This is a genomic window from Nostoc sp. FACHB-152 (genome assembly GCF_014697475.1).
GTDB lineage: Bacteria > Cyanobacteriota > Cyanobacteriia > Cyanobacteriales > Nostocaceae > Nostoc_B.
In genome coordinates, this window is record NZ_JACJRV010000001.1 from 461,372 (window position 1) to 519,042 (window position 57,671).

Annotated in this window: 49 protein-coding genes, 1 tRNA gene and 1 pseudogene (2 of these 51 running past the window's edge); 24 read left to right on the top strand and 27 right to left on the bottom strand. The window is 40.7% G+C overall.

All coding sequences use genetic code 11. From position 1 onward, the window contains the following. Positions 1–435 carry the 3' portion of a hypothetical protein gene (locus H6G76_RS01815; protein WP_190694657.1) on the top strand. The gene continues 141 nt to the left of window position 1, outside the view, so the window shows 435 of its 576 coding nt (coding positions 142–576); the start codon falls outside the window, past its left edge; its stop codon occupies positions 433–435. Between the two features lie 78 nt (positions 436–513). Here H6G76_RS01815 and H6G76_RS01820 read toward each other — a convergent pair whose 3' ends face one another. Beyond that, entirely contained in the window at positions 514–2,004 is a 1,491-nt protein-coding gene (locus tag H6G76_RS01820) for an energy transducer TonB (protein WP_190694658.1), read from the bottom strand. Between the two features lie 540 nt (positions 2,005–2,544). Between H6G76_RS01820 and H6G76_RS01825 the strand changes: the two genes are divergently transcribed. After that, on the top strand, positions 2,545–3,867 hold the full coding sequence (locus H6G76_RS01825) for a hypothetical protein (protein ID WP_190694660.1): 1,323 nt from the start codon (positions 2,545–2,547) through the stop codon (positions 3,865–3,867). A gap of 23 nt (positions 3,868–3,890) precedes the next feature. Here H6G76_RS01825 and rppB read toward each other — a convergent pair whose 3' ends face one another. The 9 genes and pseudogenes from rppB to H6G76_RS01870 all read right to left on the bottom strand — a co-directional run bounded on the left by rppB (position 3,891) and on the right by H6G76_RS01870 (position 14,327). Then, entirely contained in the window at positions 3,891–5,294 is a 1,404-nt protein-coding gene (gene rppB / locus H6G76_RS01830) for a two-component system sensor histidine kinase RppB (protein WP_190694662.1), read from the bottom strand. Then, a complete protein-coding gene (rppA, locus tag H6G76_RS01835; protein ID WP_190694664.1) occupies positions 5,281–5,985 on the bottom strand; it encodes a two-component system response regulator RppA in 705 nt (234 codons plus the stop codon). Before rppA ends, rppB begins: the two co-directional genes overlap by 14 nt. 4 nt (positions 5,986–5,989) lie before the next feature. Beyond that, a pseudogene (locus H6G76_RS01840) lies at positions 5,990–6,268 on the bottom strand (Uma2 family endonuclease); the annotation flags it as partial. A 47-nt stretch (positions 6,269–6,315) separates the two neighbouring features. Next, positions 6,316–6,792, bottom strand: a complete 477-nt coding sequence (locus tag H6G76_RS01845) for a hypothetical protein (protein WP_190694666.1) — start codon at positions 6,790–6,792, stop codon at positions 6,316–6,318. Between the two features lie 30 nt (positions 6,793–6,822). Further along, positions 6,823–9,897: an efflux RND transporter permease subunit gene (locus tag H6G76_RS01850; protein ID WP_190694668.1), complete on the bottom strand. Its 3,075-nt coding sequence runs from the start codon at positions 9,895–9,897 to the stop codon at positions 6,823–6,825. A gap of 12 nt (positions 9,898–9,909) precedes the next feature. After that, a complete protein-coding gene (locus tag H6G76_RS01855; RefSeq protein ID WP_190694670.1) occupies positions 9,910–10,536 on the bottom strand; it encodes a class I SAM-dependent methyltransferase in 627 nt (208 codons plus the stop codon). Positions 10,537–10,575: 39 nt separating this feature from the next. After that, positions 10,576–12,234 (bottom strand): efflux RND transporter periplasmic adaptor subunit, encoded by a 1,659-nt coding sequence (locus H6G76_RS01860; RefSeq protein WP_190694672.1) that lies wholly within the window; start codon positions 12,232–12,234, stop codon positions 10,576–10,578. 281 nt (positions 12,235–12,515) lie between these two features. Continuing rightward, the gene (locus H6G76_RS01865) at positions 12,516–13,229 is read right to left on the bottom strand and encodes a DUF305 domain-containing protein (RefSeq protein ID WP_190694673.1); all 714 of its coding nucleotides are present in this window, start codon (positions 13,227–13,229) and stop codon (positions 12,516–12,518) included. 159 nt (positions 13,230–13,388) lie between these two features. Then, a complete protein-coding gene (locus H6G76_RS01870; RefSeq protein WP_242056286.1) occupies positions 13,389–14,327 on the bottom strand; it encodes a lysylphosphatidylglycerol synthase domain-containing protein in 939 nt (312 codons plus the stop codon). Positions 14,328–14,858: 531 nt separating this feature from the next. Between H6G76_RS01870 and H6G76_RS01875 the strand changes: the two genes are divergently transcribed. Further along, positions 14,859–15,365, top strand: a complete 507-nt coding sequence (locus H6G76_RS01875) for a DUF6658 family protein (RefSeq protein ID WP_190694675.1) — start codon at positions 14,859–14,861, stop codon at positions 15,363–15,365. Between the two features lie 98 nt (positions 15,366–15,463). Next, a complete protein-coding gene (locus H6G76_RS01880) occupies positions 15,464–16,030 on the top strand; it encodes a hypothetical protein (protein WP_190694677.1) in 567 nt (188 codons plus the stop codon). Positions 16,031–16,271: 241 nt separating this feature from the next. Here H6G76_RS01880 and larC read toward each other — a convergent pair whose 3' ends face one another. Beyond that, on the bottom strand, positions 16,272–17,537 hold the full coding sequence (gene larC / locus H6G76_RS01885) for a nickel pincer cofactor biosynthesis protein LarC (protein WP_190694679.1): 1,266 nt from the start codon (positions 17,535–17,537) through the stop codon (positions 16,272–16,274). A gap of 92 nt (positions 17,538–17,629) precedes the next feature. Here larC and H6G76_RS01890 point away from each other — a divergent pair, with 92 nt between their 5' ends. The 9 genes from H6G76_RS01890 (at position 17,630) to H6G76_RS01925 (ending at position 26,030) form a co-directional block, all read left to right on the top strand. Then, positions 17,630–18,289, top strand: a complete 660-nt coding sequence (locus tag H6G76_RS01890) for an L-threonylcarbamoyladenylate synthase (protein ID WP_190694681.1) — start codon at positions 17,630–17,632, stop codon at positions 18,287–18,289. Positions 18,290–18,443: 154 nt separating this feature from the next. Next, entirely contained in the window at positions 18,444–18,578 is a 135-nt protein-coding gene (locus tag H6G76_RS37610) for a hypothetical protein (RefSeq protein WP_277883069.1), read from the top strand. 79 nt (positions 18,579–18,657) lie between these two features. Then, the gene (locus H6G76_RS01895; RefSeq protein ID WP_190694683.1) at positions 18,658–19,875 is read left to right on the top strand and encodes a HetZ-related protein; all 1,218 of its coding nucleotides are present in this window, start codon (positions 18,658–18,660) and stop codon (positions 19,873–19,875) included. 154 nt (positions 19,876–20,029) lie between these two features. Next, on the top strand, positions 20,030–20,383 hold the full coding sequence (locus H6G76_RS01900; protein WP_190694686.1) for a hypothetical protein: 354 nt from the start codon (positions 20,030–20,032) through the stop codon (positions 20,381–20,383). A gap of 96 nt (positions 20,384–20,479) precedes the next feature. After that, complete coding sequence (locus H6G76_RS01905; protein WP_190694688.1) at positions 20,480–20,830, top strand: YtxH domain-containing protein; 351 nt, start codon at positions 20,480–20,482, stop codon at positions 20,828–20,830. A gap of 11 nt (positions 20,831–20,841) precedes the next feature. Beyond that, positions 20,842–21,390: a DUF948 domain-containing protein gene (locus H6G76_RS01910; RefSeq protein ID WP_190694690.1), complete on the top strand. Its 549-nt coding sequence runs from the start codon at positions 20,842–20,844 to the stop codon at positions 21,388–21,390. Positions 21,391–21,898: 508 nt separating this feature from the next. Then, the gene (locus H6G76_RS01915; RefSeq protein ID WP_190694691.1) at positions 21,899–22,309 is read left to right on the top strand and encodes a hypothetical protein; all 411 of its coding nucleotides are present in this window, start codon (positions 21,899–21,901) and stop codon (positions 22,307–22,309) included. A gap of 149 nt (positions 22,310–22,458) precedes the next feature. Beyond that, a complete protein-coding gene (locus H6G76_RS01920) occupies positions 22,459–24,237 on the top strand; it encodes an ABC transporter ATP-binding protein (RefSeq protein ID WP_190694693.1) in 1,779 nt (592 codons plus the stop codon). Continuing rightward, positions 24,234–26,030 carry an ABC transporter ATP-binding protein gene (locus H6G76_RS01925; protein ID WP_190694695.1) on the top strand — a complete coding sequence of 599 codons (1,797 nt, stop codon included), beginning with the start codon at positions 24,234–24,236 and terminating at the stop codon, positions 26,028–26,030. The genes H6G76_RS01920 and H6G76_RS01925 overlap by 4 nt, the downstream gene beginning before the upstream one ends. 59 nt (positions 26,031–26,089) lie before the next feature. On the opposite strand, the gene H6G76_RS01930 is transcribed toward H6G76_RS01925, so the two are convergent. Further along, complete coding sequence (locus tag H6G76_RS01930; RefSeq protein ID WP_190694697.1) at positions 26,090–26,575, bottom strand: hypothetical protein; 486 nt, start codon at positions 26,573–26,575, stop codon at positions 26,090–26,092. 168 nt (positions 26,576–26,743) lie between these two features. Between H6G76_RS01930 and H6G76_RS01935 the strand changes: the two genes are divergently transcribed. Then, a complete protein-coding gene (locus tag H6G76_RS01935; protein ID WP_190694699.1) occupies positions 26,744–28,645 on the top strand; it encodes a serine/threonine protein kinase in 1,902 nt (633 codons plus the stop codon). 230 nt (positions 28,646–28,875) lie between these two features. Here H6G76_RS01935 and rbfA read toward each other — a convergent pair whose 3' ends face one another. Then, positions 28,876–29,280, bottom strand: a complete 405-nt coding sequence (rbfA, locus tag H6G76_RS01940; protein ID WP_190694701.1) for a 30S ribosome-binding factor RbfA — start codon at positions 29,278–29,280, stop codon at positions 28,876–28,878. A 112-nt stretch (positions 29,281–29,392) separates the two neighbouring features. After that, positions 29,393–29,599: a DUF751 family protein gene (locus tag H6G76_RS01945; RefSeq protein ID WP_190694703.1), complete on the bottom strand. Its 207-nt coding sequence runs from the start codon at positions 29,597–29,599 to the stop codon at positions 29,393–29,395. A gap of 162 nt (positions 29,600–29,761) precedes the next feature. Between H6G76_RS01945 and H6G76_RS01950 the strand changes: the two genes are divergently transcribed. After that, on the top strand, positions 29,762–30,595 hold the full coding sequence (locus H6G76_RS01950; protein ID WP_190694705.1) for a DNA adenine methylase: 834 nt from the start codon (positions 29,762–29,764) through the stop codon (positions 30,593–30,595). On the opposite strand, the gene H6G76_RS01955 is transcribed toward H6G76_RS01950, so the two are convergent. Then, positions 30,592–31,068, bottom strand: a complete 477-nt coding sequence (locus H6G76_RS01955) for a PD-(D/E)XK nuclease superfamily protein (RefSeq protein ID WP_190694707.1) — start codon at positions 31,066–31,068, stop codon at positions 30,592–30,594. The genes H6G76_RS01950 and H6G76_RS01955 overlap by 4 nt on opposite strands. A gap of 1,753 nt (positions 31,069–32,821) precedes the next feature. On the opposite strand from H6G76_RS01955, the gene nifH reads away from it, so the two are divergent. Further along, positions 32,822–33,715: a nitrogenase iron protein gene (nifH, locus tag H6G76_RS01960; protein ID WP_190694709.1), complete on the top strand. Its 894-nt coding sequence runs from the start codon at positions 32,822–32,824 to the stop codon at positions 33,713–33,715. Between the two features lie 278 nt (positions 33,716–33,993). Here nifH and H6G76_RS01965 read toward each other — a convergent pair whose 3' ends face one another. The 4 genes from H6G76_RS01965 to H6G76_RS01980 form a co-directional block, all read right to left on the bottom strand. Then, a complete protein-coding gene (locus H6G76_RS01965) occupies positions 33,994–34,767 on the bottom strand; it encodes an ATP-binding cassette domain-containing protein (protein WP_190694711.1) in 774 nt (257 codons plus the stop codon). Positions 34,768–34,815: 48 nt separating this feature from the next. Next, entirely contained in the window at positions 34,816–35,640 is an 825-nt protein-coding gene (ssuC, locus tag H6G76_RS01970) for an aliphatic sulfonate ABC transporter permease SsuC (protein WP_190694712.1), read from the bottom strand. Next, entirely contained in the window at positions 35,637–36,782 is a 1,146-nt protein-coding gene (gene ssuD, locus H6G76_RS01975; RefSeq protein ID WP_190694714.1) for an FMNH2-dependent alkanesulfonate monooxygenase, read from the bottom strand. The genes ssuC and ssuD overlap by 4 nt, the downstream gene beginning before the upstream one ends. 167 nt (positions 36,783–36,949) lie before the next feature. After that, a complete protein-coding gene (locus H6G76_RS01980; protein ID WP_190694715.1) occupies positions 36,950–38,647 on the bottom strand; it encodes an iron uptake porin in 1,698 nt (565 codons plus the stop codon). Between the two features lie 824 nt (positions 38,648–39,471). Here H6G76_RS01980 and H6G76_RS01985 point away from each other — a divergent pair. The 3 genes from H6G76_RS01985 (at position 39,472) to H6G76_RS01995 (ending at position 42,695) form a co-directional block, all read left to right on the top strand. Next, complete coding sequence (locus H6G76_RS01985; protein WP_190694717.1) at positions 39,472–41,097, top strand: FAD-dependent oxidoreductase; 1,626 nt, start codon at positions 39,472–39,474, stop codon at positions 41,095–41,097. After that, positions 41,094–41,423 carry a 4Fe-4S binding protein gene (locus tag H6G76_RS01990; protein ID WP_190694719.1) on the top strand — a complete coding sequence of 110 codons (330 nt, stop codon included), beginning with the start codon at positions 41,094–41,096 and terminating at the stop codon, positions 41,421–41,423. Before H6G76_RS01985 ends, H6G76_RS01990 begins: the two co-directional genes overlap by 4 nt. 240 nt (positions 41,424–41,663) lie before the next feature. After that, on the top strand, positions 41,664–42,695 hold the full coding sequence (locus tag H6G76_RS01995; protein WP_190694721.1) for an ABC transporter substrate-binding protein: 1,032 nt from the start codon (positions 41,664–41,666) through the stop codon (positions 42,693–42,695). A 227-nt stretch (positions 42,696–42,922) separates the two neighbouring features. Here H6G76_RS01995 and H6G76_RS02000 read toward each other — a convergent pair whose 3' ends face one another. The 3 genes from H6G76_RS02000 to H6G76_RS02010 form a co-directional block, all read right to left on the bottom strand. Further along, a complete protein-coding gene (locus H6G76_RS02000; protein WP_190694722.1) occupies positions 42,923–43,834 on the bottom strand; it encodes an IS982 family transposase in 912 nt (303 codons plus the stop codon). A gap of 153 nt (positions 43,835–43,987) precedes the next feature. Beyond that, positions 43,988–47,065, bottom strand: a complete 3,078-nt coding sequence (locus H6G76_RS02005) for a PAS domain-containing protein (protein ID WP_190694730.1) — start codon at positions 47,063–47,065, stop codon at positions 43,988–43,990. Positions 47,066–47,205: 140 nt separating this feature from the next. Continuing rightward, positions 47,206–47,355 (bottom strand): hypothetical protein, encoded by a 150-nt coding sequence (locus tag H6G76_RS02010; protein WP_190694821.1) that lies wholly within the window; start codon positions 47,353–47,355, stop codon positions 47,206–47,208. A gap of 789 nt (positions 47,356–48,144) precedes the next feature. Here H6G76_RS02010 and H6G76_RS02015 point away from each other — a divergent pair. The 3 genes from H6G76_RS02015 to H6G76_RS02025 all read left to right on the top strand — a co-directional run bounded on the left by H6G76_RS02015 (position 48,145) and on the right by H6G76_RS02025 (position 50,300). Continuing rightward, positions 48,145–48,837 (top strand): hypothetical protein, encoded by a 693-nt coding sequence (locus tag H6G76_RS02015; protein WP_190694731.1) that lies wholly within the window; start codon positions 48,145–48,147, stop codon positions 48,835–48,837. Between the two features lie 55 nt (positions 48,838–48,892). After that, entirely contained in the window at positions 48,893–49,783 is an 891-nt protein-coding gene (locus H6G76_RS02020; protein WP_190694733.1) for an alpha/beta fold hydrolase, read from the top strand. Between the two features lie 268 nt (positions 49,784–50,051). Continuing rightward, positions 50,052–50,300, top strand: coding sequence for a hypothetical protein (locus H6G76_RS02025; RefSeq protein ID WP_190694735.1), 249 nt, complete (start codon positions 50,052–50,054; stop codon positions 50,298–50,300). Between the two features lie 433 nt (positions 50,301–50,733). Here H6G76_RS02025 and H6G76_RS02030 read toward each other — a convergent pair whose 3' ends face one another. Further along, the gene (locus H6G76_RS02030) at positions 50,734–51,216 is read right to left on the bottom strand and encodes a DUF4174 domain-containing protein (RefSeq protein WP_190694737.1); all 483 of its coding nucleotides are present in this window, start codon (positions 51,214–51,216) and stop codon (positions 50,734–50,736) included. Between the two features lie 474 nt (positions 51,217–51,690). Next, positions 51,691–52,497 (bottom strand): SDR family oxidoreductase, encoded by an 807-nt coding sequence (locus H6G76_RS02035; protein ID WP_190694738.1) that lies wholly within the window; start codon positions 52,495–52,497, stop codon positions 51,691–51,693. 368 nt (positions 52,498–52,865) lie between these two features. On the opposite strand from H6G76_RS02035, the gene H6G76_RS02040 reads away from it, so the two are divergent. Both H6G76_RS02040 and H6G76_RS02045 read left to right on the top strand, forming a co-directional pair. Next, positions 52,866–53,027 carry a hypothetical protein gene (locus tag H6G76_RS02040; RefSeq protein WP_190694740.1) on the top strand — a complete coding sequence of 54 codons (162 nt, stop codon included), beginning with the start codon at positions 52,866–52,868 and terminating at the stop codon, positions 53,025–53,027. A 126-nt stretch (positions 53,028–53,153) separates the two neighbouring features. Next, on the top strand, positions 53,154–54,482 hold the full coding sequence (locus tag H6G76_RS02045) for an NAD(P)/FAD-dependent oxidoreductase (protein WP_190694742.1): 1,329 nt from the start codon (positions 53,154–53,156) through the stop codon (positions 54,480–54,482). A 512-nt stretch (positions 54,483–54,994) separates the two neighbouring features. Here the strand turns inward: H6G76_RS02045 and H6G76_RS02055 are convergent. The 3 genes from H6G76_RS02055 to H6G76_RS02065 all read right to left on the bottom strand — a co-directional run. Further along, entirely contained in the window at positions 54,995–55,573 is a 579-nt protein-coding gene (locus H6G76_RS02055; protein ID WP_190694744.1) for a hypothetical protein, read from the bottom strand. 111 nt (positions 55,574–55,684) lie between these two features. Beyond that, positions 55,685–55,756 (bottom strand) — tRNA-Cys (locus H6G76_RS02060). Between the two features lie 278 nt (positions 55,757–56,034). Further along, on the bottom strand, positions 56,035–57,671 hold the 3' portion of the coding sequence (locus tag H6G76_RS02065; protein WP_190694747.1) for a cytochrome-c peroxidase. The gene runs 595 nt beyond the window's last position; 1,637 of the gene's 2,232 nt are visible here — the last part of the coding sequence; its start codon lies beyond the right edge, outside the window; its stop codon occupies positions 56,035–56,037.

The window sequence follows — 57,671 nt, forward strand, 5'->3', positions numbered from 1 at the left end:
TGTCAGGCTCAGGGTTTAAGTGGAATAGTACCTACTGTCAAAGTTTCTTATAAGCAAGGTACAAACTTAAGTTTTCTGCCAGCAGGCGAAACAATTAAAAAAGTTTGGTTAAATGACCCATCCCAAGTAACTATAGATTTTGATGGGCCTGTATGTATGCAGTTTGGGCAAGATCGTAATGTTAATAGTGGAGATTGTAAAAACTCAGCCGCAAATGTCATTCAACTTCGGCGCATTCCTAAACTGAAAATTCCCGGACTGCCCAATACTGATAAAACACTTTTAACAGTGATTACCGAAGCACAAGGAAAAAGTAAACTGTATACGTTTGAAGTTATTTATACAAACTCTGACCCTGGTTATCATACTTTAGCGGTTTATGCAGATCCTCCGTCTGGAAATACTGAAGCACCTTGTGTCAGAGGGGCTTCTTGAATGAAAGAGGGGCTAGAGATTAGGGGCTAGAGGCTAGTATTTTTTCTCAGCACTCCCTACTCCCCACGCCCTTTCTATTTATTGATTATTACTTCCTTCTGGCGCAGGAGCCGCAGGTGCAGACTCAGTTTGTGGCCGAGAACGACGCAGTGCATTCCGTAACCTATTAGCACTATCAGAAGTTGTTGCTGAATCTGGACGACGGCGACGGCGACGCTGCGTTTTGGGTGCGTTGTTTTCGCCACTTGATGTAGCTGCTTCGCTTTGACGTGGTTTTGGTACATTGCTGTTAATAGGCTGACGCAATTGCTGACGAGGTGCAGTGTTTTCTGATGTAGATACTGATTCTCGTCTCTGCCTAACTTCTGGGGTCACATCAACAATAGTCCCTGAAGTTAAACGCCGCCTACGTCTGGGAGATTCATCAGTTGAACTTTGATTCGCAGTGGACGTTGCTTGTCTTTGCCTTTCTGCTTCTCTAGCTTGTCTTTGTCGTTGGCGTTCTTGGGCTTCTTTATATTTTCGTGACCCTCGGATAGCATAATTAGTAGAAATTGCTACGCCTTGCCTACCGCTCTCACTCGGCTTTAGCTTCCACTCACGGGCTTGTCTGAGATGCGCCTCATCTAGCTCTCGATTCCCACTAGAACGGGTCAATCTGACATTAGTAACATTGCCGTTGGTATCGGTGTCAACAGCAACCTCAACCTTGCCTTCAATGCCCCGCCGTCTTGCTTGCTCTGGATACTTACTATCACATTGACGGCAGGCTGCACGACCATTACCTCGGTTGGCTGGTGCTTGAATTTTACGTGGTGTTGGCGCGACTGCTACTGAATTGCCATTACCAATACCCGTGCCAGTACCGCTACCAATGCCACTGCCATTGCCATTACCGATACCAGTGCCAGTACCACTACCAGTGCCAGTACCAGTGCCAGTACCAGTGCCAGTACCAGTGCCAGTGCCACTACCGATACCTATACCAATACCACTGCCAGTTAAAACTCCCGTGCCACCACTAAAACCTGAACTGCCACCACCACCGCCTGGAGAGCCTGAACTACTGGCAGTGTTTGTCGATGTCTGCGTTGTAATAGGACTAGTATTAGCTGTATTTGATACATTTCTAGTTTGTGGTTGTGAACTAGTTACAGGTTTGGTAGCCACAACAGGTTTTTCGGCAGGTGCTTCATTTGTTTGTACTGGTACAGGAGCATTAAGCTGTTTTTGAGGAATAATAGGTGACTTTAACTGAGGCTGTGGTTTGGGTTGAGGAACAAAAGCAACCTCATTGCTTAAGGTATTAACACTATTAATAACTGGTTGACTAGGCGATCGCTCCTGTACATTTTCTTCCACAACAATCTTTTCTGGTTCTGGAGCATCAACGATCTGTATCTCTATTGGATCTTCTTCAACAGGCACTCTTGCCAAAAAGTTGCCTATACCAGCAGCTAGTAAGCCAACGTGTAGTGCAAGAGAACCCGCCAAACTACAACCCAAAAATAACCTCAGAGCCTGAGCTTCTTTAGAACGCTGCTCAACAGCAATGCTGGAAAAGCTCATAGTTATTGCCACCTATTATCACTAAACTCTGTAATCTTATAATGCTCCGGTACAAATATCAAGCAATAAATGTCAGAGATTGGTTAACTTCGGGGGCTGGAATACCACTTTTAGCGAGAAAAAACAGTCTCGTTCCTTAAATACCAACTTTTGTCAGCCTCAGCCTCTGTTAATTACACAAGAACTTTTGCAAATATCTATCAGCTTTTTCTGAATGTTTTTGATAAAAAATATCATTTAGTTTTGATGCTTGTCTCAGCATTCCCAAAAATTTTGTACAACAGGCGATCGCTTGACTCAGGAGTTACGTCTTTACACCGAATTTATCACTAACCCTTATACGTAAGTTATATGTAAAAATTCCGTAATTATTCTTAATAATTTAGCGGTTTAAACTTAAACTTCAAAAAAATTAGGTAAATTTATCAAATCTCATTCAAAAAATTACTGAATCTTTGAAAAAAGAATTGATACTACTGATGGTCAACGGTAAGCTAATAATACATAATTTTCTATACTTCATTGGTCTTGATAAATACCATGACCACCTATAGTTTATATACGGAATTAGAAGAACAAGATATTGTTAAATCTAATTTTCCTCCGTTAAATTTACCAATCGGGCAAGAAACAATATATGACTTCTTAATGGAAGTTGTTAATCAACGATCCGTAGAAGATGTATTACAAGAGTTTAAACGGTTATTTTTCGGTTTTTCAGAATCAGGAAGTTTCAAGACCATGCCAGTAATCCGAAGAATATTACTGGCGAATAATGAACAGGAATTTCATAATACTATCAAGCGGTGTTGCTACATCGTAGTTAATAATTGGGCATCTAAAAGAAAATATGACACTATTCAAGAATTAATTAACTTATTAGCTAATTATGAAATTTTCTTCCAAAAAACAAGTTATAAAAGTTTACATATTTATAAACAATGGTTAGGAAATTTTATTAACAGCGATGACTATCAAGAATTAAAGCTATTTGCTACTAGACACGATAGTCATAGCAAAGTTCACTGGGCGAATCGCTATGCTGCTTATTTATTAGTTGCACAATCTTTGAATGCTGATAACCCAAAAGAGCAACAAGAGGCTGCAAGTAAACTTTCTAAACAAATCAAAGATAAGTTTAAATTTGACCTAGCAATTTATATTGCTCGTTCCCAGTCTGCTGCGTCAAGCAATACACGTTACAAAAACCCTAGTATTTTAGGTGAGGATGTTTTACGTTTAATCAAATTGATTATCGTTAAAAAAGGTCTGTTTAGTTATGAAAATATAGCCAATATATTTATTAAGCAAACTCATAATCAAACTTTCAAAGACTTTAAAAAAAGTATTCGTAAATACTTATTTTTTTCTGTAGATAACCTGGATTTAGTCAAAATTTTAAACCAGTATTTAAAGGAAAATTTATCTGCATGGAAGCCAGAATATGATGAAGAGATTTTAGATAAAAACCTATTTTTAAGAAGCTGCAATCGTTTAATAGATTGTTTGACAACAGAAAATGGTCGAGAACCTTCAAGATTATTTGTGCTGTTGCTTTCGCATGGACACCCGCTAACCTTAGTAATTATCCTACTCAAGATTATTTTAATTTGCCCAAATTCTCGCAATCATTTAGAAATAAGAATAGCTCATTTAATTCGGTATTATGAGAAATTCCCCGAAGGGGAATGCAAATCCGTGATTAATTTTATTGAAATTTTTAATATTACTTTTGCTATCTACGCAGAAAATATTGAATATAATTTGATTAAAGTTAACGAAGATGGAAGCAACTATGATTCAGAATCATATATTGATGCATATCATGTTTTTTCACAAATAAAGGAAAATGTTTTGAAATAACAAATTTGAAAAAGGAAATTTAATTATTTAGTGGAGGAACTAAATATCATCTTGAATGGATAAAAAGAGCCAACCGTATTCAGCGAACGGTTATTAAAAGGTAACTTGATAATAAAAGTTGTACCTTTACCCATTTCACTTTGTACATTTATGCTGCCCAGGTGTGTCTGAACAATGGCATTTACGATCGCCAATCCTAATCCAGAACCGCCACTGCTGCGGGAGCGATCGCTATTCACGCGATAAAAGCGATCAAAAATTCGTGGTAGTTCGTTTTGAGGAATACCAATCCCTGTATCTTCAACCTGAACGATAGCATGATAATCGCTGCGGTCTAAATAAACCGTAACTTTACCGCCTGCTGTTGTATATTGAATCGCATTAATTATTAAATTAGAAAATAAACGATATAGCTGGTCTTGATTACCAAGGATATTTAAAGGAGTTGGCAAATTAAGCTTAGATGTTAGCGTTATATTGGCGGCGATCGCTAGTGCAGCAAACTCCTCAATTAAGTCATTAATAATATCATCTAAACAACAAATTTCACCTTGTATTGTCACAGGTTGACGGTCTAAACGCGCCAGTAATAATAAATCCGCTACCAGATGCGTGAGGCGTTGATTTTGCCGTTGTATTGTTTGTAGAATGTCCCGCGCTTCCATTTCATCCAATTCTGACATTAAAAGTGCCGACTCCACATTCGCTTGGGTGGCTGCTAGAGGTGTCCGTAACTCGTGCGCTACATCTGCGGTAAATTGTTGAATTTGTCGGTAGGATTTATATATTGGTCGCATTGCTAATCCTGCTGTCCACCAACTAGCAAGACCAACTAAAACTATAACTATTGGCGAACCTAATACTAAAGTGAGCTTTACTGCATCTAAATAACTGCTAAAATCTTCCAGACTGCGCCCTACTTGAATATACCCCCAGTCTCGATTGTCTTGGGTATGCAATGTAAAAGAAATCTGATGATAAAACTTACCTTGATTATCTTGTAGAGTTTGCCATAATTCTTTTTTAAATTGGGATGATATTCCTGTCGGATAAGCACCTGCTATGGCAAACAAACGCCCAGAATTATCAAACAAACGTACATAGTAATGACCTTGATGAATTGCGCTAAGAGTATGACGTTGAGAATTGAATGTCTCTGAAATACAATTTTTTTCTACTAAACAGATATTAGGTAAAAGCTCATTTACTATTGGTTCTAATTTACCTGGTTGTTGAAGTTTTAGTTCAATAGTATCGTGTAAAGTTCCCGCAACTGATTCTATTTCTCGGTCTAATGTTACCCAATGAGCATGAGAAATTGCTTTATAAATACCAAAACCGCACACACTTAAAATCACAGCCATAAAAAAGGCATACCAAAGTGCCAAACGCAGGCGTGTTGATTGAAACAGTTTATTTTGATTCATCAGTAAAATTGAGACGATATCCCAACCCATGCAAAGTTTCAATCAGGTGGTCATAGCCACTATTAGCGAGTTTACGCCGCAGCAAGCGCATTTGAGCCGCTACTACATTACTCACTGGTTCTGCATTTACTTCCCAAAGCTGGTTGCGAATTTGCTCAGTTGTCACAATTTGGTTTGGGTGTTTCATAAAATATTCTAGTAGCTGAAACTCCTTGTGAGTTAAAGTAATTTCTTGTTTATTGCTACCCAAATTATTACTAATAACTATATTTTTACTATAGTCTAAAGTTAGATTACCTAATTTTAATTCTTGTGGCTGGAGTTGCGGCGATCGCCTTTGCAAAGCTCGCAATCTTGCTAATAACTCTGCCATGCCAAATGGCTTGACTAAATAATCATCTGCACCTGCATCTAGCCCAGCTACTTTATCTTCCATGCTGTCTTTAGCCGTGAGCATTAACACAGGCAGAGGATTATGATAATTTCGTAATTTTTTACACAATTCTAAACCAGAAATGCCTGGAATCATCCAATCGAAAATAGCTGTTGTATATTGTGTCCAGCTATTTTCTAAATATAGCCATGCTTCATTACCATCTTGTACCCAATCAACTAAATACTTTTGTTGAGTTAAAGTTCGCTTAATAGCAGCACCTAAGTCTGGTTCATCTTCAACTAGTAGTACTCTCATATAATTAAATCGGCCGAATATCGTCAACTTTTAGCCGTAAATTAGGTAACAAATAAGATGAAATAGTATCTCCTATACGATATTGTTGCTGTTCATACGCACCGTTAACTAAGTAACAGACAGTGAGATTGGGATGTTTTGGATTGCCAATAAATTGCAAATCACCCAATCCCCGAAGGTTTACAATCCAATATTCAGATATATTAAGAGAAGCAGATTCTTCCACTTTTCTAGCATAATCATCCTGTCAATTTGTACTTACAAATTCAGCAAGCAGTTTAATGTCATTGAAAAATCTCCAAGACTCTTCACGATTAACAATTTGATTAGTTAGCGATTAAAACTAAAACGTCCGTCTATTTTTTTCCCTTCGACATCGGCTGAGATTTTTACCTGATACTGACCAGCTTTATTTTCCTTTAATAGACCAGTATAGTGTTTATCTTTAGCATCATAAGTAAACGGAATAATCTTTGCCTTTCCATCGGGTAGTTGCACTTGAGCAGTCACTTTAGCATTAGGTACGGTTGCGTGGCTATCACCTGTTTGTAAATATAAATCCAGATGAGTTTGATTAGCTTCTTTTTCTGGAACCAACTCTAAATGATAGTTGCCTGTTTCCACAACTTGACCACCTTTAGAAGCACCATGATTAGAAGATATTTTTGCGACAGGTGATGGAGTACCAGAAATAGAACTTGCTGGATTATTATTTGTATTTGTAGTTGGCTGATTGTTACTACAAGCTCCTAAAAACAGTAATCCAGCACTAGCTAAAGTTACATAAGTTAGTTTAAAGTATGACATCGATTGAATCCTTGACTAACAAAAATAAGACTAATTTTTGGCTAATAAAAGTTTGCCAAATTTGGCATATAAAGCAGGTAATACAACTAAAGTTAATGCTGTGGAAGTCACTAATCCACCTAAAACAACTATCGACAAAGGTTGTAAAATTTCTTTACCTGCTCCACCCTCAAACACTAAAGGTGCTAATCCTAAAGCTGAGGTAAAGGCTGTCATTAAGATAGCATTTAGACGTTCCATTGAGCCTTGAATTAAAACTTCTTTAAGTGATAACCCTTCTGCATATTTTGTATTGTAATTATCTACTAATAACAAACCATTGCGAGTGGCTACTCCAAATAAAGTAATAAAACCAACCAGAGAAGCAATAGATAAAACTCCACCAGTCAAAGCTACAGAAAATACTCCTCCTACTAACGCCAGGGGTAAGTTAATCATAATCATGACGGTAGAAGGAATAGATTTGACAGACAGATACATAATGATTGTAATTGCAATGAAGGCAATAACACTGAATATCAAAATATTTTGCGTAGCTCTTTCTTCAGCTTCAAATTGTCCAGCATATTGGATATAGTAACCAGCAGGTATTTGCACTTGTTGCTTAACTTTAGTTTGAATTTCATTGACGATAGAACGTAAATCGCTGCCCCTGGCATTAGCAGAAACTACAATTAAACGAGAAACATTTTCTCTATTGATGGTATTTGGGCCAGTACCATTATCAATAGTGGCTACTTGTGATAATGGAATTTTTTGGCCAACGGGAGTATCAACCAACAAATTTCCTATAGCATCTAAATTTTGGCGTGCATCTGACTTTAACCAAACAACTAAATCAAAAGTTTGTTGATTTTCTAAAACTTGTGCAACTACTCTACCGTTGAGGGCAGTTTCGATAATTTCTGATAATTGTCCGGCTGTTAAACCATAGCGAGATGCAGCTTCGCGGTTAAACTTAATTTGGATTTGTTCGATTGGTATTTGAGGTTCTAATTGTAAATCAACAATGCCATCAACAGTTTTCATTACGCCATCTACTTGACTACCAATAACGCGGAGTTGAGCTAAATCTGAGCCAAAAATTTTAACTGCGATCGCACTTCTTACTCCTGATAATACCTCATCCATGCGATGCGAAATAAACCCGCCAATATTTGGTGCTACTCCTGGTAATTTGGCAAACTCTTGACGCAGTTTTTCAATTGTCCCTTGTCTATCTTTCATCCCTGTATCACTTAACTCAATATCCAAGTGCGCTAAATTTACGCCAGCCGCATCTGCATCACCAGGCGCACGTCCAGAACGCAACTGTACATAAGGAAATCTCGAATCATTTTTGAGTGCTGCTTGCAAAGCTTCCCCGGCTGCATTTGTAGTTTCTAAAGAAACACCTGGATATAGCATTAAAGTATTAACTAAAGTTTGTTCTTGAAACTCTGGTAAAAACACTCTCCCAAAGGAGGGAAAAACTATAATTGCTGCGACTAAACTGGCAATTGCTATACCTAGAATAATCTGTGAATAGCGTAGAGAAAATATGAGTATAGGCTGATAAAGTCTCTTAAAAAATCTAGCTACCCAAGGTTCTATCTCTGGTAAATTACCATGAGGTAAAAGGATGGCACATAAAGCAGGAGTGACTGTCAAAGCAGTGATACTAGATGCAATCACCGCCGCCATATAACCCAACCCCATAGGAATAAAAATACTCCCTTCAACACCAGTTAAAGCAAACACTGGTGAAAAGACAACAATAGTAATCACGGTTGCCCCAAAAACTGAATCTCTAACTTCCTGACAGCCATCAAAAACTACATCTAAAACGGGGCGGGGGTTGGCTGAATATTTATTCTCTCGCAAGTTACGATAAACATTTTCAGCATCAACAATCGCATCATCAACGGCTGAACCAATGGCTACAGCTAATCCTCCCAAGGTCATCGTATTTAAACCTTGACCTAACCAATTTAGTAATAACACTCCCACAAGTAAAGATAAAGGTAAGGCGGTTAAACAAATAGCTAAGTTTCGCCAATTCATCAAAAAAGGAATCAAAATTAAAGCAACAATAATGCTGCCTTCTATTAAAGCTTCTCTGACATTTTCAATCGAAGAATCTATATAATTTTCTTGCCGAAAAGTAGCAGTAACTTTGATATCTTGGGGTAATCCTGCTTTCACTTCTGCCATTGCTGACTCAATCGCGCGGGTGACAGTGGGGGTATCAGCTTGCGGCTGCTTATTAATCATGACAATGATTGCTTTTTGACCGTTAAAGCTACCATCGCCGCGTTTGATGGCTGCACCAATTTGTACGTCAGCAACATCAGATATTTTTATAGGTGTACCATTACGCGCTGTAATTACTGATTGTTGTAATTCTTCTATAGACTCAATTCTGCCAATCCCACGAATTAACTTTTCTCGATCAGGAGTGATTAAATAGCCGCCAGGCGCGTTAATATTCACCGCCGCAACCGCTTTTTGTACGTCTTCTAAACTGAGATTAAAAGCACTCATTTTTAGTGGGTCAACTAACACTTGATATTGTCTAACATCACCACCATAAGCTATTACCTGACTCACTCCAGGAACGGCTAACAGACGATTTGTAACTTGCCAATCAACAATGCGCCGAACTTCCATTAAAGAATTGCTTTCGGATGTAAAGGCGTATTGTAAAACAGTCCCAATAGGTGAACTAGTAGGAGAAATTTGTGGCGTTTCTATTCCTTCCGGGAGCTTACCTTGCGCTTGTTGTAATCTTTCTGTAACTAATTGACGGGCTTGATAAATATCGCTTCCCCAGTTAAAAATAACTTTCACAACAGAGAGTCCCGACGCGCTGGAAGAACGTACTGCTGTTACTCCTGGCGTACCATTAATCGCACTTTCAATTGGTAAAGTTACTAAAGATTCAACCTCTTCTGGAGCTAGTCCTGGGGCTTCAGTTTGAATTTCAACTTGAGGTGGCGCGAAGCTAGGAAAAACATCCAATGGCATTTGGATAATTGTGCGAAATATCCAAATTGTAAGAATAATTGTACTTAAAATAACTAACCAACGACGAGCGATCGCCCATTTTATAATCGCACTCAGCATTGACAAACCTATCTAAATTTCAGGTGTGACTGTAGCTATCATTAATCCCCAGAAAAAGCCAAAGCGAGTTTTGGTGGCACGACAAATATTAAAACCCGCATTAGTTAGAATTTGATGCAATTCAGCTTGAGAGTAACACTGCTTATGTGCTGAATCAAAAACCCTCAAAAATAAATCCAATAATTTACATAAAAAATAATCTCTACACCAATCTAAAATCACCAGTTGACCATCGGGCTTAAGAACACGTTTCATTTCTGCTAACGCAGTATCAGGGTCTTCAAAATAATGAAATGCACTTGCAGATACGATAATATCAAAAGTATTAGTGGCACAAGGTAATGCTGATGCCGAACCAATTTTAAAAGAAACATTAGGATAACTCAAACATTTTTCTTGAGCTATACTTAGCATTTTTTCGGAAATATCTATTCCGGTTACTTGTTGTGTAGAATTTTTTTGAAGTAGTAAGCGTTCAAACTCTCCTGTTCCACAAGCAACATCAAGCACTATTGCTGTTGAGGGAATATTTACCCAATTTTTCAGAAAAGAAAGGGTTTTGCTAATATAACTATTCCATCGTTGATCGTAGAAATTTGCAATTCTGTTATATTCTTGACTAACTAATGTCTCACTCATAGGATTTAGATCTAATTACTATATAAATAAAATTAGCTGCTAATTATCTTCTGAATGACGATGATTTTTATCATCAGCAATTAAGGCAGAATTAGATAATTTTGACTTTTGATTTCCGTTGACATACACTTCAGTTTCATAACTGAATCTGTCATTATCAAACTCATCTGCTGCTAACAGCCGAGAACGAGTCCGGCGATTTGACCAAAAAGCACCGACCATAAAAGATGTAGCTACCGCAGTTCCACCCCCAACACCTATTAGCCACAGTGGTACTGGCATATTTGATGTTGTTTTTGTGGTAGTTTCTGCCTGTTCATGGTCAGCTTGCTTAGACTTGCTACCACCCCGTAATGACTGCGCGTAAAGTTGTGGTGCGCGCTGAGTTACTATTAAATCTCCCTCAAATAAACCAGTTTTGACCTCAACCATATCGCCAGAGGTTTGACCCAAAACCACTTCGACTGCTTGGTAAGCGTTACCGTTTTGGATGTAAACCTGTGATTTACCATTAACATCAACAACCGCAGCCGAGGGAATAACTAACACCGTTGATGATGCTTCGTCTGTGAGAACTTCTAATTGAGCGAACATTCCTGGTTTGAGTACGCCACCAGGATTATTAATTTCGGCTTTTACAGGTACAACTCGCGTGTCACCTGTCACCACAGAATTAATTACAGTTATACGTCCAGTAAATGTGCGCTTAGGTAAAGCAGCAATTTTGACGTTTACCCGTTGACCTTGACGAACTTTATTCAAATCTTTTTCGTAAATATTAGCTGTGGCAAACACGCGGCTATCATTAACCAGCGTCATTAATTTGCCACCTGCATCATTAAATGTTTGACCAATTGTGACTTCTCTATCTGCAACCCGACCGGAAATCGGTGCTGTAACTGTAACTAATCCTTGGGCGTTGCTGCGAATGCCGAGTTGTTGTAAGCGAGTTTGATAAGTGCTGTTACTCAGGCTGATTCGGGACTTGGCGACATCAACAGCAGCTTGGGCGCGTTTGAGTTGATTTTCTGCTTCAATAACTTCCCTGCGGCTATTGGCTTTAGTTAGTTGGGCTTTCGCTTCTGTCAGCTGCGTTTGAGATTCTAAGGCATTGCGTTGAGGTAAAGCACCTGCTTCGGCTAATTGCTTGTCTTTGTCATATTTTTCTTGAGCGAATGCTACTTGACTTTGGGCTTGAGCAATTTCCGCAGTTGTGATTTGTTGATAGCGATCGCGGTTTTGTTGCGCTAATTTTAAATCAGCTAAAGCTTGTTGTAAATCAGCCTGTCCTTGCGCCAGTTTTTCTTGTGACTCTACACGCAACGATACCAAATCAGGGCTAGAAACCACAGCTACAGGTTGACCTTGTTTCACCAAAGCACCAGGTTCCACCAATAGTTCAAGCACTTTCGCCCCCGGAATAGGCGTTGTCACTTCTACTTGTTTGCTAGGTAGCGTTTCAATCTGTCCTGTGGTTTTAATACTGACAGCTAAACCTTGACGTTTGACAGGTTCAACTTTAATTCCTAGCCGTTGGGCTGTTTCCGTATCAACTTGAATGGAAGTATTTGCTGGGGTAGCTTCATGTTCTCCTGAAAATTCATTGCCGTGTCCAGCGTGCGCTAGAACTACTGCGGGACTTGCGAACAAAAGCAAGCTCACGAATAAAACTGTGGGGAAACGCAGAGAGTTTGACATCGCTATCCGAAATCCTGAAGTATAAGGGCAAATTTCTGCACCTGACTCCAGTGTTTCATCACTAAATGAAATAGGGATGAAATTAGACTTGTACTTGGTATTGGAGAACAAGAATTTTAAGTCTCACGCATTCGGCGAAGCCGTTCTCGCAGAGTAGACGCAAAGGCGTAAAGAAAGAGTTATGAGTGCAAATCAACTTTTCAACTTCTTTTCTTCCTTCTTCGTGTACTTTGCGCCCTTTGCGGTTCGTTTTATCAATTAACGCAATAAACCACTAAAAACTACTTCTTATACCAAGCTTTGCGCCACTGCTTCATTTGGTTAATCTCAGTATCTTGCGCTTTGATAATTGCTTGAGCCAAATTCTTAATTTCTGGACGCTGAGATTTTTGTGCTGCATCTTTAGCCATAACTACTGCTGCTTCATGGTGAGGAATCATCGCATTGATGAAGCGCAAATCAAATTGAGCATCAGCTGCACCCAAGTCCATGTTCATCATCATGGCTTGCATTTGCTGGGATGACATATTGACTGTTTTTTTCTGTTGGGCATCATAAGCTACAGCTTGATTTCCTGCTTTGGGATACCAAGCTGTGCGCCACTGTTTCATTTGAGAAATTTCTTGGTTTTGCGCTTTGATGATTTCGTCTGCCAGCTTTTTAATTTCTGGGCGTTGAGATTTTTGCTGTGCAACACTCGCCATTTCCACTGCACCTTGATGATGAGGAATCATCGCATCAATAAACCGCAAATCATAGTTCGCATCGGCTGGGCCTAAATCCATTGTCATACCGTGGTGCATACCACTATGATCCATCATTCCACCACCATGATTCATGTGTTGCTGGTTACTGGTATCTGCGGTGGTTGTGGCAGTATTTGGTTCTTGACTGGAACTTATACTTGTAGAACAAGCCGTTAACAAACTGCTTGAAAAAGAAGCGGCTAATAATGCCAATGCTAAAAAGCTGTTTTTGAGAGTTGGTAATTGCATATGTAAGATTTTTTTTAGTTAGACTACAACTTAATTATTTAAGTAAAATTTTCAGGATGAATTTCACTTAAATAATTTTATATGTACAAACTGACTCTTGTACTTATTACACAGCCTAACAACTGTAAATGAAATAGAGATGAAATTTAAATGCAGTCTTTAATTATTGGTTATGACCAAACGTTCATCTAGCCAAGCTAAGGCTGCACCAGATGTTTCCGCTAAGATACTAATCAGACGATATAAAGCGATCGCACTAATTACGACAGCAGCAGGAAAGCGATTTTGCAAAAGTGCGATCGCGGTTGCTTCAAATACACCTAATCCCCCTGGCGCACCGGGAACTATCAACCCTAACAACCAAGCAAAACTAAAAGCTCCCACTAACAAGGGAATCTGGCTCAGACTCACAGGGCTAATTGCAACTATAGTTAAAATAAATCCCAAACTCCGTAGTGTTAAAAAACCAACTTCTCCTAATAAGGGACGTAAAGGATAGCGTTCAAGGCTGAGAGCCTCGTTTGATGAATTACTATTAGCAGATTTTCTATTTTTTACTTTAGATAACAGGCTAATTACTGGGTTTAAAAATTTAGGATGCACCGCAGACAGCACTAAAATCAAAATTAAAAATTGTAATATTGTTATCGCTAAATTAGTCTGATAAGTCGCTAATTGACCACCAAATAAAACAAAAACCATAAAAGCTGCTGCGGCCATGAGTAGGGGTTCTAGCAACACACTCAAGGTAGCTGCACCTGTAGAAACATTAGCATTTTTCGCTGCCACAATTCGCCCATAATAATGCCAAACATTACCCGGCAAATATTTGGCGATGTTTGTTATTAAGTATACTTGGATGAATTGTACAGATGATACAGGTTGCTTCAAATCTCGTAAAATCCAAGTCCAAATCCAGCCAGCCCAAATATGTGCTAGCAAAGTTACGCCAGTGGCGATCGCTAGAATAGCCCATCCTGCTGCATCAATTTCCATAGTTGTCACCCCAGCCCAATTATCTTTTAAGGCTTTGGCGACAAAAAATAGCGTTCCCCCCAAAATTAGCCAGCGTAAAAATTGCTTCATCACTTTGGTCATTTAATAACTTCAGCACCAAGGTTTGAATGTCTTAAATCTTATGGTACATCAGCCACATCCTCAAGCACTTAAAAAATTAATCTTCAATTTTGCTGAAAACTTAGGTAATGCTTTTGACTATCTATTTCTCATTACACTGAGCCAATTAAATTCTTTTCAGGTAAATATTTGATTTAAGCAATATTACTATTAAATTGAATTTAGCTTTTTATATTATTTTGAATACTTGACAATCCCTCTTAAGTATGAAATAAACCAAGCCTTAGTATTTTTTAAATTTGGTTTTATTTTTGAAGTCATTTCCCCGAATTAAAAGCTGAAAAAACTAGTTTTCTCTCTCTCTAGTTAGATAGAATTTGGGCATTTTCGGGCAATATAATGTAGCTTAAGCCAGATGCATAATTAATTTTATATCAATTAAATTAAAGACTGTTGGTTCAATAATGCTCACCTAAAACAAGGAACCAAACTTGCTTATCTTGTAATAAATTATAAGCAAAAAAACTTGTTCATGGCTGAAAGGAGGTATCAATGAAAAAACTCACAGATTTATTGAAAAAACTACGAGTGCGTCAAATTGTAACTGTATTTTTGGCTGGTTTATTGTTGATAGTTAGTACTGCTTGCACAAGCGGAGATCAGACAGGTGCAAATCCTAATAACCCTGCTGTACAAGCTGGTGGTGCAAACAATCCTCATAAGAACGGTGGAGATAAATATACCAGAAACGTTTCCGCCCTACCTTCTGATTTATTAATTGCTACAAACTCTGAATCAGAAATACTCTATCCCGGTGCTGAAACACCACAAGGTAGAGTAGAGAAAGAAAAAGAATTGCCAATAATTACAAGAGAAAACTTTCAACAACCTGAACCGGGTGGTTTAATTCAAAATCAATCTGACTTAGGAAATCGAGTATCAGATCGCCTCGAAACTGTGAAAGAACAATTTCAAGATGCTAGTAGCTTTGTCCAAGATAAAGCAGCAGAAGCCAGTGCTAGACCTGAGTTACAAAAAAATCCAGCAGTAGGCAGATAGAGTTCTTGATTTTTTCCCAGGTAGGAGACTAAAAATTTATCCCAAATTTTATCTCCAATAATCTTTAACTTAGTTACACAAACTCAAGGAGTAACACTATGCAAAGAGTGATTAATTGGTTCAAGAATATTCGTCCTTTCAAGGTTTTAAGCGTTTTCTTGGCAGGTATGTTTCTCATCCTGACACAAGCTTGTAGCGGTGCTAATGCAACTCAACCATCCCAGCAACCTGGTGCTGAATCAGGTTATACTAAGCGTTACGACCCCACCAAAGAGTACAACCTTAATGCTCCTGAAGGCGGGATGAACAACTTTAGTGATAATGATCCTAGAGCTAAAAACTTTGAAAAAGCGGCACAAAATAGAGCCGACGATTTGAGCAGAAATTCCGATAGAAATATCAACGAAAAAGGCGTTGACTCCGCAGATCAATATGCTCGTAATTATCGCCAAGGTACTTCCTTCCCTGAAAGAGTGAAAAACTTAGGTGAAGATATTGGTAGTTCTGCTCAAGGAACCGCAGAAGGTGTAGCTAAGGGAACCAAACGCGGTATTGAAAACCTGAAAGACAATACCTCTGATGCTGCTCAAAACTTGGGTAAAAATGCTCAAAACAAAAGAGAAGATGATACCAACGCTATGAAACAGACATTAAACAAAGACTAATGAAGTATGAAGTGTGAAGTATGAAATTAACTCTTTGATAAAGGGATAGTGCATGATTCAGTAAAAACTGAATTTTGTCAGCTGCTAGAAGAGAAAATATTGTACTAATTTTCACTTCATTCTTTATTTAGTCAAGTTAAATAATCCAGAGCCAGAATCATGGCTCTGGATTATTTTTTTTACCTGGTCTTTTTTAGGTAATTTAGACACGTGTAACCTGTCACCTGTCACCTATTCCATATTAAGAATACCAACTCTGAAGGGCAAGCCGTTGAATTTCACGCCAAGGCAGATTGTGTTTTCGTGCTAACTCCGCACAATCTTCGTATTCTGGTTGCACGTTGGTAATGGATTTTGCTGTTGCTTCTCCTTGCCATGCTACCTTGACACGCACTGTGCCATATTGAGTTTCTATTTGTTGAATTTCTCGTTGCAGAATGGCGCGTTGCTGAGTAGTGCGGCGAATTCCCAATGTAGTGGTTTCTCGGAATAAAACTGCTTCACAACTGGCTAAATTGTCTGGATGACAAATTACAGTCAATAAAGTACCCGGACGGGACTTTTTCATACCTATTGCTTGGGTGAAGACATCCACAGCCCCAGCCGCAAATAACGCTTCAAATACATAACCAACCGCCTGGGGATTTAAATCATCAATTTGAGTTTCGAGTACCGATATTGTTTCTAAAGTTGGGCTATCTTCCTGAGAGTTGGTGATATCCGCCTGTAAACTGCTGCTTTCACCCAGCCAGAGGCGTAGTATATTGGAAATAGGAAGATTGATGGTTCCTGCGCCCAATCCCACTTGTTTGAGGGTCATTGATGGCGGATTACCAAATTCTCTCGCTAAAGTAGTGGCGATCGCAGCTCCTGTTGGTGTTACCAGTTCCTTTTCAATGCCGTTACTATAAACTGGGCAACCCCTCATTTCCCATAACTTCAAAACTGCTGGTACTGGTACAGCCATTTGACCATGCGCCGCCCGCACTGTGCCGCCACCTGTTGGCAATGCCGAGCAGTATAGTAAGGGAAAACCTGCCTTGTCACTATCAATTCCCAGCCAATCTAACCCCAGACAAGTACCGACAATATCCACGATCGCATCCACAGCACCCACTTCGTGGAAGTGTACCTTTTCCGGTGCAATCCCATGCACTGCACCTTCCGCTACTGCTAATCGCCGGAATACTGCTAAACTCCAAGCCTCTGCCCGTGATGGCAAACCAGCCTGAAGGATCATTCGCTCAATTTCTGGTAGATGACGACCATGATGATGATCATGTTTATGGTCATGGTGGTGATGTTCTACTAAATCTACATCCACCTTAGTTGCCTGTTGCCCATTCTTTTGCACAAGTGCTGCCCGCAAATGGTACTCCTGGGCAATTCCCAAGCCATTTAATTTGGTAACTAAATAATCTACAGGAACACCCAGACTAACTAAGGCTCCTAGGCACATATCACCAGAAATTCCCGTCGGGCATTGAAGATAAGCTATTTTACTCATAGGGGTTTGTCAATGGTCAATCGTCATTGGTCATTTGTTATTTTCCCCCTTGCCCCCTGCCCCCTGCTCCATTTCCTAAACTTCCGTGTTCTATGGCAAAAATTCTTACAGTGCATCCGGATAATCCCCAAAGCCGCCGAATAGAGGAAATAAAATCTGCACTATCTAATGGTGCGGTTATGCTTTACCCAACTGATACTGTTTATGCGATCGGTTGTGATTTAAATTCTAAGTCGGCGGTGGAACGCGTGAGGCAAATTAAGCAGTTAGCAAACGATAAACCATTAACATTTTTATGTCCTTCATTGTCAAATGTAGCGACTTATGCGTTTGTTAGTGATACAGCTTATCGGTTGATGAAGCGGCTAATTCCTGGCCCTTATACATTTTTGCTACCGGCTACTAAGTTAGTGCCGCGACTAGTGCAGAATCCTAAACGCAAAACTACAGGTATCCGCGTACCAGACCATACAGTTTGCCTAGCATTACTAGAAGCTTTAGGAAATCCAATTATTTCTACGTCGGCACATTTGCCACCCAATGAAAGTGGTAACGGCAAGTTTAGTACGGGTGTTGAACCCATACTATCGCGGGTAGAGTTATTTGATTATCTCGATAACTTAGTGGATGTAATTGTAGATACGGGTCAGGAACCAACCTATGAGGTATCGACAATTGTGGACTTAACGGGAGACGAACCAATCATTACGAGACAAGGTTTAGGTTGGGAAGCAGTAGCAGCATGGGTATAAAAGTTAGATTTCATCAGCTGAAACACCTGTTTCAGAATCTAGTCAGAATAATGCTCCAGTTTTGGGATTGTCATACTGATCAAGCCGGGAACTGTTTAGCAGCAGATAGGAGTAAAAGTATATACACCAAGCGTTTTAACGATTTGCAGACGTAATGATTATTTATAGCCGTCCCGCAATTTGGTTACGGAGAAAGAAAGCGACACACTACTTTCCCTGTAACTTTTTGAAATTTCCTACAGTCATAGATATCAACAGTGCTGGCGATGAATCTTGGATGGATGAATAATAAGTTTCCAGACAAGACCTTTAGCAGGTGTTATCTTTGCGTTGTAGTTACGGTGCTATACTCTACCCTATAAAAATCCATGAAAGCCAACCTTGTAAATCTACCAATCTCCAAACCTAATTTTATTGTTAACAATGTTGCTAATGAAGAAGTTTCCACTACAGATACTTTAGTGCAACTGTTGTGTCAAGAAATACAACCGCAAGTCAAGGCTGGCCCTGGGTGTGTACAAGCTGTGGCGCAACGCATAGCTAAAGAAGCCAAACGGATTTGTGAGAAGAGTTCTCGTATCCAAACATCTGGAGAAGTCCCATCTTGGCAGTTAACTTTGGCAAAACATCGTTTGCACAAGTGTCTGCATTATTACCAACTAGGTTCTCGGCGGGGACGGGTAGAGTTACACAGCAGCTTGGGTGCAATGGTTTATCGTCATGTTACCCCATCTGGCGCGGAGTATGGCTTTCAAGCTCGCTACAATTTGATTGAAGATTTTTTGCAAGCTTTTTATATTGAAGCTATCAAAGCTTTCCGTCGGGAAAATGAATTAGCTGAAGATTATCAACCACGCACCCAACTGCAATTAGCTGAATACATGGCATTTACAGAACAGTATGCCAAACGTCGTATCAGTTTAGCTGGTGGGAATAATCAACAATTAATTATCCTACGCGCTCAAGGCTTTGCGCGTCGTCAACCCCAAGAAACTCCTGTAGATATTGAAATGGCTGTTGATTCTGCGAAAAGTGAAGAAGCAGAATCTTACCAACGCAATCCGGCGGTTCAGCAAATCCGCTCAAAAATGATTGCCCAAAGTAATGTTGATATATCAGAAGAGTCAGAACGCGATCGCGTCATCTCTGAATTAGTAAAATATCTAGAATCTCAAGGTCAAACTGACTGCGTTGACTACCTCAGCCTGAAACTGCAAGACCTTTCTGCACCCGAAATCGACCACATTCTTGGTTTAACAGCCCGTCAGCGCGATTACTTACAACAACGCTTCAAATATCATGTTGAAAAGTTTGCCAAGCAACATCAATGGCAATTAGTCCATCAATGGTTAGGCGCAGGTTTAGACCAAAAATTAGGCTTGTCTTCCCAGCAGTGGGAAACTTTTATCAATGTACTGTCTCCTCAAGAACAACAACTTTTGCAGTTGAAAGCTGCAAAATATAGTGATCAGGAGATTACTAAAGCTCTTAAATGCACTCCTAAACAATTACAAAAACGCTGGACTCAACTACTAGAAATTGCTTGGTCAATTCGTAATGGTAGTGATGAGGTGCAAACTGGTTGAGTTTAACCGCAGAGGCTGGCTGGGGTAAACACAAAGTTCCGCAGAGTAGTTGTTAAGGATGCTTTCAATCTAGAGCGATCGCTTTACCAGTTACTCTAGGTTATCAGAAGCTGCGATCGCACTCTATCAAATCAGCCACCAATAAAATTAAACAATGGTTACAGTAGTTGTCGTTATTAATATTTTTATTTCCCTATTGTTATTGTTCATAGCTTGGCAAGTATGGAATATAAAGCAGCGAATAGCATGGGTAGCAGATAGACTAACTGCCTATGAAAAATGTTGCGATACTTGGTTATCTCAAGCACCTGTAAACCTTGGTATTAGTCAGCAAAATCTCCACAATCTTCGTCAGAGTAATCAATCCCTACAATTAAGAATCCAACTAGTGCGGCAAATTGTCAGCCTACTATTGCTAGGACAACGTTATTTTCCTAAGGGTAATCCTGTGGTGTTCAGGAAGACCGTAACTAAAACCGCAAAGAACAGTGGCAACATTTATGGATAAGCAATTGTCACAATAAATTAACGGAAGAACCATTATTCTAGTTATGCAATGGCAGAAAACCCACCTAAAATGGGTGTAAGGAGAGAAACAATAAAGATGTCTAATAACCGTTCTGGAGTCTTTTTTGGCGGTTTGATGCTGGGAGCTACTATCGGTGCTTTAACCGGGTTGCTGATTGCTCCTCGCACAGGGCGCGAAACGCGTAAACTTCTCAAGAAATCTGCTGATGCCATCCCAGAATTAGCAGAAGATTTATCAACAAGTGTGCAAATTCAGGCAGATCGGCTGTCTAATAATGCACTCAAAAACTGGGATGAAACTTTAGATAGGCTCAAAGAAGCGATCGCAGCTGGTATAGATGCAACTCAGCGCGAAAGTCAAGTCTTGAAGCGGGAAGCAGATCAAGAAGACTCAGATTCACTTCCTCAGCCTTTGGAACGTTCATAAATAGCATAACCGTGATTGATCCCCTGTTTTGGTTGGGACTATCCCTACTTTTAGTCGCCGCTAGTTTGACGGCTGTTTTAGTGGCGGCTATACCCGCTTTGCAAGAACTAGCACGCGCCGCCCGCAGTGCAGAAAAATTTTTTGACACCCTTTCCAGAGAATTACCCCCAACATTAAATTCCATCCGCACCACAGGTAGTGAAATCACTGACTTAACCAATGATGTTAGTGAAGGTGTGAAAAGTGCTGGTCAAGTCGTTAAACAAGTTGACCAAAGCATTGATGGTGCAAAAAAGCAAGCTCAAAATATTCAAGTAGGAACTCGCAGCATCTTTATTGGCATGAAAACCGCTTGGAAAACTTTTACACGCCAAAAATCTGCCAAGCGAACAGTTGAACGTTTACCGAGTGCCGAAAAACCACAGCTAACATTGCGAGAACGAGAAGCCTTAAGACCAGACAACCGCCGTACTAAGGCAGAAGCTTACCGCTCCAAAGAAGATTATCATGAAGCTTCTAACTGGGATAACAGTTTTGAGGATGAAGATTACCTTACTTGAGGCAGATGTACTAAATGCAGATATCAATACCTCGGTAGCAAATCGATTACAAGAGAATGGGAACGACTACGGGTTATGAGTCGTTCCCTGATGGTGTGTTGTTATTAGCAGCTTAGTAAAGTGTTTGATAGTTTGCATACATTCTCAAGGAAGATTTACGATTGACCCTCCCCTGGCCCTACGGTGTACACACAAGTCGAAAAACCCATTAGTTGCATGATAAATATCTTGTGGTCTGGGCTGGTAGCCCGTCCGTTGCGAGTAGGATGCCCACACCACAAGAGGTAATTTTATGCACTATTTTAGATGTGTCAGTCCAGTACCAAACTAATAGTTTTAAATTATACTGAATTTAGGTTATATTATCTAAGTTTAAAAGCGATCGCACCAGATACCTTACCCAAGATAGGCTATTTACCTCTCTGTAGAATGTAGTTAAAACAATAGCGAAAGTTTACCATTTGACCACTGAATAAAAATCTTGATTTATACATAAGGGTGACAACAAATGGTTAATAATACACAATTCGTCTACTATCAGCATCCCCAAGAACCCCTGGAACTGACAGACAAAGACAAATTAGTAAGTTTTATTCAGAATCGGCGTGCAGTCAAACGTGTAATGAAACAGCAGACTTTTGCTGAACGTTTGTTAAAAACAATCATGATTTCCTCTATCTTAAGTGCAAACTTTTTTGGCATAGGTGCATTAGGATGCTGGGGATTAGAAATTATTGAGGCTAAGACTAAACCGATAATAATTAGCCAAGAGCAGCAATGGCAAGAACGCAAGCATATTTGCTTGGGTTGGATGCTATTTGGATTGGCTAGCTTTTTTGGTAGTGCTTCGTTGGGTAAAAAACCTGAAGTAGTAAAAGTTAAAGTTATTAGTACAGAAGATTTGAGCAAGGATAGGTGAGAGGTTACAGGTGATAGGTAATAGGTAGAAGAGTTACAAACCTTGTGTGCCTAAGTTTTATCATTTGTTGATGTCATAAACTATGTTTTGATGGTTGGAAAAAACACAAGGTGAGAGATAATTTTTAAAAGATACAGGGGTAAATACCGTTGGTGCAACAACCAGAAAGCCAAGAAAGTTCCTCTTTGCAGGCTATCCAGCGTGTACTAGAAAGCTTGCGTAATTACCAATGGATTTCATTAGGAGCCTTGTCTAGCCTCTTATTATTAACAATTGCTAATGCGCTGACACCCCAAATATTTCGCTGGGGAATTGATCAAGGTATTAGCAAACAAAACTTACAAATAGTACTTTACAGCGCCGGATGGATGGTAGTTGCCGCGATCGCTCGCGGTTTATTTAACTTTGGTCAAAGCTATTTAGCTGAAGCCGCTTCTCAAGGTGTTGCTTATGACTTACGAAACAAGATTTTTAGCAAAATTCAAAATCTCAGTTTTAGCTATCATGACCAGTCGCAAACCTCCCAACTGCTAACCCGTGTGACTAGCGACATTGAGCAAATCCGTACTTTTATTGGCACTAGCTTGATTCAGGTTATCGGTGGGATCGTCACCTTGGCAACTGTTGCCATAGTATTGCTAGTGATGAACTGGCGACTAGCTTTAATTACCCTGACGGTAGTACCAATAACAGCATGGTTGATGACGCAATTTATTACTCGCAATAGCCGATTATTCCGACAGGTACAAGAACAACTAAGCAACCTCAATGCTGTATTGCAAGAGAATTTAATCGGGATCAGAGTAGTCAAAGCCTTCGTGCGGGAGTCTGCCGAAAAATCACGTTACACAACCCTCAATGATGGCTTAGTCGATGCCAACATGAAGACTATTCGCGCCATCCGTAACACCTTTCCTTTTATCTTTCTGCTGAGTAACTTGGTGACTCTGGCAGTTTTTGGCTATGGGGGGGGGCTAGTGATTAATGGCAGGTTCTCTATTGGGGAACTGGTAGCCTTTAACTCTTATTTAGCCTTGATTTTACAACCAATCTTATTAATTGGATTTGCTGCACCAGCGATCGCCAGTGCGGCTACCTCGGTGACACGCGTTTATGAAGTTGTAGATGCGGCGGTAGAAATAGGCGATCGCCCCAATGCCATTGATTTTGTTACCTGTGGCGGTAGAATTACCTTTGAGAATGTTTCTTTTCGCTATCCCGGAGCTACAACTGAAGCCCTCAAGAATGTTTCTTTTGAAACCAAGCCGAAAGAATTAATTGCCGTTTTGGGAATGACGGGTTCTGGCAAAAGTACAATTATGAACTTGATCCCCCGCTTTTATGATGTCACCCAAGGCGCAATCAGGATTGATGGGCGGGATGTGCGGGATTTTACACTTAAAAGTCTGCGATCGCATATCGGCATCGTGTTTCAGGAAACTACCTTGTTTTCTGGCACTATCCGTGAGAATATTGCCTATGCGAAACCGAATGCCAGCTTAGAACAAGTAATTGCAGTGGCAAAAACTGCCCAAATTCATGATTTTATTAGCAGCTTGCCCGATGGCTACGAAACGATGGTAGGTGAACGCGGCATTGGTTTATCGGGAGGACAAAAGCAACGGATAGCGATCGCCCGTACCTTATTAACTGATTACAGCATTTTGATTTTAGATGATAGTACCTCTGCGGTAGATGCGAAAACGGCGGCTCAGATTCAAGCGGAATTAGATGATTTAATGCGTCGAAAAGCTTGTGTAACCTTTGTTGTGGCTCAACGCATTAGTACCGTGAAGAATGCCGATCGCATTTTCTTAATTGATAAAGGAAATTTAGTCGCCCAAGGCACTCATGAAGAGTTAATGCAAACCAGTCCACTCTATGGTGCGATTTTGGAATCTCAAGTCAAGCAGAAGGAGAACAAATGAGAGGTACAGGCGCGATTGTCGCATCCGACCAGCAAGCAACTCAGCAACTCTCCACCTTAAGACGCTTTCTACAATACTTTCGACCTTACAGCAAAGAAATCCCCATAGCCTTGACATTAGTACTGATTGGTGCATCTACCCAGGTGATCGGGCCGTTTTTACTGGGCTGGTCAATTGACCACCTAATTGCAAAGGGCAATTTGTCGGGTTTGCTGTGGTTATTAATGCTCTTAGGGCTAATCTACACACTTGGCATTTGGGCAATTCGTGGGCAAATTATTCGAGTCGGCTGGATTATGCAGCGATTGCTGGCTCAACTGCGACAAGATATTTTCAATAAAATTCAGAGTCTACCACTCAGCTTTTTTGACCGCAGTGAAGCAGGCGATTTAATGAGCCGTCTGTTAAATGATGTTAATACTGTAAATCAGGCATTTGGACAGACAATCGCTCAAATGCTAGGTAACATTTTCAGTTTAGTTGGCATTGTGATTGCTATGCTCTGCATTAACCTGCAACTTGGCTTATTGAGTAACCTAGTTGTACCGTTAATGATTTTGACGACAAGCTTGTTTGCTCGTTGGGCAAGAGCCAGATTCCGGGTGACGCGACAAACAATCGGCGAACTTTCCACCAAGCTAGAAGAAGATATTGGCAGTGTGCGTGAAGCCCAAGCATTTAATCGTGTAAATCTCAACATCGAAGAATTCGACACTCTTAACGCCGCCAATCGTGATGCTAATGTCCAAGCGGTAGCAATTACATCGGCATTTTTACCCTCAATTGATTTTCTTAACACCCTCGCAACCGCAGGTGTTTTAGCTTATGGAGGCTATCTTGCCGTCACTGGCGCAGCAACAGTAGGTGTAATTACATCTTTCTTGCTTTATGTGCAGCAATTTTTCCGCCCGATACAAATTCTCAGTCAGTTCTACACCCAAGCTCAATCTGCCTTTGCTGGGTTAGAGCGAATTTTCCTGCTATTGGATGAACCATCGCAACTAAACGACGCACCTGATGCGGTAGAAATGCCACCTATCCAGGGCGAAGTGAGATTTGATAACGTCAAGTTTGGCTATAACCCTGAGCAATTGGTTCTCAAGGGAGTGAATTTACACGCCGCTCCTGGACAGATGATTGCCTTAGTAGGGCCGACAGGCTCCGGCAAAACTACAATCATTAACTTGATATTGCGTTTTTATGATGTGACTAGCGGTGCAGTGAAAATTGATGATATTGATGTCCGGAGTGTGACGCAAGCAAGTTTGCGTCGTCAGATTGGCATCGTGTTGCAAGACAATATTTTGTTTAGCGGGACTGTGGCAGAAAATATTGCTTTTGGTTGTCCCCAAGCTACCCAAGCCGAGATTGAAGCCGCAGCCCAAATGGCGAATGTGCATGAGTTTATTACCTCACTGCCCCAGGGTTACACAACTCAATTAGGTGAACGGGGTGCGCCTCTTAGCCAAGGACAGCGACAACTGATTAGTATTGCTCGTGCGATATTGATTAATCCACGCATTTTGATTTTGGATGAAGCGACTAGTAGTATAGATACTCGCACAGAAGCACTAGTACAAACTGCGATCGCTCGTTTGTTGCAAGGTCGTACCAGCTTTGTGATTGCCCACCGCCTCAGTACCGTTACCCAAGCTTCCCAAGTGTTAGTAATTCAACAAGGGCAAATTATAGAACAGGGTACTCATCGAGAACTGATTGATCGGCAAGGTGTGTATGCTAACCTTTATGCCCTGCAATTAGGTGCAGCAGAAACCGCCGCCGCAGTGCGTTAACAAGTATTCCTACTCCCCACCCACTACTCCCTACTCCCATCCCAAGTAGTAACTCAAGATTAATTTGGTAAATTGGCAAACACCTGCGCTACTAAATCTTTAGTCTTAATTTCTAGACGCTGCCAATCAACTTCACCTAATTCATCAATTAAACTAGTATCAATCTCAACAGCATCATTTTCCGGGGTGTAATTTGCAAAACATACTTGATAACACAGTTCCCACAAGTCAATACTGACTTTTTGCTCTTGACGTTGCAATTGCAAATGATATCCTGGATGGGGCATTGGCAAACGGGCAAGAGTATCACGAATTTCGTCTGCTTGTTCTGGTGTGGCACTTTCCATGTCTTGCAACAGTCTTGTTACTAAAGCCTTGGTTTCGTCAGTGGTACTGGGTGGCCAAATCAGTACATCTTGGTAGGTTCCCGTCCAAGCAGATGCGTCGAGTTGTTTACGAATGTTATCGATAACTCTGATGAAAGCTGGTTGCATGAGGAGTTCTGCCTGTTGCCATGCAACTGGATTTGTTATTTTAGGTGGCATCGGTCGTCAACAGCGATACTGAAACAAAAGTTAATAAACAGGGTTTATAAAAAAGGTACGTTACGTATTTATTTCAAATCTTTTTTCAAGATAGCGGATTTCATGGAAAAAAATTTGGAGATATTTATTACCAGCTGGAAAATTAGGTAATAACTCTGGGGAGGGAATATGATAGGTAAGCTACTGGATAATCGTTACCAAGTAATTCAAGTGCTGGCTAAGGGAGGTTTTGGTCAAACCTACATAGCCCAAGATACTAGACGGCCAGGAAATCCTATCTGTGTGGTTAAGCATCTTAAACCTACAAGTTCTGACCCCAAAGTTTTTGACACCGCCAAACGTCTGTTCCACAACGAAGCCGAAACATTGGAACGTTTGGGACATCATGACCAGATTCCCCGACTGCTGGCTTATTTTGACGAAAATCAAGAATTCTTTTTGGTACAGGAATATATTGAAGGACATCCCCTGACTGATGAACTAATTCCTGGTCAGTCTTGGAATGAAAGCCAGGTTCTGCAAATGTTGCAGGAAGTTTTGGGGATTTTAGAGTTTGTGCATCAACAAGGGGTAATTCACCGCGATATCAAGCCAGATAATATTATCCGTCGTGCAGTAGATCATAGATTAGTTTTAGTGGACTTTGGGGCGGTCAAACAGTTAAGTTCCTCAATGGTGACAGTAGGCGGACAACCGACAGCTACCGTAGTTATTGGGACTCCTGGCTATATGCCGACAGAACAGAGTCAAGGTAGACCACGCCCCAATAGTGATATTTATGCTTTAGGTATTATTGCCATTCAAGCGTTGACGGGAGTACCAGCTTCAGAATTACAAGAAGACCCAGACACGGGCGAAATTCGTTGGCAGCATTTAGTCTCGGTTAGCTATCGCTTGGCTGGCGTTTTAACGAAGATGGTGCATTATCACTTCAAAGACCGCTATCAAACTGCCGCCGAAGCGTTGCAAGCTTGTATGAGTGTGAGTAATGCAGTGTTGACTCCGGCTGCAATACCAGAAACAGTAAAAAATCACAGTTACGCATCGGCTAAATCTGCCTCGTCTTTCCAGCCAACTCTGGCGGTTGCGCCGGCAAATCCTGGTAATAGCAAACCTATCCGCAGAACTTCTAGTAAACCCGATCCTTTGCCATTGTTAATTGGTTTCCTTTTAGCTGGTAGTGCTGCGGCTTTAGTGGCTAATTTATATCCTAATGTCAGGAATCTCGCGGCTAATTTTACAGGTCAAAGTCAAAGCGTAGGTAATAAATGTTTGGCTGTGGTGACAGGGAATTCTAATATTCGTTCTGAACCTAGTTCAATTAATTCTGATAATGTTCTCAAAACTATAGGCGAAGATACGCAATTTGAGGTAACTGGCCTGCGGACAAAACGGAATTGGATACAAGTTAAACTCAATTCTGGCCGTTTAGCTTGGGCATATGCAGATGTCATCGCTAACAATGACCAATGGAAGGCTTGTCTGCGGGATAAAGGTATTGCAATTAAGACAGTTGATGATGATAGGCTGATTGCCTCGCGGCCGCTTCCCAAACCAAAACCAAAAGCTACCAATGTTATTACACCTGCGCCAGAACCATCAGATACAGCAAAATCTGAACCAGCACAACCGAATGAGAACAGTGCCAAGGTGGTAGAACAAGCTAGGAAAAAGTATGAGTCAGGAGATTTAGTTGGTGCGATCGCATTATTACGCTCTCTTCCTGCCAATGCTTCTGCTAGTATTCAAGAAACAGGTAAGATGATTAACCAATGGCAGCAAGATTGGGCTAAGGCTGATGCACTATTTAATGACATCAACAAAGCAATAGATGATGGTAAGTGGGACAAGGTTTTAGATTATAAAAATCATCCGGAAAAGTTGCCTAATACCCAATACTGGCGCAATAAATTTGAGCCTTTGTTTAAACAAGCTGCGGAAAATATCGGCAAACAGGCTTTTCCCCCAACAGACAAACAAGATCATCAAAAAACTCCCAAAACAGAAAAACCATCACCTACCGCTAGTCCTATAAAAGGGGATAGGGAACAGGAGACAGGGGACAGATGAAACGGTTAAAAGTTTTTGTTGATGTCCTAAACTATGCTTTGAGTGCTGTAGTTTATGAGGTTGGATAGTTGGCAAAATATATTAAGCAGGGGCGCATATCATTCGCCCCTATCAGCATATGTATAGCAATAGCCAAGGTAGTTAGGCTTGGGTAGATGATAAGGCCGTAGACATCAAAAGACTTTTACCTCTACCACCTGTCACCTGTCACCTATATCCTGCTGTACTGTTTACCAATCTTCTTCCGCGCTAATATCTTCTTCGTCTTCTGAAGTTTGGGGTCGCTGATCCTGGAGTCTGTTCAACAGCGATAATACCTTAGTACCTCTCTCTATAGAACGGTCTTCGATAAAAATTACCTCTGGTGTACGACGCAACCGTACCCTAGCACCAAGTTCGCTCCGAACATAACCTGTTGCAGACTTTAAGCCTGCCATTGTTTCTGCCTTAGCTTCTTCTGTACCATAAATACTGACGTAAATTTTGGCGTGCTGCAAATCGCCAGAAACGTCTACATCAGTTACACTAACCATACCTGAACCCACACGGTCATCTTTAATTCCGTTGAGTAACATTTGGCTAACTTCCCGTCTAATTAATTCAGCAACACGGGAAACGCGGCGACTTGTAGCCATAAAACTTATTCCTCCTCACAGAGGCTATAAAACAATAATAGTTGAAATGTGGAAAGGACTATGTTTGATGCTAACAACATCAAAAGCAACAGCCCCAATCTCTAACCCTAGCTTAAACGGTACTTAAGCCCAGCATGGCGCGTAGGGTAAGCGTAATGAAGGCCAGACCGCCCAGTAATAAGCCGACAATGGCCACTAAGGTGACTGGACGTTTTAACAGGGGCATTAATGGCTCAAATGTGTTCACCAAAAGCCCAACGAGGATGGTAATCAGGTAGCGGGGGTAGCGAAAAACGTTATCCCAAAATCCGTCGAACATGGAAATCTAAACTGCCTTGTTATGAACTGACGTTTGTTTTGATATGCTTTATCTACCTAATTGTAATCTATACAGATGAAAATTACTCATTTAATATAGAATATGCTTCATTAGTTATATGTTGTTTTATTTAGTAGCTTCAATTATTTAAATTTTCAGTAAATGGTTATTCAAATGATTCCAGAAACCTCCCCTCGTCCATTTTTAAAATGGGCTGGGGGTAAAAGTAGGTTGATTCAACAATATATTCCTTATTTTCCTAATTTTTACAAAAATTATTATGAGCCATTTTTAGGCGGTGGTGCTGTTTTTTTCTATTTGCAGCCAACAACAGCAATTTTAACAGATATTAATCCTGAATTAATTACTACATATCGCTGTGTTAGAGATAAAGTTGAGGATTTAATTTGCTTATTACAAGAGCATAAAGCTAAACATAGTCGGGATTATTATTACAGTGTTCGTTCTAGTTCAAGTAAAAATGATTTAGAGCAAGCGGCGCGTTTAATTTATTTGAATAAGACTTGCTATAACGGCTTATATAGATTAAACTCTCAAGGTAAATTTAATGTCCCTTTAGGTAGTTATAAAAATCCTAATATTTGCCAAGAAGATTTACTCAAGGCTGCATCTCAAGCACTTTCATTTTCTCAGATAAAACAGACAGACTTTAGCTATTTATTAACTTCTGCTACTGGTAGTGATGATTTTGTGTTTTGCGATCCGCCTTATCATCCTATCAGCAACACGAGCTATTTTACTGGCTATAATGGCAATTCCTTTGGTGAAGAAGACCAAATACGTTTACGAGATGTTTGTGCAGAACTCGCAAATCGTGGTGTCAAAGTTATAGTGTGTAATTCAGATTGCAAATTTATTAGGAAAATCTACCAAGAAATTGATTTTAAAATTTATGCGATCGCCGCATCTCGTTCTATTAATTCTAATATCCAAAAAAGAGGTATAATTAACGAATTATTAATAACTTCCTATTAAAAATTTTTGTTAGCCCAGGCAATAAATCTATCTAAACTATACACTCCTAATAAGTTATGGTTTAATGTAACTTGTTGTCTGAGCCATTGAATAGCCCCTTCTCTCATACCTTCACCACCAATCACAACAATGGTAGGTGCTGGATAATATTCCTGAATATTCATACTTAAATAAGGAAACTTTTCATCTACAGAACCGCCACTTTCTTGCCATTTGCATTCGATAATTAATCCGGCTGGAATAATAGGTAAACCAACAACATAAAAATCTACTTTCAAGAGAGTATTATAAATTCCTGCACCAATATAAACTTGCTTGGCATAGCGTTTTGGTAATAAACTGGCATTTAAAAGATGTTCTTTGCTGACGTGATTTCCTATTTGAAAATAGTTGTGTCCATTTAATGTGGCTTCTATATTACTTTCTAAAATTTTCCCTGCCTGATTTGCCCGTCTGCCTTGAGTCATAGTCATTCTCAGGCCCTCCGCCAAACTTTCTACCTATTCTAGAATTTCATGGAAGCGGCAAAATATAAATACTTACTTAATATGAATTTTCAAATCTGGATAAAGTAAAATTTTTTGGTACCCATGTACTAAAAGATGAGTGCAAAAAGTGTTCTATCTCTTCATAATCATTTTTGGCTCAGGTATTGAACTAAAAGCAGCTTTACTTACGGCAGAAAATTTACTAAGCATTTTACACAATATTTAGATGTAATCACAAATCATGCTAATAACGAACCGCAAAGTAAGCTAAGTACACAAAGAAAGATAATAAAGAAGGTGTTCACAAATAATTTAGAATTGCTGTAATACTTCAATATAAGTTCAAATCTAACAAAAGCTAAAAATTAAACAGTTAGCAAAAATCTTATATTTTTAAAAATTGGAGTATGGAAATAATATCTAATAAAAACACTAAAAAATATTTTTCTATCCAATCAATAAATTAGTAAAACCGTGTTAAGCTGACAATAGGAATCAAAAAGCAAGAACGCAAAAAGACTTCAAGAAAAATATTGGGGTAAACTCAATAAAGTCCTTTTGCTCTGGTAAATCCACTTCAATATTGCTACAACTCGTTGTAACGATAGAATCAAGCCAGATAAACAGGATAGTAACCTTAGTATACACTTGAAGTCAGCTAGAACTTGCTTGGGTAATAACTAGTAAGAGTTGTCTATACAAACTAGTATTATCAGCCAGAAATAACTATTCTAGGAGCCTGGGAAGAAAGACTCTTAGTAAAACCTGGCAAATTCAAAGAAATTAGGACAAGTACATAACAAACATAGTGCAAGCGAAATTAACTCTGTTTTATTTGCAAATTATGTTTTAGTAGTTACGTACTTTGGGAATGAAAACTGCAAGCATAGTAGATAACATTCCCTAAGATTATGGAATTTAAGCACATTTTCAAGAGTCGTTAATATATGACTCAAATCGTAGTGTTAGAGGTGGCTAATGCAGAATTATCTTTCTCTAATGTAGGATGATTTTCTCTGCATTAATTACAAGAGGATTGAATAATTTTTAGGAATAGTTGTCAGAAATACAAAAACAGCACTCGCTCAGTATCTTAGGATATCATTTGCGGCGATCGCTATGCAAAGTTATGACAAGTTATGACACATTCAAAAACAGGAAAGTTGTAATAACCATTCAGAGTGGAGTGCAATTTTGGTTGGTTGGGTTTTACCAAAAACCTGGGTTAAATTGCTACTATCAACACTCTTAAGGCTTGAGCAACCAATGGGAATCTAATTACAACAACCTGCAAAGTTTATGTCTTTGTTTTCTCAACTTTCATATGTATTAGCAGAGAAAAATTTCTTTGAAGATGAAATTTACACACACCCTATGGCAACCAGGCTACAAATACCAATTTCATCTATAGAAGTTTATTGACATCTGCATCTGATGACACTTGCAATATTCCCTAAATATAACTCCTCATGTATGCAACTTCTTACCACTATTTACTCTATAACTTTGCAATCAAAGTAATTGCAGCCTTGATTATTAGACAGTAGTTATTTATCAGTCAAAATGACTCAAAACTAATAATTAATAGCCTTTTACCAAAAGTTGCATATGTTCTAGATACTCAATCTTTTTGTTTGGTTTGTTTGTCAATACGTGCTATGTGCAAACACTCCCAACCTTTAAGTCTCAGGTAAACCTTCCATCCCATCGATAAAGTAATTGTAGGAAAACACCAACCATGAGTATTGACAAAAAAATCAGACAAATCGCTTTCTACGGTAAAGGCGGTATTGGTAAGTCTACTACTTCTCAAAACACCTTAGCAGCTATGGCAGAAATGGGTCAGCGCATCCTAATTGTAGGTTGCGACCCCAAAGCTGACTCCACCCGTTTGATGCTCCACAGTAAAGCTCAAACTACAGTTCTGCACTTGGCTGCTGAACGTGGTGCAGTCGAAGATTTAGAACTCGAAGAAGTAATGCTCACCGGCTTTCGTGGTGTTAAGTGCGTTGAGTCTGGCGGCCCAGAACCCGGTGTAGGTTGCGCTGGTCGTGGTATTATCACCGCCATCAACTTCTTAGAAGAAAATGGTGCTTACCAAGACGTTGACTTCGTATCTTATGACGTATTAGGCGACGTTGTGTGTGGTGGTTTCGCAATGCCTATCCGCGAAAACAAAGCACAAGAAATCTACATTGTGACATCAGGTGAAATGATGGCGATGTACGCTGCAAACAACATCGCTCGTGGTATTTTGAAATATGCACACACAGGCGGCGTGCGTTTGGGTGGTTTGATTTGTAACAGCCGGAACGTGGACAGAGAAATCGAACTTATCGAAACTCTGGCAAAACGTTTGAATACCCAAATGATTCACTACGTACCCCGCGACAACATTGTTCAACACGCTGAGTTGCGCCGGATGACCGTTAACGAGTACGCACCCGATAGCAACCAAGGTAACGAATACCGGATTTTGGCTAACAAAATCATCAACAACCAAAATCTTAAAGTTCCTACCCCAATTGAAATGGAAGAACTAGAAGAGTTGTTGATTGAGTTCGGTATTCTTGAAAGCGAAGAAAATGCTGCAAAAATGATTGCTACACCTGCTGAAAGCAGCACCAAGTAATTTTGATGTAGTCATAAATAATTTCTGAACAGCCAGAACCTCGGTTTGAATAAAACCGAGGTTCTGGTATTTTCTCCTTTCACAACTCAGAAAATACATTTTGAATTTCAGATAGCCTAAATTCAGCTTTGATTTATAGCAATAGTCACTTTTGTTAGGAGACTAGTACAAGGATACAATCTAGACAGCAAAAGACTTTTAACTCTGTCACCTGTCCACTGCTATAAAACAAAACTTTTTGGCAATACCTCTATTAATTAAATAAGCTTGTTTGCAATTTAATAACTACCCAATTGCAATAACTGCTTGTGTGCATAACTACCTTCACGATTCATTACCTGGTCTAGAATCGTTTCTCTGATGCTAACAAATGCTTCGCTACTTCTATCTCTAGGACGGGAAAGTTTGACAGGCAAATCTAGAGCAATTCTGCCGTCTTCAATTACAATCACACGGTCTGCTAATGCGACAGCTTCTTCGACATCATGAGTTACTAAAAAAGCTGTAAACTGCTGTTCTTGCCACAGTTTTTCAATCAATCTTTGCATATCAATCCGAGTCAGAGCATCTAAAGCTCCTAAAGGCTCGTCTAATAACAATAAGCGGGGTTGACTCACTAATGCTCTGGCTAACGACACTCTTTGTCTTTGTCCGCCAGAGAGGACAGATGGCCATTCTTCGCCTCTATCTTGCAGCCCAACTTGTTCTAATGCCCACTGCGCCCTCTCGCGCCAATTATTTTGTAGTCCCAAGCCTACGTTTTGGATAACGCGCTTCCATTCCAGCAAGCGCGGATCTTGAAACATAACTCTGACCGAACTACTCAGTTTACGCAATGGTTCACCATCTAAAAGTATTCCGCCTGCACTTGGTTTTTCTAAACCGGATACAAGGCGTAATAGAGTACTCTTACCGCAACCACTACGCCCGACAATGGCCACAAATTCTCCTGGCGATACTTCTAAATTGACTGAATTTAAAACAGTTTTTCTACCAAAAGCTTTCGTTAAATCCAAAATATTTAGTTGTGTTCCTTGTGGATGAGAACTCATAAAACCCCCTTACTACGTGGTCATTTTTAGTGAGATTTATCTAGCAAATTAAGCATTTTGATAATTAGGATGCCAAGCCAACCATGTTCTTTCTAAATATCTGGCAGTAGCATCTGCTAATTTACCCAGTAAGGCGTAAATAAAAATGCTCAAAACTACGACATCAGTTTGCATAAATTCGCGGGCATTCATTGCCATGTAACCTAACCCGGAATCTGCGGCAATTGTTTCTGCGACAATCAGTGTCAACCACATAATTCCTAAGGAAAAGCGGACACCTACAAGAATCGAAGATAATGCCCCTGGTAAAATAATTTGCCACAACAGTTGTGCTGGTTTTAATCCATAGACTCTGCCCATCTCAATTAGTCCAGGGTCAACGCTACGAATTCCATGAAATGTATTTAAGTAAAGAGGAAAAAATACCCCCATAGAGACTAGAAACAATCTTGCTTGATCACCAATTCCAAACCATAAAATTACTAGGGGAATTAACGCCAAATTGGGAATTGTTCGTAGCATTTGCAGTGAACTATCTAACAGTTTTTCGGCAACTGGAAAAATCCCATTAAGTAAACCTAAACTAAACCCAATACTGCCACCAACTAAAAAACCAGAGATGGCGCGGCCAGCACTAATACCTATATGTTGAAATAATTCTCCGGTTGAGGCTAATTTAAATGCTGTAATAACTACACCACTAGGTGCAGGCAAAATCCTAGTTGAGAGTAGCCCAATTCTTGATGATAATTCCCAAAGCACTACTACCAAAATCGGTACAATCCAAGGTACTATTTTTTGGATTTGCTGATTTTGGAAGAATTCATTCAGCGAGATGCTGCGATTTTTAATGGTTTTTAAGGTAATAGTCATGAGGCACTCGTTAGTTGTTTAGCAAATTTTTCACTGACGAGAGTGTCACCAAAAGCACTCAAGATTGGTTGTGTTGGTGGTGTTAGTTCACTCTGCAAAGGTAAGTGAGGGAATAATAATTCGGCGGTACGATAGGCTTCTTCTAGATGGGGATAGCCAGAGAAGATAAAGCTTTCTATTCCTAGTTGTTGATATTCCAACATCCTGGCGGCAACTGTTTCAGGGTCGCCGACTAAAGCAGTACCAGCACCACCACGTACTAATCCAATTCCTGCCCAGAGGTTGGGGCTAATTTCTAAGGTTTCTCGACTGCCATTGTGTAGCCCAGACATACGTCGCTGCCCTTCGGAATCGGAACTAGCGAAGGCTTTTTGTGCTTGGGCGATCGCATCTTCATCTACATATTTAATTAACTCGTTGGCTGCATCCCAAGCAGCAGACTGGGTTTCTCGAACAATCACGTGCAAACGAATGCCAAAACGCACTGTCCTACCTTGTTCGGCTGCTAGTTGGCGGACTTCGGCAATTTTTTGGGCTACTTGTTCGGGAGGTTCCCCCCAAGTTAAGTAAGCATCAATGTGTTTAGCCGCAACTCGCTTCGCCGCAGCTGATGAACCACCAAACCACAGTGGTGGATAAGGTTTTTGAATGGGTGGGAATAACAGCTTACCGCCTTGAATATCGAGATATTTGCCTTTGAAATCAACTGTCTCTCCACTCATAATTCCCCGCCAAACTGTGAGGAATTCATCAGTTAAGTCGTAGCGATCGTCATGACTTAGATGCAAACCATCTCCTGCTAATTGCTTTGGTTCTCCACCTGTGACGACATTGATTAGCAATCGCCCATTCGACATTCGATCAAATGTTGCAGCCATCCGTGCCGCAACGCTGGGGGAACTAATTCCGGGACGAATTGCCACTAAGAACTTCATCCGCTTGGTGACAGGTATCAATGAGGCGGCAGTTATCCAAGCATCTTCACAAAAAGGCCCTGTGGGTAATAAAGCACCTGTATATCCCAAGTTATCTACAGCTTGGGCAATTTGCTGTAAATACTCTGGAGTCGCATCCCGCCCTCCAAGTTGTGTTCCTAAATAGTGTCCGTCACGCGCCGTGGGAATAAACCAAAGAATTTGCATTATTGTTAAGCTGGCTTAATAACTACGGTTATTCGGTAGAGTTACCGTATTTAATAGTGATGATTGTAGCGCAAATTAAGGAAAAATCAAGTCCTAATTTTAGAGAGGTTAGAGGCTAGAGGCTGGGGGTTAGAAAAGATAGGGTTTGTTTGTGGATTTTTTGTCCTCTAGAAACTGAAGCTCGTGCGAATCGCACCTACCCAAATCGGATCATTCGCATCATTATGTTCTGGATTTGTAATGAAATAACAAGTTGGGGTGACTCTAATGTTGTCATTGACCCGGAACGTATAAAAAGCCTCTAAATGTAACGCTGTATCAGGATCTTCTCGACGTGCTGCGGCTGGTGTAGGTCGATAATCGTTGCTGGTTACTTTCGGCGGTACACCAACAATAAACCCACCGACATTACCCTCTTTAAACAAGTCTGGAAAAGCCAAGGTGAGTGCGCCATTAACTATCGTTGCATCGTTATCAGGGCCACCTTCTTGATGAGCTAATGTGTAACCAAACCAACCACCTAAAACAAAACGCTGACTTGCTCTCCAGTTAAATTGCAGCCCAAAATTATCGGTTGTGGTGGCGTTCTGTTGAAAAGGATTTCTAGCAAAAGTACTACCTGTACCACCAGTGAGATTAAAATTAGTTCCACCCCCGAAATATTTGCGTGCATAAGTTAGACCAACATCTAACTGACGACTAGGCGATAAGGTAACTTGAGCAAATGCAATGCTGTTGGCATTAAAAAATCCGTTATCTTCGTCTGGTAGATTGGCTTGATTATTATTGGCTGTGTAACCTAAGCTTAATTGCAATTGATTACTAAACTTATATCCTAAAGCTGCACCAGCACCATCAAAACCAGGACGATAAACGGTAGGGTTAAATGTGGCAAAACGAGAAAGAGCGCCATTTAAACCACCAATTGAAGCATTAAGTGTGGGAGCATAAAGTGCTGGTTGCAATGCTCTAGGCCCTACCCACACAGTGGCGTTTTTACCTAGAGGAAAACGGTAAACCAACTGGCTAAGATAGACTCCGGTGTTACCGTCGCTATCAAATGTAAAACGGGTCATTGCCGTCCCGGTACTGGTGGTCAAGTTAGGAATTGTGTTGTACGACAGAATCGTTGACAACTGATCTTTACCAGTAAAACTAGTTTGAAATGTCAGTCGAGAGCGATAAGCGAAAAAAGTTTGAGTATCATCTTTAGTATCACTAGCTGCTGTGTTGTTGGCGCGATCGCCAAAGGTATCTCCTACCACAAATATCGCATCACCAAGTAATTTGGTAGTGGTGGAGAACTGATTAGCTTCTACCTCAGCAGTACGTACTTCTAAGTTTTCTATCTTTCCGCGTAACTCTTGCAGTTCTGGTGCAAATTCGGCTTGCAGCTTTTGGAGAGTCGCTAAATCTTCTTTTTTCACCAAATCAGCAGTATTAGAAGCAATTAATTCGCTCAACCTATCAAGTGCTGCATTTAACCCAGCTGCAAATTCATAGCGAGTTAAGGCGCGGTTCCCTTTGAATGTAGCATCTGGATATCCGGCGATCGCTCCATAACGCTCCACAAGAGATTGCAAAGCCTGAAATGCCCAATCTGTAGGTCTAACATCAGATAGTTGCGACACTGATGTGACTTGTCCTGTGATTTCGGCAGATTCTTGAGCTTGTGTATCTAGATTAATCACAGACGCAGGTAATTCAGCTTGATTGCTCTGCACAAGATTACTTTCTGCTACACTCTCTTGCCTTGCCGGGGTTGTTTTTGGTGCAATATCTGCATACGCTAATGAAGCAAAAAATAAAAATCCATTAAAAATGGTAGGAATAACTAAGAAATATTTCCACAAAACGCGATACATGGGTTGTTTCTCACCTTGTTGACTGGATTTATATTTTGTCTAAAGCTAATAAAATCTGATGACACAGCAAACATCGTTATTTATTTTTACTTAACAATAAATAACAAGCTATTTGCTGAACATATCTTTCCGTGAGATGGGATTTTTATGCTGATGAGAATTTTTTAGTTCTTAATTATTCTCAGGCTCAGAATAAAGTTCATAGTTACGCTAGTGTATCTGCCTAAACTAGAGCTAATTCAATGCTAATTTTTTCTAGATTTATGACGTGTTTGTCAAGTAATTTTTTGAAAAAATTATCTAATTTTTATGACAAACAAATAGTAGCTATAAGTATTTATTAACTTTTTGAAATTTTTTTTGTTTTTGGTTGTACCATCACAAAATATATGGCTACTATTGTTTTTTACTGACTTAGCTATTCGATTAGTCAGATTGACACTACTTTAGAAACACCCCAACTTGTGGTCTATCATCAATAGCAAATACTTTAATAACAGTAAGTCTATCGACTTTATGTAGTTTATAACTACTCTTGTGATAGTTGCATAAACTAATGTAAAAAGCAAGCTCTTTTTGTTGACATAAATGTTACTTCATATAACGTTACTTGGAAATGGATTAGGAGGCTTGCTTTTTTTGAGGAACCGTGAGAGACTTCGTTATGGTTAAAATACGGTAAATCGGTCAAGTTGCCGTATTAAACTAGAAGCCAATCTGCTGGCAATCAGCCGCAAAAACTTACATACCGAGGCTGTTAGTAAGCAGTTAGCAAAGGGAAATATTTTCTCCGGTGTGCAGCTATCGATGAGGAGAGAAAGTGAATGTTGAAGACGTTAGCAAATAATATTGCACTCAATTTAGAAGTAGATGTACTTGTAATTGGAGGTGGCCCGGCAGGTACATGGGCTGCATGGAGTGCTGCGTCTGATGGTGCGAGGGTAGTGCTTGTAGACAAAGGCTACTGTGGCACATCTGGATGTGCTGCGGCCTCTGGTAATGGAGTGTGGTATGTGCCACCCGAACCAGAAGCGCGAGAAACGGCAATGGCAAGTAGAGAATCATTAGGGGGATTCTTAGCCAATCGCCGTTGGATGACTCGTGTTTTGGATCAGACTTTTGCAAACGTCAACTTATTAGCTGATTGGGGCTATCCTTTTCCTACTGATGATGAAGGTAAACCCTATCGGCGATCGCTACAAGGCCCAGAATATATGCGGCTAATGCGGCGGCAAATTAAACGCTCTGGAGTGCAAATAATAGATCACAGCCCCGCCTTAGAACTACTAGTAGACGAAGAAGGTAGAGTTGCAGGTGCAACAGGAATCAACCGTCAAACTAGCGAAAAATGGAGAGTGCTATCAGGAGCCACCATCATTGCCACCGGTGGTTGTGCATTCTTGAGTAAAGCGTTAGGGTGCAACATCCTAACGGGGGATGGTTACTTAATGGCAGCAGAAGCAGGTGCCGAAATGTCGGGTATGGAGTTCTCCAATGCTTACGGCATCTCTCCTGCCTTTTCCTCAGTCACCAAAACCCTCTTTTATAACTGGGCTACCTTCACATACGAAGATGGCACACCAATTCCCGGAGCAGGTTCCCAACGAGGACGCTCTGTAATTGCCGAAACCTTGCTGCAACAGCCAGTTTACGCCATTTTAGATCAAGCTTCCGAAGAAATGCGGGCATCAATGCGTGTAGCACAGCCCAACTTCTTTTTACCCTTTGACCGGGCGCGTATTGACCCATTTACCCAACGTTTCCGCATTACCCTACGCCTAGAAGGTACAGTGCGCGGCACAGGTGGGATTCGGATTGTCGATGAAACCTGCGCTGCCTCTGTACCAGGACTCTATGCAGCAGGCGATGCCGCTACCCGCGAACTCATTTGCGGCGGGTTCACAGGTGGCGGTAGTCATAATGCAGCTTGGGCGATTTCCTCCGGTTATTGGGCGGGACATTCTGCCGCCCAGTATGCCTTAAGTTTAGGACAGCAAGCAAATCAACGTCGTGTTCGAGGTGTGGGTGAAGCAGTGTTGCAACCAAAAGCTGAAAACTCGTCTAGCCTCAACCTCCACGAATTTATCCAAGCAGTACAAACTGAAGTCTTCCCCTACAATCGTAATTATTTCCGCACCGAACAAGGCTTAACAGAGTCCCTTTCCCACCTCAATAGCTTGTGGCAGATAATCCGCGATACCCAAATAGAAGACCACCAACTCATCCGCGCGCGAGAAGCCGCCGCAATGGTAGCCACAGCGCGATGGATGTACAACAGTGCTTTGGAACGCAAAGAAACGCGCGGAATGCACAAACATCAAGACTATCCCCAACAGGATGCTAATCAACAACATTACTTAATTAGTGGTGGTTTAGACCAAGTTTGGGTAAAAAGTGAACCACTCAATAGCGTCGATAAATCTCTATTAAAAACAGGAGTAGCGGCGTGATTGAGTTAGTCAGCGAGTCACGATGTATTGAGTGCAATCTCTGCGTTAACGTTTGTCCTACCAATGTATTTGATGCTGTACCTGATGCACCGCCAACAATTGCACGTCAGAATGATTGCCAAACTTGTTTTATGTGCGAATTGTATTGCCCCGTTGACGCTCTTTATGTAGCACCAGAAACTGAGCTACAAACCTCAGTCAACGAGGCAGAATTGGCGGCAAATGGATTACTTGGCAGCTACCGCAAAAATGTCGGTTGGGGAAAGCAACAAACTCCCACTGCTAAAAAAGATCAAACATTTAACGTTTTAAAACAGATGAAATGAAGGGATGTTGAGAGTTGACTGTTAACGGTTAACTGTCAGTCGTCAACGAACCTCTATTCTGATACCATTTCACCCTATAAATGATACAAATAATTTCTCCTCTGCCCCTCTGCCCACGCCAGTCGCTACAAGTCGGGAAACCCGCCCAACGCGCTGGCTCCCCTGCGGCCTATTTGTATCAAACTTAAAGTGAAACGGTATGACTCCTGAATTTTGATTCCACAACGGAGAAAACACATTATGCTGTCGTTTGCAGTAGGGACTGGTGTTGTCAGTCAAAATCAATTGACTTCAAAATTATCAACTCTAGTAGTTTGCTTCCTGCTGCTATTAACAACAGCTTGTAGTCAAGGTAGTAACTCTAGCGTTCAAGCTGAAAATGCCAAAGCAACTGCACCTACCTTACGCATAGGCTATGTAGGTAGTTCAGAGCCAACAGGGCCATTAGGTTGGGCAAAGCAAAAGGGAATATTAGAGCGTGAACTGCAAAAAGCGGGGTTTAAGAATATTACCTTTGCTCGATTTCCTAACGGCCCCGATTTAAATGAGTCTCTTGTAGCAGGACAAATAGATGTTGGATCTCTTGGAGATACACCAGCTATAGTTCTGAGAGCTAGAGGAATTAACACAAAACTACTGCGGATTACTCAAGTTAATAACACGGCTTGGCTAGTAGCGAAAAAAAATGGCCCACGTTCTTTAACTGAGCTTAAAGATCAAAAAATAGCTACCCAAAAAGGTTCTTATATGCATCGATACTTATTGGGTCTATTAGATGAGGCTAAACTTACTAAAGATGTCAAGGTTGTTCACTTAATGAGTACTGAGGCTAAGTCTGCTTTAGAGCGTGGTGATGTGGCTGCCTATGCGACTTCTAGCGATTTAGGGCCTTTTCTCAAATCACAAGGATTTCCAATAATTGATTCATCAGCGAATCATCAAGGTTTGTCAGGCACATCCTTAATAATAGCTACAGAAAACTTTTTGGTTAAACAACCTGATTTTCCTCAGAAGTTCAACACAATTTTGACAGCAGCAGCCAAAGATTTAAAAGCTAACTCAGAAGAGTATTATCGGTACCATGCTCAGACTACTAAGTATCCCCTCAATATTGTGAAAGTCTCCTACCCACTACAACAGGTTTCAGAAGAACCATTCCCAGCCGACGGGGTAAAGCTTTTAGAAGGTACTAAGAAATTTCTGGTATCTCAGCATTTAGCCAAGTCAGATTTTGCATTCAAAGATTGGGCTGTGAATGCACCACAGCGTTAGAAACTCTCGGTGGCTCAATTGAAAGAATTTTTTATCTATCCTTTAGAAGGATACACCAAACTCAACCGCGACATCTTCAAAAATACTGCTGTTGAGAACATTTAGAAAAATATTTGGCTAGCGTCAGTCGTTAGTCATTGAGTAATTAAGGTGTCTACTCGTTAACTCATAAGGTGGACATTTAAACGTCCACCTTACTTTCCTAAATTCAACGTGAGTTCGATGAACTAAAAAATGGCAGGAGGCAGTGCAGGTAAATCTTTTGGATAAATGTCAATCGACGGTTTATTGGGCAAATATGTGTAAGCAGCCAAACCAGCCATTAGATTGACCAAAAAGTTAAACACACTACGATGCCGAGAGTATTCTATTTGACACATATTTTTGAGATGGTCATTGACGGACTCAATTACCGCTCGTTTGCGTAAAAGAATTTTATCAATCAGTTTTACCAAACGGTTTTTCATCTTCTTCTTTGATTTAGTTACTAACTCTAAACCTCGCTCATATAACTCTTCAAATAATTTTTGTGAAATATATCCTCGGTCTCCAAAGAGTTTACCAATTAAATCTTTAGTCATATCTGGTACTGGCTTCCGGTCGTCAACATTGGCAGGAGTCAGCTTGAATGCTAACAACTCTCCACAATCGTTAATAATCAAATGAAGTTTAAATCCAAAGTGCCAGCCAACAGAATTTTTACCCCATCTCACTAAGCCTTTAAAAACTTTATGGGCGTGGGAGCGGCAATTATGACAAACATCAATCGGAGTAGAATCGATAAAACTAATCCCTGTTATCTCCCCTGTACGTGTATGCAAAAAACAACACAACAACATTAAACACCAAGGCATGAGTTCTACAAACCTTGTGTAGCTGACCAAGTTGGGAAACGCTCCACGCCAGCTTTGTAGCACGTGCAACGTGTCAAACTCTTTGAAAGTCTTATAACCACTACCATGAAATGCAATTACTATTGTCATCACTTCTGACAAATGCATCCTTGAGCGACTACGACGCTCTCCCTTTGTCGATGGTAACTGTGGTATTTGTTGCCACAAGTTCTCCCAGTGGTTGCAAAAATCATCTACGTCCCAGAAAATTTGTGTGATGTCGAGGCGAGATACAATGGTAGACATAGCCGAGACCTGGTTTTATTTGATATTTTTAGTCTCGGCGTTTTTTTGTGACTTTTTTCCCCATTCTCAATCAATCTTAGCGAGCGCTCTTTAGTACCCAGTTTCTCGCGCTTTATATCTTGCAAGCTTTTTGGCTTTTTATAACCGTCGAACTCACGTTAATACAGAGGGGTCGTCAGTACTTGTGGCTTGCAGGCGTAGCAGGCTGGAAACCAGTTGCATATTGTTTTTAACTCGATGATATACCTCTCGCAGTAAGACTTCTTTTTCCTGAAGTGATGATCGCAGTTGGCGTTCAATCTGTTTGCGGCTGCTAATGTCTCCCAAAGAACCGACCATGCGAACCGGATTACCCTGCTCATCCCAAACTGCGATCGCCCGATCTAGAACCCATTTATACGTGTGATCTTGACACCGCATTCGGTATTCCACCGCAAAGGCGGAAATTTTCTGGCTCAGGTAATCCTGTTTTGTCGTCATCACTCGCTCTACATCTTCCGGATGAATCAAGTTGAACCAGCTTTGCTCATTAGACCCAAACTCCTGCTTAGAAAAGCCCAGGATCTCGTAGAATCGGTCTGAATGAAAAGCTTCATGAGTTTTGATATTCCAGTCCCAAATGCCGTCATTGCTACCCTGAATAGCTAGTTGCCAGCGTTCTTCGCTCTGCCGCAAAGCTTCCTCCACCTGTTTGCGATCGCTCACATCCAAAACGATGCCATACCAAAAAATTTCGTTGTTTTCTTGCCGTTCCGGGCGAGAATTTACTCGTAACCACTTCACCTGACCTGATGGGGAAACGATGCGATATTCGTGAAAAAACGGTGTCATGGTTTTCAGGCTATGATTCCGGGCTGCAAAATAATCAGCACTATCATCTGGGTGAATCTGGTCGTAAATGGGGGCAGGATCTTGCAAAAGTTGTTCTGGTGATATTTCTCTCAGTTCCCAGACTGCCGGACTGACGTATTCAAAACGGATGAGAGAACCATCGAGATTAGTGACTAGAATGTAAATTTGGGCAGGTGAAGCCGCAGCAATTTTTTGAAAGCGGGCTTCACTTTGCCGCAGTGCTGCTTCTGCTTGCTGGCGTTCTGTAATGTCATTGCCAACGATGAGAAAACAGGAAAGGTCATCGATATCAATGAATTCGGCTGAGGCGATCGCAGTGCGGGCTTCTCCTGTTTTTGTGCGGATAACACATTCCAGATTCCGCACACTTCCCAGTTCCAGTAGGTGTCGCTGAACCATTCCTTGATCGCCAGGATTGATGAATAGCTGAAACTCATCTGCATGATGACCGAGCATTTCCTCACGCTCATAGCCAAACAATTGACAAAAGGCATCATTGATTTCCACGATGCGCCGATCTTGCAGAGAAGTAATGGCGATCGCATGGGGTGAAATGTGAAAAATTTGCTGAAACTTTGCCTCTGCTTGCAATCGACCGAGAACTTCTTGCCGGAGTTGCTGGGTTCGCTCTTGAACGCGCTGTTCTAGTTCTTGGTTTAGTTGCTGCAATTGGGCTTCCGCCTGCTGACGATGAGCTAGTTCTTGTTGTGCTTGCTGATAGAGTTGGGCTTGCTGAATGGCGATCGCTAATTGATCGGCAACTTTACAGGCAAGCTCTACTTCTTCATCCTTCCAAGGAGGCTTTTGTTGGGGATTTGCCAGCGATAGGGTACCCCAAATCGTCCCATTGACGACAATCGGGATGATTAGCCAGATAGAGCGAAAGATTTTGGCGATTTCTTGATTTACTGCATCGTTTACCTGATCTATGCCATTGATCCGCACAATTTGAAATTGCTTGATTTGAGCAGCGTAGAGATTACCCTCATCCGGAATTTCAAACCCTGTAATATCAGGCAGTGATTCATCTATGCGATGACAAGCCACTACACGCCAAGATGAGTTATCAGGAAAATACTTGACAATTGTCGTGCGATGAATGCCCAAAAGCTGAGTCACTTCAGCCATTGTGGTGGAAAAGATGGTGGATAAATCCAGAGAGTTACGAATACTTTGCACGACTCGATTTAGGGCTTGTGCTTGTTGTGCCTGTTGTTGTAAGACACTCTCAGCGTTTTTGCGTTCGCGCAGCGCGGCTTGCCGTTCGCTGATATCCATCAGCAAGCCATCCCAAATCACATCACCATTAACTTGCAGTTCTGGGTGAGCCGCACCTTGCACCCATTTCAGCAAACCAGAGGGGGTAATAATCCGCCATTCCCAAAACCAAGGTTGTAAAGTCTGGGCAGATGCCACAATCGAGGTTCGCATGGCGGCTGCGTCATCTGGATGCACCAAATTCCAAATTAAGGAAATATCCTGCTCAATTGCCGCAGCCTCGATTTCCCAAAGACTTTGACTGCCAGGACTCATGTAGAATACCTCATCCGATCCATCGGGATGAAGCACATAACGATAAATTACCCCTGGCACATTCGCGGACAAATGGCGAAATCGCGTTTCAGCCAGTTTACTTTCTGTGATATCCTGAGCTATCCCGGCTCGACGAATCGCTCTCCCGGTTGCGTCAAACACAGGGAATCCGCGATCGCAAACCCAACGCATTGTTCCATCAGGCCGAACAATCCGATACTCAATTTCAAATGGTGTGCTGGTATGACTTTGCAGGTGACTAATTACACGCTGGCGATCAATCGGGTGAATGGCATCAATAAATGATCGGGGATTCTCATATAAACTCTCGCAGTTTCTTCCCCAAATCTTTTCATAAACAGGGCTAACAAAGAGCATTTGCTCTATTTCTACATCCGCCAACCAGAAAACTTCTTGAATGTTGTCTGCCAGTTGCCGAAACTTTTCTTCACTTTGGCATAAGCTGTCAAAGGATGCTTGAAGTTGCTGCGCCATTTGGTTAAAGGACTCAGCCAAGACATTTATTTCTTTGATGCTGTGTTGCTGCTCGATGCGGTATTCAAGATCGCCTTCTGCCAAAGCTTCTACAGCTTGGCTCAGGCGGTGAATTGACAGAGCCAGCCAACGCGAAGTTAAAAACCCCAAGCTTGCTGACAAAAGCAGTGCTACTAAGCAAAGCCAGAGTGTGGCTTGAGTATGAGCATGAATTTGCTCTGCAAACAGTGAAAAATACCCTGTTAGTCCTGTTATCACCAAAATTTGTAGAGTAACGGAACCAATTAGAACAATCTGCAAAGAAATGTAATGGCGAATTTTGCCAGAATCTTTTAAATTCTTAGCTGGCATGGTCTAACAGATCTTTTAGCAAGGTGCCTCTTTTTTGCACGTATTCAAATGTTTCCTCAATAATGAGGTAATCGCATGGCTACATGAGTAATGTAGCAAATTAGAGGCAGAATTATGTTGATTTCTCCCATTTGCTCCTGCTAAAATAGCGATCGCTTCGCTTGACCATTCTTCAGGTTGTGACACAGGCGCGGTGAAACTTTTACCCTTACTCCCCCATCGGAAACCGCCGCATCATTTGGGTCAACACCATCCCCCGCATACACAACCTCACCCGACATCGCAATCACAATTCTCTGTTTCCTCGCCCACTCAAACTAATTCTTCACAGCAGACTTGACCTGTGCTGACTCCGGCTTCCGTCCCTCCTTACAAGCTGTCACAAACACATGAGTATGGCTTTCCAATTACGCAGTTTATTAAACTGGAACTTTTCTATTAATTCTCCCTAAAAGTAACTGAAGAACCAAAATTATTTACTTCTTCATCTTCAATGCGTGAATTTGAAATTTTGAATTGATTTTGTTATAGGTCTTTTTCTGCGATTGCTCTGCTTCCTACATTTAGATTGATATATTCTTCTTCAAGAAAAATATTAGAAAAGCAATCTTGGATAAAAATTAATACGAATTTTATTTATTTAAAGTTTATATGTATAAATTTTAATACTTTTATAGAAAATTTAAATACTTTTGAATAAATTTAAATTTTTGGTAATTTTAGGTGAAAAGTTTACAATTTTCAATGCTATGTCAGCTATTTTACTTAACTAATATAATTTCTAAAAATCAGTAGAAATTCTCAGTCATTTAATTATTAAAACACTTAAAAAAGTAAAAGGTTGAATAACTAGATAAGGGAGAAATAGTCTAGTTTTATAAGGCGAACTGCTTAATTAAACAAAATACTTCGGACAATAGTACATTAGTTCAAAGTTGGATTTTCTCTAAAAGATATCTGGAACCAGTGACCAAGCCCCGTTGGGGCGGGTGTAGGGAAACAGACAGCCCCAACAATCAGTGCAGTACTGTTTGCATAGTAAAAAAGAATTCTAAAGTAATTAGTTTCAAGGGAATTCCATGAGTCAAAAGTTAACTGTACAAGAGTTTGGGATTGTTATTGCTGTCAAAAATCATCAGCCAACTATTCTGAATCCTGATTTCTTGAAATACAGTGGTATAGTACCAGCCGATTGGGAATTAGCTCGACAAACCATTTTTACCAATAATGTAGTTCAGATAACTTATACATCAGGCATTAATATTGTCGCTGAACCAAACCGGATCATGTTTTTGGAAGCGATTGAAGGAAAAGAGTTAGCACAAGTAATGATTCCAGATATTGTTCGTAAATACGTGCAGGCTTTACCGAACCTAGAATATGAAGCTCTTGGGATCAATCCTAGAAAACATATTACTTTTGAGCAACAGCACCAAGCCAGCAAATATTTAAGTGAAAAATTATTATTGCCTGGAGAATGGCAAGAAATAGGTCAAGCAAAGGTTAGAGCATCCTTAAACTTAGCATATACTCTAGAACGCAGTCCTTTCTATCTCAGCATTAACGAAGCGGCAATCCGCCAAGAAGACGAAACAATGACTCCTATTGTGATGTTCAATGGCAGTTTTAGCTACGAGCTATCAGGAGATAATATTACTGAACGCTTGCTAGGATTACAACAAGTACTCGATAACTGGCAAGCAGATTTAGAAATTTATCAAGAAATTATTAACAACAAATTCCTGCGCCAGACAATAGATAAATTTCCTTAAATGCCTGCCCCCTAAAGGCGGATGCCCCGGCGAATGACCGCTTACAAGAGTTCTCATGATTAACACCAAAAACATTGTCAAACCACCCGAAAGGCAAGCAAAGTTGCAACTCCAAGATGGTCGGATGCTGGCATGGTCTGAATGGGGGCCTGTTGAGGGGCTGCCAGTTTTATTCTGCACCGGAGCAGGAATGAGTGGACGACTTGGTTTTGGTGCCAGTGACCTTCCAGATCTCGGCTTGAAACTAATTGCTATTGATCGCCCTGGTGTAGGCTTATCCGACCCACACCCTAACAAAACCCTATCCTCTTGGGTAGACGACACACAAGAATTTATTCAAGCTAATCATCTCGATAATCTTCTGTGCGTTGGATTTTCTCAAGGCGCACCGTTTGCTCTTGCTCTTGCTGGGCGCAATCTTGTTAAAGCGATCGCAATTGTATCAGGGCAAGACGAACTTACTCATGAGCGTTTGAAGCCGTTGCTGCATCCAGATGTCGAAAGGATGATTTCTGCTGTCCAACAAGATCCTATAAAGTTTGAGCAGCAATTTGCACAAATGGCTACTCCAGAGGGAATGTGGCAGTTAATTATTGGTATGAGTAGCGAATGCGACCGAATCCTATATGAAGATGTTACATTCCGTGCAGCATACCAACAAGCTTTGATAGAAGGTTTTTCTCAAGGCGCACACCCCTATGCACGAGATCTTGTGAATGCACTCAGTTCATGGAGTATAAAATTGGAGGAAATCACCATTCCTGTAGATCTTTGGTATGGTGCTTTAGATACCAGTACAGTTCACTCCCCGGATTTTGGTGCAACATTAGCCTTGCGTTTACCCAATGCCACACACATCATCGACCCAAAACAAGGGGGATCTCTTCTCTGGACAAGAGCTAGAGATATTCTCACCAAATTACAATCTCATATTTCTATTAGATAACTCTGAAAGATAATCACAATTCTTTTCAGCAGGCTAAATTCGCCTCGGTCAGTGGAACGTTACGTTTAGGAGTCGCGATATTACTTAATGCAAAATTAATCTTTTTCTTAATTTTGCATTTTGAATTTTGAATTCAAAAAAGGTCAAGGTTGACTTCTCTCCGCACTAGAAAGGAGCCGCCTATCGCGCAGAGAAAATTTTACAAGGTTGGTGTTAACGGTTTGATTTTGGGATTGCTAAGGATAGTGTCAAGAGTGGTTTATTAGTCGTGAGCAAGCCAGAACAGCCTTCAGAACAAGAGAAGCATTCCGAAAAACAAATGATTGTCGAAGGTCTTCTCATTGTTTTCTTGTTGCTTCCATCTCTATTGTTCATTTTTAGTATGGTGATTACGGATTATTTAGCTGAAAGGCCGCCGATTCGGTCGCTTGATGATGCCGCTAGAAACTCAAAGGCTCTAGCTTGCGAATTAAGGAAGCAAAACGAAGGTGGCGATTCGGGAGATTGTCGCAAATGAGATGATGTGGGAAACGTGATCGGGCCAGCTTGGAGAAATTTTTTGAACATAAGTTCATGAGCAGTTGGGACTCAATTAGAAAATTTTATGATGGCAGCCCAATGAGGGAATTTTTAGGAGAATAGTTAAGTAGAACGGCTTAAATATTTGTAGTTGGGGTAAGGCAGGAGGGAAGAGGGATTTTCGATTCCCCGAATCGGAATCTGACTTTTCCCGTTATCTTCTTGACTGAGCGATCGCGTACTATACCCCTAGCCCAAAGCCCTATTCTCTGGTGATTCATTGTCATTAATTTTAAGTAATTGAGAATAAACTATAGTCTGAAACCCTTACTATTTCGTTGTTTCACAACTTAACTGGAAAATTCAGGCCATAGCACACGCTGTGAGCGAGAGTTGTTGAGATGATGGACAACGCTCATAATAGCTAGTTTCTACCTCGAAGAGCGCATTTCTTGCTGCCGCATAGGCATAGCATCAATTTGCTCAAAAATCGCCTTCACTTCGACTGGTGTAGTGTCTTGGCGCTTAACACCACCATCTTTGCCTACCAAAATAACGCGAAAATTTTGTTTATCCACCCCAAAGCGATTTCGCAAATTAGCAGCAGAAGATTCATCTATTAACTGTCCGTTGGCATAGCTTTTATCTGTTGCCAAAACCTGAACGAGAACTAAATCCCGGTCTGTAAAACCGTTTTGGTGCTGGTTAAATAACTGCATCTGTTGCTGATAGGTACGGTTATTAACAGACGGCGCAAAGACTAGTAGCACACGGTTTTGCCATTTTTGGGAACTAAGGTTAAATGAAGACATTTTGATGGCTTGGGTTGAACCTTGGGCAGTACCACCAATGCTAATTGGCGATAGAACTATAGACGCGGTGAGGGTCAGGACAATTAATACTGAGTTATTCACTTCGGCGGTTGGATGAGCATTCCATCATTTCAAACTATCATTAGTTTCCCCGCTCTGACTCTATCTGATGATTGAATAAGTGTGATGCTTACCCTCAAGCGCATAGACGGCTTCGCTGTTTTGGTGTTTGTCCTTTAAGAATTCCCGGAGACAGGCGATCGCCACTAACTTTGTGCCAGTTGTACTAAGTAAGTAGGTGGGAAAAAACAAAACTATCTTTGATATCAAAATTGATAGCCTATGTTGGGGCGAATGGTGCAGCAGACTTTGGGGCAAGCCAGTTTATAAACTACCAGTCGTCGCTTGCTCATATTTAGCAAAGCGATGACCTAGACACCAATAATCTATGCAAGCCTAAGTGCAAAGTTGTAACGGTCGATCAATCGTGCTGATAAAAGCAACCTCCCGTATTTTAGGGGCTGCTTGATTCATTCTCGAAAACTTTTGGCAGCTTGAATGTAGGAATTTAATGCTCTATTTTTTTCTTAATTCGTGCATATCCCTCACGACTTTGGTAACTATGTTTCTGGGTGCAAATTTGACGGAATTAGCTAATATCTTATTTCTGAAACCAGGAATCACAATAGTTTTATTTGCCATTAAACTATCGTAGCCAATTTTAGCGACAGTCTCACTATTCATCATTCTATTAACATGAGAAATCTTGGCTTCTTCCATTGCGGCTGCTTTTTGAAATTCTGATGCTGTCGGCCCTGGACAAAGAGTAGTTACTGTTACGCCTGTACCCTCTAATTCATTAGCAATCGCTTCAGAAAATGATAAAACATAAGCTTTAGTTGCAAAATACACTGCCATTAGTGGCCCTGGTTGAAAAGCTGCAACTGAAGCAACATTTAATATTTTTCCATAGTCTTGGCAGATCATATCCTTGAGGAATAACTTAGTTAAATGGGTGAGACTCACTATGTTTACCTGTAACATTTTGAGTTCTATATTGAGGTCAGTTTCGCTAAATACTCCATAAGTACCAAATCCAGCATTATTAACTAATACATCAATTTTGATCGCTGCTTGCTGTAATTCAGTGAATATTTCTTCTGGAGATGTTGATATCGATAAATCTTTAACTAAAATTTTGACAAAAATACCAAAATTTATGGTAAATTCTTCAGCAATTACCGCCAGTTTTTCTTCATCTTTATCTACTAAAACTAGATTGTAATTATGACGCGCAAAAATGTTGGCTAATTGATAGCCAATTCCATGCGCTGCTCCTGTAATAAGCACATTTTTTTGGGTATATTTATGATGATTTTTCATTTGATACAATGACTAATGTAACTTTAATACAACAATAAAGCTCTTAGATGAACATTATTGAAAGTTGTCTTTAGTAACCTTTGGACAATTCAAAATAACCATATTAGTCTCCTATCAAAAAATCTGTAGTCTTTGATTCACTATTGTTAACCTAATGAAGTTTGTTGCCTATCCCATTGAGCAACTTCGATTCTGTCAAAATCCTGAAGCTTACTTGGCAGATATTGATAAGCTACTTCTCTAGCAAACTTTGTCGCACTAATTTTGGGAAAATTAAAATACCGTATTGACTGTTACAGTTAGGCATTGTCAGTTCACCTAACATTTGAAGCTAATAATAAGTCGGGAGAAATAAACACAACAATAAAGTGAAGGAATATAACGTCAATATTCCCGATGTTTATCAATTTTTTAGTCGTACTCTAATTCTGCAATCGGAACGATATGGAACTCTAGCCAAGAGAAGCCAGGGTGTTCCGGAATATATGTCAACAGGCTCAACACAGGTAATACGTGCAGCAATTAAATAAATTGCACATATTGCCTGATATTGTAGCCCTAGCTTTTCATATTCTCACGAGATATTCTCTCTTTTTGAGTGGATTAGCTCGGTATCTTCCAAAAGTTTAGAAAATAGCCAAGTAAAATTAAGAATTATGTTGGACACTACTCACAAGTATTTAATTCTTGGGGCTGGTTTTGCGGGATTGGGTATGGCTGAAGCACTCAAGAGCGCGAGTATTCCCTACGACCAAGTTGATGCCAGCGATGACATTGGTGGAAATTGGTATCATGGTGTGTATGAAACTGCACACATCATTTCATCACGGAAGATTACCCAATTTTCCCATTTCCCCATGCCGGATAATTATCCTGACTTTCCCAGCGCTCAAAATATACGGGATTATTTAAACTCCTTTGCTGACCATTTTGAGTTACGTAAAAATATTGAACTGAATCGTCAAGTTAGCTACGTGCGACCTGTTGAGAATAATTTTTGGGAAGTTACCTTTGATAATGGGGAACAGCGAATTTACAAAGGGATGATCATTTGTAATGGTCATCACTGGTGCAAACGTTTTCCCAAATTCAAAGGAGAATTTGATGGGGAGATAATTCACTCCAAAGATTATAAAAATCCCCAGCAACTAAGTGGTAAGAGAGTTCTGGTGATTGGTGGAGGGAATTCAGCTTGTGATATAGCCGCAGAAGCAGCTAGGGTGGGAGCTAAATCTGTCTTGAGTATGCGTGAATCTGTGTGGTTTATTCCTAAAACCTTTGTAGGTGTTCCAGTTTCCGATTTAACCCAATGGTGGATGCCACAATGGTTTCAACGGTTTATGGCTTATGTAATTATTCGGCTGACCTTCGGTAAGCACAAAGATTATGGTCTACCCGAACCTAAATATCGAATTTTTGATAAACACCCAACCTTAAATAATGAGGTGCCTTACTATATTAAACACGGTCGCATTACCTATAAACCAGAGGTACGATATTTAGATGGTAGGGAAGTTGAATTTGCGGATGGTAGTCGAGAAACCTTTGATCTAATTGTTTGTGCAACTGGGTTTCATCTTGCCTATCCATTTTTACCTCCAGAACTGCAACGAGTGGAAGGAGCAACAGTGAAATGTTATGGAGGGTCATTTCTTGAAGATTACAAAGGAATTTACTACATCGGTTGGGGACAAGCTAGAGGAGGTGTTGGTTCTGTATTTTCCGCTTTTGCACCCATATTTACCCGTTTTCTTAAACTCCAGGATGAAATTAAAATTCCTATGGGTTTAGTCCTCAAAAAAATGGGACAGCAACTACCCACAACCCATCTTGAAGATCCGCAAAAGATTTTTCGGGAATTAAAATTAGTCAATCTGCTTTTTCAACGGATGGTTCAAAAAGCTCACCGAATTGATTCCCAGTATTCCCAGTTTGAAAATCATCCACTACCACCCTTGCTACAAAAATTAGTTAGTGGGACTTAGGCATTATGTAAAAATAAGTTGTACCAATTTAATTGGGAATAAGCTGTTAGCCTTACTTCCCAATCAAAAGTGTTCCAGTTATTCTTGCAAAGTCAGAGCATTACTTTTTTAGAACTCATAGGGGGTAAGTTGCGTTACCCCGACTGAGAAGTTAAAATTTCAAGATTCAAAAAGTGCTTTTGTACGATACAATCCGCCATCATGACTGAATGAGACTGCATTGAATGGCTAGTATCTGAATGCACTATCTCTGATACTCCAATTGGTGAAATATTGGAGGCAGAAGCTATTGAATTACTTGCCACGCGGCTCTTGACACCACTACAAATTGAACAACATTTGACACTAGCTTTAGAGGCTGCATATCGAGTCAGTCGTGGTTAAGCCTGTGACTACGGTGATTGTGGAGTCATTTCTGTCGAAGCAAATTGACGATTTGGAACCCACTCTCACAAGGCATGGCTATGATGTTAGGGGCTTGGCGGAACAGTTCAATGCCAAACCGGCTGAAATTAAATCGCTATTTCGTGGGCAACTTGATCCAACTCCTTAATTACTTCCACGCCATCGAGGGCGGCGAATTTTCCTAGCTTATATAGATAGGTGCAAGCTTTCTTTCTGCTGCGGCTGTTGGGTTCGGTTTTATATACTACTTCTATTAGTACATGAAGAGTGAGACTGCGTTCCCCGTCCAGTTTATTAAAGATGCTTTGATAGTCCTTCCAGGTAGTCTGTGCTGCATCCGTCTTCTTGGTTTTCTGCCAGTGGTCTTCTTGAAAGCGTTTAAGCCATTCAGATATTAGCTGCGCTTCCTCTGGTGTCTCAATCCAGTTAGACCAAGAAAATTTCCCAGATTCCAATTCAAGCCCCATCTGCTTGGCTTTGATAACAGATGCTTGCAATCCTGCTGGTGTGGCATTCAATCCCAAGGAAACTTTCTGCTGATACGATTGTTGTTTATTGGTATGGGGTTTAGGTGGTAGCGTAGCCCTAAGCCAAAGCTTACTACCTCTGCGCTCAATAGTTACCTTCGTGTTAGCAGCGCGAAGCTTGCTGTTTGCTTCGTCGATTTTTTGGTCAATATCTGGCACTAAATTTGTGACTAAATAAACGGCAGATATTGACGTACTTTGACACAATTTGGCATAATCTGACTTATGTCAGATTTACCCCAGTAAAGGGTTTGACTTGTTTTCTGTTAAAGGCGACACCCGGATTTGAACCGGGGGATAAAGGTTTTGCAGACCTCTGCCTTACCACTTGGCTATGTCGCCGCACTGGCTGTTTACAGCTTTTTACGTTGCTTGTTGGTACAACAGAATTTACACAAAAGCTAAAATACCAGTTTAACTAAGATAGCATAAAACTATTGAAGATGCACAAGTTCAGTTTGAACTTTTTGTTTGTATCTTAGAAATTTTCTATTATGAACAAATTTTATATAAAAAAAAGCCTGGAAAACCAGGCTTTTCTTAGTCTTGTCACTAAGTAAATATTGTTAGTTCCTCGATCTTGTTAAAACTTAAAAACGAAGGCAGGGTCAGGTTGGGAATTAACTAACTCCTAAAAAATTCGGTAGGGGTTGACCACCGTTACGACCTACTGCGGGTATTTCTAGTAAAGCATCTGCCGCTCGTTTAGTACCATTGTTAGTTTTGACATTAGAATCGATAACGACGGAGTTTTGATTTCCTGGATGACCATTGGGAACAAACAGTTGTGGATGGTCAAAGGGTGCTTTTTGATAGCGGACTCGCTCATCAGTTAGTCCTCGTAAAAAGGCTACTAAATCTTCTTTTTGCGCTTGAGTTAAGTTCAGCGGCCGAAGTATATTAGTAGATGAGCGAAAATCTCCACCCCGATTGTAAAACTCTACCACTTGTCGCAGGGTTAACTGCCCACCATTGTGGAAGTACGGAGCAGTGAGTTCTACATTACGGAGTCCAGGGACTTTAAAAGCTCCATCTGCAATTACAGTGTCACTCGAAGTCAATGATGGATTCAGGGTGGGAGGAGCTTCACCAAAGAGATTCTGGAATTTGCCTTGTTGGGCTAGCCTTACCTCTGAAAGTGAGTTGTTAAAAGCGTCTTTTCCACCTAAGCCACGGTCTTCTTTCTGGGGTCTAACACCAATATTGAAAAAGCCTGTATCTACGACTGGTGCCGAAGGTATTGGTATGCGTCCAATTCTTCCTACACGATTCTTTCTGGTCACAGAAGCACTAGTTAATTCTGAGCCAGCGTGGCAACCAATACAAAAACCCTGGTTTTGGAAAATTTGCCATCCTCTTTGTTGTTGGGCTGTGAAAGCAGTGCTTTTTCCACCAAGAAATTGATCCAAGGGGGTCTGGTCAGAGATCAAAGTTTGCTCATACGCCTGGATTGCTAACCCAAAGAACAGCGAGAAATTGTACTCTGGTAATGTGTACTCTATAGTACTCAAAGCACGTCTTCTTGGTTGACGGTAAAATGAACGTTCACCTGTTATCGGATCAACTCGGATAACCAGTCTCGATCTCCACCACTGTGGCTGAAAGGCTTCTTGGATTAAAGCTTCGTAGGTTGTATTCAGACCCTTGACAGATATATTTTTGGTTGAGTTGCTGTAAATACCCAAAACGCTGTCATCGTAAGCCACAATTTGCTTGGCAAGTGGTTTCACCGCAAGTAGCTTTTTACCAAGTTTTCTACCCAATCTTCTCAAGCTGGTGTTAGAAGTTGGGCGTTGAGCCGTTGACTGGGCCGTTGCATTAATACGTCCCAGTTTCTGTGGTAGTTTTACAAGGCGATCCGTTAGTTCATCTGTGAATTCATCTGTGAATTCATCCGTGAATTCATCCGTGAGTTCATCCGTGAGTTCATCCGTGAGTTCATCCGTGAGTTCAATCTTTAATTGATCTAGTTCATCCGTTACTTCTGCAACGTTACTGTCAATCAGACTTACAATACTACCACTTGTGGCATCGATGATTTTGACTATATTGCTATTGTCAGGCAAATCAGCCACTAATGGTGCAGAAGGCCCAATGTCAGGGGTTTCGGCAAATGTCTCAATGGCAGAAAGTGGAGGCCCTACCGCTTGGGAGGCCAGCGAAGAATTATTGAGACTGACTTCCACATCTTCTAAACGTCTCTGATTGGGTGCCTTCAAAACAAGAGCATTTGGATCTCTTGATCCCAATTCGTTCA

Coding starts and splice junctions, on each gene's coding strand:
- H6G76_RS01820 (WP_190694658.1), bottom strand. CDS start 2,004: ATGAGCTTTTCCAGCATTGCTGTTGAGCAGCGTTCTAAAGAAGCTCAG.
- H6G76_RS01825 (WP_190694660.1), top strand. CDS start 2,545: ATGACCACCTATAGTTTATATACGGAATTAGAAGAACAAGATATTGTT.
- rppB (WP_190694662.1), bottom strand. CDS start 5,294: ATGAATCAAAATAAACTGTTTCAATCAACACGCCTGCGTTTGGCACTT.
- rppA (WP_190694664.1), bottom strand. CDS start 5,985: ATGAGAGTACTACTAGTTGAAGATGAACCAGACTTAGGTGCTGCTATT.
- H6G76_RS01845 (WP_190694666.1), bottom strand. CDS start 6,792: ATGTCATACTTTAAACTAACTTATGTAACTTTAGCTAGTGCTGGATTA.
- H6G76_RS01850 (WP_190694668.1), bottom strand. CDS start 9,897: ATGCTGAGTGCGATTATAAAATGGGCGATCGCTCGTCGTTGGTTAGTT.
- H6G76_RS01855 (WP_190694670.1), bottom strand. CDS start 10,536: ATGAGTGAGACATTAGTTAGTCAAGAATATAACAGAATTGCAAATTTC.
- H6G76_RS01860 (WP_190694672.1), bottom strand. CDS start 12,234: ATGTCAAACTCTCTGCGTTTCCCCACAGTTTTATTCGTGAGCTTGCTT.
- H6G76_RS01865 (WP_190694673.1), bottom strand. CDS start 13,229: ATGCAATTACCAACTCTCAAAAACAGCTTTTTAGCATTGGCATTATTA.
- H6G76_RS01870 (WP_242056286.1), bottom strand. CDS start 14,327: ATGACCAAAGTGATGAAGCAATTTTTACGCTGGCTAATTTTGGGGGGA.
- H6G76_RS01875 (WP_190694675.1), top strand. CDS start 14,859: ATGAAAAAACTCACAGATTTATTGAAAAAACTACGAGTGCGTCAAATT.
- H6G76_RS01880 (WP_190694677.1), top strand. CDS start 15,464: ATGCAAAGAGTGATTAATTGGTTCAAGAATATTCGTCCTTTCAAGGTT.
- larC (WP_190694679.1), bottom strand. CDS start 17,537: ATGAGTAAAATAGCTTATCTTCAATGCCCGACGGGAATTTCTGGTGAT.
- H6G76_RS01890 (WP_190694681.1), top strand. CDS start 17,630: ATGGCAAAAATTCTTACAGTGCATCCGGATAATCCCCAAAGCCGCCGA.
- H6G76_RS37610 (WP_277883069.1), top strand. CDS start 18,444: ATGATTATTTATAGCCGTCCCGCAATTTGGTTACGGAGAAAGAAAGCG.
- H6G76_RS01895 (WP_190694683.1), top strand. CDS start 18,658: ATGAAAGCCAACCTTGTAAATCTACCAATCTCCAAACCTAATTTTATT.
- H6G76_RS01900 (WP_190694686.1), top strand. CDS start 20,030: ATGGTTACAGTAGTTGTCGTTATTAATATTTTTATTTCCCTATTGTTA.
- H6G76_RS01905 (WP_190694688.1), top strand. CDS start 20,480: ATGTCTAATAACCGTTCTGGAGTCTTTTTTGGCGGTTTGATGCTGGGA.
- H6G76_RS01915 (WP_190694691.1), top strand. CDS start 21,899: ATGGTTAATAATACACAATTCGTCTACTATCAGCATCCCCAAGAACCC.
- H6G76_RS01925 (WP_190694695.1), top strand. CDS start 24,234: ATGAGAGGTACAGGCGCGATTGTCGCATCCGACCAGCAAGCAACTCAG.
- H6G76_RS01930 (WP_190694697.1), bottom strand. CDS start 26,575: ATGCCACCTAAAATAACAAATCCAGTTGCATGGCAACAGGCAGAACTC.
- H6G76_RS01935 (WP_190694699.1), top strand. CDS start 26,744: ATGATAGGTAAGCTACTGGATAATCGTTACCAAGTAATTCAAGTGCTG.
- rbfA (WP_190694701.1), bottom strand. CDS start 29,280: ATGGCTACAAGTCGCCGCGTTTCCCGTGTTGCTGAATTAATTAGACGG.
- H6G76_RS01945 (WP_190694703.1), bottom strand. CDS start 29,599: ATGTTCGACGGATTTTGGGATAACGTTTTTCGCTACCCCCGCTACCTG.
- H6G76_RS01950 (WP_190694705.1), top strand. CDS start 29,762: ATGGTTATTCAAATGATTCCAGAAACCTCCCCTCGTCCATTTTTAAAA.
- H6G76_RS01955 (WP_190694707.1), bottom strand. CDS start 31,068: ATGACTATGACTCAAGGCAGACGGGCAAATCAGGCAGGGAAAATTTTA.
- nifH (WP_190694709.1), top strand. CDS start 32,822: ATGAGTATTGACAAAAAAATCAGACAAATCGCTTTCTACGGTAAAGGC.
- H6G76_RS01965 (WP_190694711.1), bottom strand. CDS start 34,767: ATGAGTTCTCATCCACAAGGAACACAACTAAATATTTTGGATTTAACG.
- ssuC (WP_190694712.1), bottom strand. CDS start 35,640: ATGACTATTACCTTAAAAACCATTAAAAATCGCAGCATCTCGCTGAAT.
- ssuD (WP_190694714.1), bottom strand. CDS start 36,782: ATGCAAATTCTTTGGTTTATTCCCACGGCGCGTGACGGACACTATTTA.
- H6G76_RS01980 (WP_190694715.1), bottom strand. CDS start 38,647: ATGTATCGCGTTTTGTGGAAATATTTCTTAGTTATTCCTACCATTTTT.
- H6G76_RS01985 (WP_190694717.1), top strand. CDS start 39,472: ATGTTGAAGACGTTAGCAAATAATATTGCACTCAATTTAGAAGTAGAT.
- H6G76_RS01995 (WP_190694721.1), top strand. CDS start 41,664: ATGCTGTCGTTTGCAGTAGGGACTGGTGTTGTCAGTCAAAATCAATTG.
- H6G76_RS02000 (WP_190694722.1), bottom strand. CDS start 43,834: ATGTCTACCATTGTATCTCGCCTCGACATCACACAAATTTTCTGGGAC.
- H6G76_RS02005 (WP_190694730.1), bottom strand. CDS start 47,065: ATGCCAGCTAAGAATTTAAAAGATTCTGGCAAAATTCGCCATTACATT.
- H6G76_RS02015 (WP_190694731.1), top strand. CDS start 48,145: ATGAGTCAAAAGTTAACTGTACAAGAGTTTGGGATTGTTATTGCTGTC.
- H6G76_RS02020 (WP_190694733.1), top strand. CDS start 48,893: ATGATTAACACCAAAAACATTGTCAAACCACCCGAAAGGCAAGCAAAG.
- H6G76_RS02035 (WP_190694738.1), bottom strand. CDS start 52,497: ATGAAAAATCATCATAAATATACCCAAAAAAATGTGCTTATTACAGGA.
- H6G76_RS02045 (WP_190694742.1), top strand. CDS start 53,154: ATGTTGGACACTACTCACAAGTATTTAATTCTTGGGGCTGGTTTTGCG.